The organism is Kosakonia sp. YIM B13571 (assembly GCF_042788095.1).
Classification (GTDB): domain Bacteria; phylum Pseudomonadota; class Gammaproteobacteria; order Enterobacterales; family Enterobacteriaceae; genus Kosakonia; species Kosakonia quasisacchari.
In genome coordinates this window covers 1-57671 of sequence record NZ_JBHZPL010000007.1, presented here as the reverse complement: position 1 = coordinate 57671, position 57671 = coordinate 1, and the positions used below count along the sequence as shown (strand labels likewise).

Below are 57671 nucleotides of genomic sequence, written 5' to 3'. Positions count from 1 at the left end.
GCATACCGCCCGATAATTAAATAATGCGATTTTGCTTAAAGTCGCGCAGGAAACTTCCCCAGCGCCGCTCGTAGAAAGGGGTAATATGCGCCATCATAAAATGGCTAATCCCTTTCTCACCTTCAACGACCTGGCAAATATCCACCGGCTCATCGCCCGGCAGCGTATCGGTTGCCACACTGCCCGCCGCGTGAATAATCTCTTCGATATCGCCTTCGGCCTCAATACCAATCAGCAGATTGGGCTGCTCATCAGCCTTTTCTTTGATTGAACAGAGAAACGCGCGCTTCACGGTTTTGATGCTCTTAAACAGCGTGGTCAGCGAATCCACCATTTGCGCGGGCGGTTCAGCCACTTCGGAAAGTAGCAGCGCCGTGCCGCCCTCCAGCACTTCCTGCTGGCTTAACGGACTGCCCTCTTCGCCCACCAGGTGGCTGATTTCACGCGCAGTGAACTCTTTGCCGGTCGGCAGCTTCGCATTGAGAAACAGCGTTTCTCCGAGCGTCATTTCAAACAGTGTGCGCGCAGGCATCACCACAAATGCCTGCTCTTCTTCTACTGCCTGTTGCAGCGCGTCCAGCGAGGTAAAGAACGGGATCACGGATGTGCCGTCATCTTTTTCCCAGTGCTGTAAATCAAGCGCGCTGTCTTCAACAATGGCTTCGCCTTCTGCCGCCGTTCCTGGCACCCAAACCGTGGATTCCAACAGCGTGCGGAAAAATGCCGGACGATAAGCAGGCTCGGTTGCGGCCTGTTCCAGCAGAGTTTCTAATTCGTTTTTGCTTTCTGACATAGTGGTTCCAGAGAGTTTCCTCTCCCTTGCGGGAGAGGAAAAAGATTACTTCGCGGTTAACAGATTCGCCAGGGTACGTACGCCAAGGCCGGTCGCCCCTGCGGCCCACTGCTCAACCGCCGCTTTACGATAGGTTGCTGAGCAGTCGATGTGCAGCCAGCCCTGCTGGTAGTTTTCAACAAAGTGCGACAGGAAACCGGCCGCCGTGCTCGCCCCCGCCGGGAAGGAACCGCCAGCGGTGTTGTTCAGTTCAGCGAAGTTAGACGGCAGTTGATTGCGATGGAACTCGGCCAGCGGCAAACGCCAGAACGGCTCGTTTTCCGCGCTCGCGCTGCTGAGCAAACGCCCGGCAAGCGCATCGTCAAAGCTGAACAGCGCGTGGTAATCATTGCCCAGCGCGGTTTTCGCCGCACCGGTCAGCGTCGCCGCATCGATAATCAGCTGCGGTTTCTGCGCAGAAGCGTCGATCAGGCCATCTGCCAGCACCAGGCGCCCTTCCGCATCGGTATTCATGATTTCGACGGTTTTACCGTTACGATAACGGATGATATCGCCCAGTTTGAAGGCGTTACCGCTAATCAGGTTATCCGCACAGCATAGGTACAATTTGATGCGTTTATCGAGGCCGCGATTGATAGCAAACGCCAGCGCACCGGTCACCAGCGCCGCACCTCCCATGTCGGATTTCATTGAATCCATTGAAGAAGTCGGCTTAATGCTGTAACCGCCGGAATCGAAGGTAATGCCTTTACCGACCAGCGCGGCATAAACCGGCGCATCCGGGTTACCGGTCGGGTTGAAGTCCAGCGCCAGTAGTACCGGCGGGCGCTCAGAACCACGGCCAACCGTATGCAGACCGAGATAGTTCTGCTCACGCAGATCTTCACCTTTGGTGATGCGGTAAGAGACGTTATCGCCGCCGACTTTGTACAACAGATCGACCGCGCGCTGCGCCAGTTGCTCCGGCCCCAGTTCTTCCGCCGGGGCGTTGATGGTGTCGCGCACCCAGTCGATCACCAGCAGGCGGCTATCCAGCTCTTTTTGCTCGGCGTCATTAAGCGGCGCCCACTCCACTTTGCGGGTGCCTTTCGGCCCTTTGTAACCGGCCCAGAACGCCCAGCTGCGATCCGCGTCCCAGCCTTCACCGCTCAGGGCAACATGCTTGATGCCCATGCCGTCGATTTTACGTGCGGCGCGTTGGATCAGGCCTACGTCATCTTTCCCGGTCAAATGCAGCGCGATGCCGTCGTTATTGATGCTGTAAGTGGCTTTTTCACCCCAGCGCGCGTCGGCGCTTTGCGTTGTCAGCGTAATTTTCATAGCTTCTGTCATTATTTTTATCCTTATGGCTGTTCATGAAAACGGGCCGCCCGAAGGCAGCCCGTTTGATGATTACGATGCTTCGTCTAACCAGACTAGCAGAATCGCTTCGAGAATTTTTTCATTCGATGCATTCGGATCATCGTCAAACTCTTCCAGCTCGCAGACCCACTGATGCATATCGGTGAAACGCACAGTTTTCGGATCCACGTCCGGGCGGCTGTCATACAGCGCCTCGCCGATTTCACGGCTATCGGTCCATTTCAGCCCCATATCAGTGCTCCCGCGCATGGTTGATGGTGTAGCGTGGAATTTCAACCACCAGATCTTCATCAGTCACGCGCGCCTGGCAACCTAAACGGCTCTCCGGCTCCAGACCCCACGCTTTATCCAGCATGTCGTCTTCGTCTTCGCTGCTTTCCGGCAACGAGTCAAAACCTTCACGAACCACGCAGTGGCAGGTGGTGCAGGCGCAGGATTTTTCGCAGGCATGCTCAATCTCAATTCCGCCGCGCAGGGCGACATCAAGAATGGTTTCACCGCTCTTAGCTTCCAGAACTGCGCCATCCGGACAGAGATCCTGATGAGGCAGAAAAACAATTTTAGGCATATTAAACCTCGTCGACGGAATGGCCTTTCAGCGCGGTACGTACGGATTGATCCATCCGGCGTGCGGCAAATTCCTGGGTTTGTTTATCTACATTTTTAATGGCTTGTTCTATCGCGTCGGTGTCATCGCCGTCAGCAACTGCGCGCAACTGCGCGACTGCGTTGTCGATCTCCGTACGCTCTGCGGCGCTTAACAGCGCGGCGTCAGCGGCAAGCGCACTGGCAAGGCTTTCCAGCACGCGCGCGGCTTCCACTTTCTGCTCCGCCAGCATGCGCGCTTTCACGTCTTGCTCGGCGAAACTCATGGAGTCTTTAATCATGTCGGCGATTTCGCCATCGGTCAGGCCGTAAGACGGTTTCACCTGAATGGAGGCTTCCACCCCGGTGGATTTCTCCATCGCGGTCACGCTAAGCAGCCCGTCAGCATCCACCTGGAAAGTGACGCGAATATGCGCCCCACCCGCTGGCATCGCCGGAATACCACGCAGCGCAAAACGCGCCAGTGAACGGCAGTCAGCCACCAGCTCACGCTCGCCCTGCATCACATGGATAGACATCGCGGTCTGGCCATCTTTGAAGGTGGTGAACTCCTGCGCGCGCGCCACCGGAATGGTGGTGTTACGCGGGATCACTTTTTCTACCAGGCCGCCCATGGTTTCCAGCCCAAGGGAGAGCGGAATGACGTCCAGCAGCAGCATTTCGCTGTCCGGCTTGTTACCGACCAGAATATCCGCCTGGATTGCCGCGCCAATCGCCACCACTTTATCCGGGTCAATTGACGTCAGCGGCATGCGGCCAAAGAACTCGCCCACCCGCTCACGCACCAGCGGCACACGCGTTGAGCCACCAACCATGACCACTTCCAGCACCTCTTGCGCTTCCACACCCGCATCTTTCAGCGCGCGGCGGCAAGAGAGTAAAGTGCGTTTGACCAGCGATGAAATCAACGCTTCAAACTCGGTACGTGCAATCGTTCCCTGCCAGCCCGCCACCTCAACGGTGACGCTGTCGGCATCGCTGAGGGCGATTTTTGCGGCAATCGCCGCATCCAGCAATTCGCGCTGTTGGCGCGCGTCGCTGCGATCGGTAATGCCCGCCTGTTCGCAAATGTAATCCGCCAGCAGATGGTCGAAATCGTCGCCACCGAGCGCGGAATCTCCGCCGGTTGCCAGCACTTCGAAAACGCCACGGCTCAGGCGCAAAATAGAGATATCAAAGGTGCCGCCGCCCAGGTCATAAACGGCAATCACGCCTTCTTTGCCGGAATCCAGACCGTAAGCGATAGCCGCAGCGGTCGGTTCGTTCAGCAGACGCAATACATGCAAGCCCGCCAGACGCGCCGCATCTTTAGTGCCCTGGCGTTGCGCGTCATCAAAATAGGCAGGAACGGTGATCACCACGCCGTCCAGATCGCCGGAAAGCGTCTCTTGCGCACGCGCGGCAAGGGCTTTGAGGATATCCGCAGAGACGCGAATCGGGTTAACCAGACCGCCACGTGTGACAATCATCGGCAGACCATTTTCGCTGGGCTGGAACTGCCACGGCAGGTGCGGGTAACGCGCCTGAATATCAGCCAGGCTGCGCCCCATCAGGCGTTTAACCGAACTGATGGTGTTCACTGAATCCAGCGCGGCGTTGGTGCGAGCGTCATAGCCGACAACATGGCTGTCGGCCTGGTAGTTAACTACCGAGGGCAGCAGGTGGCGTCCGGCGCTGTCGGCCAGCGTTTCCGCCTGCCCGCTGCGCACGGTGGCAACCAATGAATTGGTGGTGCCGAGGTCGATCCCCACCGCCAAACGACGCTGGTGCGGCGCGGCGCTCAGACCGGGCTCACTGATTTGTAATAAGGCCATGATGTGCTTCCAAAAAAATTAAAAACCGAGCAGTTTTTCTTCGAGTTGTTCTGTTGCGCTGCGCAGTTTATCGAGAAAACGCAGTTTACGCACGGTATCCGCCGCCGCATCCCACGTCTGGCTATCTAATTGCTCCACCATTTGCCGATGGCGCGTGTCATACATCCCTTTCACACGCTGTTGAAATGCTTCCAGGCGAGCCGCATCTTGCGCTTTTTCAATCTCGTCCAGTTCTTCACGCAGCTCAAGCTGCTCCATCAAGAAGGCGGTATCACGCACCGTGTGCTGCTCGGAGGCTAAATCAAAACCGTGCAGCGACAGCAAATATTCTGCGCGCGTTAGCGGGTTGCGCAGCGTTTGCCATGCCTGATTAATGGTAGCGGATTGCTGGACGGCAGCCAGTTGCTCCGCCTGTGGGCGGTTCGCAAAGCGGTCCGGGTGGAACTGACGTTGCAGATCCTGGAAACGTGTCACCAGCGCCTGAACATCGAGCGAATAGTGGGCCGGCAACCCAAAGAGGGTGAAGTAATCCATAACAATTCCGGGTATGCAATCGAAACAAACCCCACGCGCAGGACGCTGCGGTGGGGTCATCGGATGGTGGCGATTAAACGTTGAAGCTTTCGCCGCAACCGCACTCGTCTTTGACGTTCGGGTTGGTAAATTTAAACCCTTCGTTCAGGCCTTCTTTTACGAAGTCCAGTTGAGTGCCGTCGAGGAATTGCAGGCTTTTGCCGTCAACCACTACCTTCACGCCTTTGTCTTCAAACACCGTGTCTTCTTCGTTCGGTGCATCGACAAATTCAAGGACATAAGCCATACCAGAACAACCGGAGGTTCTTACCCCCAGACGCAGACCAAACCCTTTACCACGGTTGGTCAGGAAGGTATTGACTCGCGCGGCAGCACTGTCGCTCAGGCTAATGGACATGACAACAACCTCCCGCCTTATTTCGCTTCTTGTTTGCTTTTGTAATCCGCAATCGCGGCTTTGATCGCATCTTCCGCCAGGATAGAACAGTGAATTTTCACCGGCGGGAGTTCCAGCTCTTCAGCGATATCGGTGTTTTTAATCGCCTGCGCTTCGTCCAGAGACTTGCCTTTCACCCACTCGGTGACCAGCGAGCTGGAAGCGATTGCAGAGCCGCAACCGTAAGTTTTAAAACGCGCGTCTTCGATAATGCCTTTATCGTTAACTTTGATCTGCAGTTTCATCACGTCGCCGCACGCCGGTGCGCCAACCATGCCGCTACCAACGGTGTTGTCGTTGTCGAACGAGCCAACATTGCGCGGGTTTTCATAGTGATCGATTACTTTTTCGCTATAAGCCATTTTTTCTTCTCCTGCTTGCGCAACAATTAATGATGAGCCCATTCGATGGTGGTCAAATCCACGCCCTGTTTGAACATTTCCCACAGCGGAGAGAGTTCACGCAGACGGCCGATGGATTTGCGTACCAGCGCGATGGTGTAATCAATTTCTTCTTCGGTGGTAAAACGACCTAAAGAGAAACGGATGGAGCTGTGCGCCAGCTCATCATTCATGCCCAGTGCGCGCAGCACGTAGGACGGTTCCAGGCTTGCAGACGTACAGGCAGAGCCGGAGGACACAGCCAGGTCTTTCAGCGCCATGATCAGCGACTCGCCTTCAACGTAGTTAAAGCTGACGTTGAGAATGTTCGGTGCGCCATGTTCGAGATCGCCGTTCAGATAAACTTCTTCGATGTCGTTGATGCCGTTCCACAGACGGCTACGCAGGCCGCGCAGACGTTCCATTTCGCTCGCCATCTCTTCTTTCGCGATGCGGTACGCTTCGCCCATGCCAACGATCTGGTGAACTGGCAGGGTGCCGGAACGCATGCCGCGCTCATGACCGCCGCCGTGCATCTGCGCTTCAATACGCACACGCGGTTTACGCTGAACATACAGTGCGCCAATGCCTTTCGGTCCATAAATTTTATGAGCGGAGAAGGACATCAGATCAACTTTCAACTGGCTCAGGTCGATAGGCAGCTTGCCGACGCTCTGGGTGGCGTCAACATGGTAGATAATGCCGCGCGCACGGCACATTTCGCCGATTGCCGCGATATCCTGCACCACGCCGATTTCGTTGTTCACGTGCATGATGGAAACGAGGATGGTGTCTTCACGCATCGCCGCTTCCAGCTCTTTCAGATCGATAATGCCGTTGCGTTGCGGGGCGAGATAGGTCACTTCGAAACCTTCGCGCTCCAGCTGACGGCAGGTGTCCAGCACGGCTTTGTGTTCGGTTTTGCTGGTGATAATGTGCTTGCCTTTTTTCTGATAAAAGTTGGCTGCACCTTTGATCGCCAGGTTATCGGATTCGGTTGCACCGGAAGTGAAGACGATTTCACGCGGGTCCGCACCAACCAGTTCTGCAATCTGGTTACGGGCGATATCTACCGCTTCTTCAGCCTGCCAGCCAAAACGGTGAGAACGGGAAGCAGGGTTACCAAAGGTCCCGTCCAGGGTCAGAAACTGCATCATTTTCTCGGCAACACGCGGATCCACCGGCGTGGTTGCGGAGTAATCGAGATAGATCGGTAATTTCATTGCTCTTTAAACTCCGTACATCGCTCTAATGCAAGGAATCAGGCAACCGGCTGGATGTACGACCGCGTTAACAGGGCACTGTTTTGTGCCCTGGCCCGATTCTGAATTCTGTTTTTATTATGCGCGCAGTTTGACGTCGATAGCGTCTTGACCGCGGGTGTTGCGATGGGATTCGTTACTGTGCTGACGATCGGACACATCAAGGATTTCCTGGTTGTTCACCAGTTCGCCCAGCGTGATGTTGTTTAAGAAACCGGTCAGACGGTCGCTCAGATCGCGCCACAGCGCATGGGTCAGGCACTTATCGCCACCCTGGCAGCCGCTTTTACCCTGGCAGCGGGTTGCGTCTACTGATTCGTCAACCGCGCTAATTACTTCGCCAACGGCAATGGTATTTGCGTCTTTACCCAGCAGGTAACCGCCGCCCGGACCACGTACGCTGGCGACTAAGCCATTTTTACGCAGACGGGAGAACAACTGCTCCAGGTAGGAGAGGGAAATTCCCTGACGCTCGGAAATATCAGCCAACGGAACCGGGCCCGCTTCGGAGTTGAGTGCAACGTCCAGCATTGCGGTCACGGCATAACGCCCTTTAGATGTCAGTCTCATGTCTTACAAGCCTCAAACTCGCCCCTGCCCGGGGTGTATTATTAATATGTTAATGTTGCATAGCAGACGCAAGTCTGACATTCCCGACTAAATTGGTCAACTATTTAGTTGACTGTTTTAGTCAGGTATTTGTCGTTTAGTGCTTTCATAGAGTTAGGCTGAAAAAAGGGCATTTACCCGGTTCCACGCGTTACTCTTTATACTTCTGTTCGATCGACGCCAGGATGCCGCGCAGGATATTAAGCTCCTGGCTTTCCGGGCGGGCGCGGGTAAACAAACGGCGCAATTTGTTCATCACCTGACCGGGATGGTTTTCACGAATAAAACCGGTCGCCAGCAGGGTTTGTTCCAGATGCCCGTAAAAGCGCTCAAGATCGTCGACCAGCGGGTACGGCGTCTCTTCGTGCTCAACCGCCGGGGCATTGCTCTCTTGTGCGGCCAGCCAGGCCATACGCACTTCATAGGCGATAACCTGAACCGCCATCGCCAGGTTCAGCGAGCTGTATTCCGGGTTAGCAGCAATCGCCACGTGGTAATGGCACTTTTGCAGTTCATCATTGGTCAGGCCAACGCGTTCGCGGCCAAACACCAGCGCGACCGGCGCGTGTTCCGCTTCCGCAACACTTTTCAGCCCGCATTCACGTGGATCAAGCATCGGCCACGGCAGCGTACGGGAACGCGCGCTGGTACCAACAACCAGGCTGCAACCGGCGAGCGCTTCATCCAGCGTGTCGACGATTTGCGCATTGCCAATCACATCACTGGCACCTGCGGCCAGCGCGATAGCCTGTGAATCCGGTTTTACCAGCGGGTTCACCAACCAGAGATTCGTCAAACCCATTGTTTTCATTGCACGAGCCACAGAGCCCATGTTGCCGGTGTGGGAGGTTTCCACCAGTACGATTCGAATATTTTGCAGCATAGATTTTCAACGGCTAAAGAATATTCGCGCATATTATCATAAAGCAAAGACATAATCCGAATTCGCTGCTATGATATGCGCCGTTTTCCGTTCTTTAACATCCAGTGAGAGAGACCGATGCATCCGATGCTGAACATCGCCGTGCGTGCTGCGCGCAAGGCGGGTAATTTAATTGCCAAAAACTACGAAACCCCTGACACCGTAGAAACCAGCCAGAAAGGCAGCAATGATTTCGTGACTAATATTGATAAAGCAGCCGAAGCGCTGATTATCGAAACAATCCGCAAATCTTACCCGCAACACACCATCATCACCGAAGAGAGTGGTGAGCACGAAGGCGCTGACCAGGATGTACAATGGGTTATCGATCCACTGGATGGCACCACCAACTTCATCAAACGCTTGCCGCACTTCGCGGTATCCATCGCCGTACGAATCAAAGGCCGCACAGAAGTCGCTGTGGTTTACGATCCTATGCGTAACGAACTGTTCACCGCTACTCGCGGTCAGGGCGCACAGCTAAACGGCTACCGTCTGCGCGGCAGCACCGCTCGCGATCTGGATGGCACTATTCTGGCGACCGGTTTCCCGTTCAAAGCCAAACAGCACGCCACAACTTATATCAACATCGTGGGCAAACTGTTCACCGAATGTGCGGATTTCCGCCGCACAGGTTCCGCTGCGTTGGATTTGGCCTACGTTGCCGCAGGCCGCGTGGATGGTTTCTTCGAAATCGCGCTGAAACCGTGGGATTTCGCCGCAGGCGAACTGCTGGTGCGTGAAGCCGGCGGCCTGGTGTGTGATTTCACCGGTGGTCATAACTACATGATGTCCGGCAACATCGTGGCGGGTAACCCGCGCGTCGTTAAATCGATGCTGGCGAATATGCGCGATGAGCTAAGCGACGCGCTGAAACGCTAAGTCAGACTGTGCCCGGCGGTGGTTCGCCGCCACCGGGCACTATCAAAACGGTCGTAATCCGCCGCCCGGCGGTAACGCACTGATCCACATCACTACCGACGCGCTAATTAACAACACACCACCGGCCAGAGCCAGCGTGGTCCAGCCGACCTGCCGCCACAATACCGGCGCACGATCCCCGCTTAATTTCACCGCCAGTTGGCGAAAACCATGCACCAGCAACGCCAGCGAACTGATGGTCAGCGACGTTCCGACCGCCATTGCCAGCGCGGATGCCACACCCCAGCTAAATACGCCAATCACTTTACTGAACAGCAGCACCATAATCGCACCGGAACAGGGGCGCATCCCCATCGACAAAACAATCATCAGCCGCGCGCGCCAGTCCTCACCGCTCTGCAACTGCGATGGTGTGGGTAAATGCTGATGACCGCAACCACAGCCTTCGTGATGCACATGGTGCGCCGTAAAGGCGCGAAATTTCGGTGTTTGTACAAGAGCACGCAGCTTTTTCAACGCTCGCCAGCACAAAAGCCCTCCCAGCATTCCCACCAGTAAGTAACTGCCCTTCTCCAGCCAGTAACCGCTTAAATGCAACTGCCGTGCTGGCAGCGCCAAAATACTCAGCACAACCACCACCAACGCAATCGCCACCAGCCCCTGCAATAATGAAGAGGCCAGCGTTAACCCAATCGCAGATTTCAGTTTTGATGGGTGCGTGGCAAGCCAGGTGGTGATCACCACTTTGCCGTGCCCCGGCCCGAGCGCATGCAGCACGCCATAAGCAAAGCTGAACAGCAGCAGCGCCCCACCCGCCTGATGCGGATTTTCTGCCACCGCTTTCAGTAAGCTGCTCATTTTCATATTCACATCGCGCTGCCAGATAGCGCTTTTCACCATCACCTGCGGCCAGATCTGCCACAGCCACAATGCGGCGACCAGCGCGCATCCCATGAAGAGCAGTAGCGGCCACCAGTGCAATAAGCGTCGTTTTCGCGCTACCGCGCTCAACATCACGGACATGTCAGCGTTACCGTCTGGGCAAATTGTTTTCCGAGTTCCATGTCTTCCTCCGGCGCGTCGGCTTTATCCAGCGACTGGGCGTAATTCAGCACCTCTTCCCCAGGTTTGGGGGTTTGCATTGCCAGTTTACAGCCCTGTGGCGCAGCATCAGGCAATGTCGCGTCACTCTCTTTTGCGTAACTCATATCAACAAAATAGGTGGGATCGAAGGTTGAAAAAGTATACAGCTGGCCGCTGAGCGACTGCGGTTCGGCAAGCGGCAAAATAAATGTCAGCACCGCCTGGTGCGCGACCCGTTCCATGCCATATTCCGTGGGCCGATTAAGAAACTTCACTTTCTGCCCGTGATGCCAGACTTCGGTGAAATAGTGCTGGCCGAGTACGTTCGCCATCACTTCCGCCGCCAGCTTTTTCCAGATCACATCGCCGGGTTTTGCATTTCCGGCGTCGTACAGCAGGTCCGCCGACGTTATTTCGTCCATCGTCCAGCGCATTTTCAGCCCGGTGAACTGCCCGTTATCAACCAAAACTTGCGTTTTCATGCGGATAAAACTGTGCGGATGCGCCATCACTGAAAACGATAAAAGCGCGAGAAACAGGCCACTGGTGCATTGTTTAACTGCTTGCATGTATTCCTCACGTGAAAAATTCTGTGATGTTCTCCGGCAATCCTGAAGGAAAGAGCTGCCGCTGCGCTATCGCTGAGCATACCTTTAACTACGCTTATCAAAAACCCTAACTGGAACCTGACAGATGACTATTGTAATGACACCGCCATCTGCTCTCTCCAGTCCGCAGCGCCGCTGCCAGGTGCTTTTGATGCTCGCTTTGCCGGGGCAACATGTCACCATGGAACATATCAGCGCGATGAATGGAGTAGACGACGCCGTGGCTCGCCGGGATATCGCTGAAATGCAAAGTGAAATTCAGCGCTACCACCGGCTTTCTATCGTCCCCCACCCTCACGGCGGCTTTCGGATTGAGGGCACTCCGCTCGATCAACGCCTGTGCCTGTTGCACTGGCTTCGCCGTGCGCTGCGACTGTGTCCGCAATTTATCACGCAACAGTTTACCCCAGCGTTAAAAACCGCACTTAAACAGCAAGGCATTGCCCGAACGTTATACGACGATACCAATCTGCTGGCGTTAATTAACCTCTGTTCGCGCCGCCTGCAACGCGCCTTTGAATGCCGGGATATGCAATTTCTGCGTCTCTATTTGCAATATTGTTTACTGCAACATCACCAGGGACATACGCCGGAATTTAATCCGGTTCAACAAGAGTGGGCGCAAATGCGCGCCGAGTATCAGGTGGCACAGGAGATTGTGCGCCACTGGCAGCGCCGCGTTGTCGACTATCCGCAGGAGAATGAGCACCTGTTTTTGTCGCTGTTGTTTATGCTGGTGCGCACGCCCGATCCGCTGCGTGACCAGCAACACCAGGATCGCCGTCTGCAAAAAGCCATCCGCCGGATGATCGCCCGTTTTCACGCTCTGGCGGGGTTGCGCTTCAGCAACGAGCAGGGTTTAAGCGCCCAGCTCTATATTCACATTGCCCAAGCGCTGGATCGCAGCTTGTTCGGCATTGGCATTGATAACAGCTTGCCCGACGAGATCAACCAGCTTTACCCGCGCCTGATGCGAACCACCCGCGATGCATTGCAGGAGCTGGAAGACGAGTACGATTTGCGCTTAAGCGATGAAGAGGCCGGGCTGGTGGCGGTCATTTTCGGCGCCTGGCTGATGCAAGACAGCGATCTGCATGAGAAACAGGTGGTGTTGATTACTGGCGAAGACAGTACGCGCGAACAGCAGATTGAGCAGCAACTGCGTGAATTAACGCTGCTGCCGCTCAGTATTAAATATTTGCCGCTGGCGGAATTTCGTAAGGCCGGTGCCCCGAAAGACGTGACGTTGATTATCACGCCTTACACTACGCCGCTGCCGTTGTTTTCACCGCCGTTAATTCACACTGACGGGCCGCTGAGCGGGCAACAGCAGCGGCATATTCGCGACATGCTGGAAAGTTAGCCAGCCTGCACGGCGACTTTCGGGCGCAGGAACAGCGCCGGAATGGCCAGCACGGCCATGACAAAAAACAGCCCCTGATGCAGATGTTCAAACAGGAAACCGGCAATCATGGTCATCAGCGCAATACTGCCGCCCATCGCGACCGCTGAATAGACCGCTTGCAAGCGGATAACTTCGCTGCCCTGCCGCGCCGAGATATAGCGCATCGCGGCCAGATGGCAAACGGTGAACGTGCCGCAGTGCAGGATCTGCGCAATAATCAGCCACGGAAGCTCGGTCGTCCAGCCCATCAGGCTCCAGCGTACCAACCCGCAGACGGTGGAAAGCAGCAGCAGATCGCGCGCACTGAAGCGGCGGAACAGCCGGTTGCTGAGCGCGAAAATCACCACTTCTGCCACCACGCCTAACGACCACAAATACCCCACGGTTGAAGCAGAATACCCCTCCGACTGCCAGTAAATGGCGCTGAAGCCGTAATAGGCTGCATGTGCGCCTTGTAGCAGCGACACGCAGGCGAGGAAACGCCAGTTCTGCGCAATCAGTACCCGCCATGCCTGCCAACCTGCGCCGTCCTGCTGGCGATTTTCACCCTGCGGCAAAATGGAAGGACGCAGCAGCATCCCCAGCAACATGGATGCCGCGCCCAGCGTCAGCAGCGCCAGAATCGACTGGTAATCAAACAGGCTCACCAGTTTGCCGGTCAACGCCGAACCAATCACAAAAGCAATCGATCCCCACAGCCGCACGCGGCCGTAATCCATAGGAAACTGTTTCTGCCAGGTACCCGCCAGCGCATCGGTGAGCGGCACCAGCGGCGAAAAGAAGAGGTTGAAACCAATGATAATGACCGCCAGCCAGGCCACATGAGTTCCGGAGTGAAAAGCCAGCGCGAACAGCAGTGTCGCCAGCGCCAGTACGCGCAGAGCCGTAATCAAGCGGGAAGGATCGCTCACGCGTGGGGCGATGAAAAGGCTGCCAAGAAAACGGGCGACAAGACCGGCACCAAGCAGCATACCGATGATTTCCGGGGTCAGCCCCACGCCTTTGAGCCAGACGCTCCAGAAAGGTAAAAAGATGCCGTAGCTAAAAAAGTAGGTGAAATAAGCGAGCGCCAGCCAGCGCGTGGACTGCAAGACCATGATTTCCTCCTGAATGGAGGCGATAGTCTGGCGATAAATAACAGGGCTGGCAAGTAACAATCAGGCAACACATGCGCTTACCCAATGTTTGCTGGCGAATATCAGCATCCAGGCTGCTCGCCGTTGCTTAGCGGATATAAGAATCGAGAACGCTCAGCACTACATCCAGATCCGCTTCACGCTTAATTTCGTCGTTCTCATGCACGATATGATCGGTTAGATGCCCTTTGATAACCTCGCGCATTAACCCGTTTACTGCGCCACGGATCGCCGCGATTTGCTGCAAAACCTGGGCGCATTCATGGGGCTCGTCGAGCATTTTTTTCAGCGCGGCAACCTGCCCTTCTATTTTGCTCGCCCGCGCTTTTAGCTTTTTCTTGTCCCGGATGGTGTGCGACATACAGACCTCAAATCGACCGTGCTTAAACGAACTTTAGCATACCATGCATCAACTGGGGGGGAGTTTATTTCTACTGGGGGGTAGTATTTTTTACTGGGGGGGAGTAGATTTGAGCGCACAAATTGTTACCGAGAATTATTCTCATGAATGACTTCACCATGCTTTTTCAGCAAGGGAATGCCTGGTTTTTTATTCCAAGCGCTATCCTGCTCGGCGCGCTGCACGGCCTCGAACCGGGGCACTCAAAAACAATGATGGCCGCATTTATCATCGCCATCAAAGGCACTGTTAAACAGGCCGTGATGCTGGGTCTCGCCGCCACGCTGTCGCACACGGTGGTGGTGTGGCTGATTGCGCTCGGAGGCATGTATCTCAGCAACCAATTCACCGCGCAAGCCGTTGAACCCTGGCTGCAAATGGTGTCTGCGGTGGTCATCTTTGGTACGGCGGTGTGGATGTTCCTGCGCACCTGGCAAGGTGAACGTTCGTGGCTCGCCGGGCATCATCACCACCACGATCATGACCACAGCCACGCGCATCGCGCGCCCAGCATGGTGCTTCAACCCGTTACACACGCCCGAGTTACCGCACAGCCAACAATTCTGTCGCTGCGTAAAGTGACCAAAGAGGAGGAGTATCAGGATGCGCACGAGCGGGCGCACGCGCGGGATATTGAGCGGCGTTTTACCGGCGGTGAAGTGACAAACGGGCAGATCCTGCTATTTGGTTTAACTGGCGGCCTCATCCCCTGCCCGGCGGCTATCACTATTTTGCTGATCTGTATTCAATTGAAAGCCATCACGTTGGGCGCAACGCTGGTAGTCAGCTTCAGTATTGGTCTCGCACTGACACTGGTTGCGGTTGGCGTTGGCGCGGCAATCAGCGTACAGCAAGCGGCAAAACGCTGGTCTGGATTCAACACCCTGGCGCGTAAGGCGCCCTATTTTTCCAGTGCGCTTATCGCACTTGTCGGCATTTATATGGGTATTCACGGTTATAGCGCACTGCAATAAGGCATAAAAAAACCCGCCGCAGCGGGTTTTTCAGACCTGAATAAATTTATGCGTAAACCGGGAAGCGGGCGCAGATATCCAGAACTTTCTGTTTAGTGCGCTCAATAACAGCTTCGTCATTGATGCTATCCAGCACGTCACACATCCAGCCAGCCAGTTCCTTCACTTCCGCTTCTTTGAAGCCACGACGAGTGACCGCCGGGCTACCGATACGGATACCGGAGGTAACAAACGGGCTCTTCGGATCGTTCGGCACGCTGTTTTTGTTCACGGTGATGTTCGCACGGCCCAGCGCGGCATCCGCTTCTTTACCGGTCAGGTTCTTATCAACCAGGTCCAGCAGGAACAGGTGGTTTTCAGTACCGCCAGACACCACTTTGTAGCCACGGTTCAGGAACACTTCCACCATCGCTTTGGCGTTTTTGGCAACCTGCTGCTGATAAACTTTAAACTCTGGCTCCATCGCTTCTTTCAGTGCCACCGCTTTTGCCGCGATAACGTGCATCAGCGGGCCGCCCTGCGCGCTTGGGAAAACAGCGGAGTTCAGCTTTTTGTACAGCTCTTCGTCACCGCCTTTCGCCAGGATCAGACCACCGCGCGGACCCGCCAGGGTTTTATGGGTGGTGGTGGTCACAACGTGCGCATGCGGAACCGGGTTCGGGTAAACGCCAGCGGCAATCAGACCCGCAACGTGTGCCATGTCAACGAACAGGTAAGCACCGATGCTGTCGGCGATTTCACGCATTTTTGCCCAGTCAACGATACCGGAGTAAGCAGAGAAACCACCGATAATCATCTTCGGTTTATGCTCTTTCGCCTGCTTCGCCATGTCTTCGTAGTCAATTTTACCGGACTCATCAATACCGTAAGGGATGATGTTGTACAGTTTGCCAGAGAAGTTAACCGGGGAGCCGTGAGTCAGGTGACCGCCCTGCGCCAGGTTCATACCCAGAACGGTATCGCCCGGTTGCAGCAGCGCAGTGTAGACCGCGAAGTTCGCCTGTGAACCGGAGTGCGGCTGTACGTTCGCGTAGTCAGCGCCAAACAGCTCTTTCGCGCGATCAATCGCCAGTTGTTCAACGATATCCACATACTCGCAACCGCCGTAGTAGCGTTTGCCCGGGTAGCCTTCGGCGTATTTGTTCGTCAGCTGAGAACCTTGAGCCTGCATTACACGCGGGCTGGTGTAGTTTTCGGAGGCGATCAGTTCAATGTGTTCTTCCTGACGTACTTTTTCCTGCTCCATAGCCTGCCACAGTTCGGCATCATAATCGGCAATGTTCATTTCACGCTTTAACATCCGCATCTCCTGACTCAGCTAACAAAACAACTCTAAACGAGGGCCCAATTTGGGGGACGGCCCACAGTATAACTGATTAATATTCTGATAACAGGTCTTGACAAAGGTTTTTACGCAAACGATTGGCTCCGCGTCAGGCAAGGGTTTGAGCGATAACGACGTTGCCCGCGAAAGCGGATTTCTTTTCAGGTTTGTGATGCAACTTATTCACGATGTAAATCCCTTTACATTGTCCACTCTTTACAAGCCAGGGCGCCGCGCTATAAGATGCATTTAAAATGCAACTTTAAAATAATCTGCAAAAAAGGAAGCAATTATGCTCGACGCTCAAACCATCGCTACGGTCAAAGCCACTCTTCCCTTGCTGGCGGCAACCGGCCCCAAACTCACTGCCCATTTTTATGACCGGATGTTCACTCACAACCCGGAACTGAAAGAGATTTTCAATATGAGCAACCAGCGCAACGGCGATCAGCGTGAAGCGCTGTTCAACGCCATTGCCGCTTACGCCAGCAATATTGATAATCTTGCCGCACTGCTGCCGGCGGTTGAAAAAATCGCCCAGAAGCACACCAGCTTCCAGATCCAGCCGGAACAGTACAACATCGTCGGCACGCACCTGCTGGCGACGCTGGACGAGATGTTCAGCCCCGGACAGGAAGTGTTGGACGCCTGGGGAAAGGCCTACGGCGTACTGGCGGGTGTCTTTATCAACCGTGAAGCGCAAATCTACAGCGAACACGCCGAAAAAGCGGGCGGCTGGCAAGGCACGCGCGCATTTCGCCTGGTAGAGAAAAAACCGCAGAGCGCGCTTATCACCAGTTTTGAATTCGAACCGGTCGACGGCCAGCCGGTCGCCGCTTATCAACCAGGGCAATATCTTGGTGTCTGGCTGAAACCTGAAGGTTTCGCCAATCAGGAGATCCGCCAGTACTCCCTGACCCGCAAGCCTGACGGCAAAAGCTACCGTATCGCGGTAAAACGAGAAGAAGGTGGCCAGGTTTCTAACTGGCTGCATAACAGCGCAAAAGTGGGCGACATTGTGTATCTTGCGGCACCTGCCGGGGATTTCTTTATTGATGTACAGAGCAACACGCCGGTCACGCTGATCTCCGCCGGTGTAGGTCAAACCCCGATGCTGGCGATGCTCGACAGCCTTTCTAAATCGCAGCATGCCGCACAGGTAAACTGGTTCCACGCTGCGATGAATGGCGACGTACATGCTTTTGCCGATGAAGTGAGCAAACTCGGTGCGTCGCTGAACCATTTTTATCAGCATGTTTGGTATCAACAGCCGGCGGCGGCTGAGGTGAATAGAGGTCGCTATCACAGTGAAGGGTTGATGGATTTACGCGTGCTGGAAGGGAAGTTCAGCGATCCGGCGATGCAGTTTTATCTCTGCGGCCCGGTCGGTTTTATGCAATTTGTCGCTCAACAGCTGGTCGCGCTTGGCGTGAACAAAGAGAGCATTCATTACGAATGCTTTGGCCCGCATAAGGTGCTGTAAAGCAGACTCCCTCACCCTGCGGGGTGAGGGAAGAAATTAGATTGCGGCGTCGTCTTCTTCGCCGGTACGGATACGCACCACGCGCGCGACATCAAAGACGAAAATCTTGCCATCGCCGATTTTACCGGTCTGAGCAGTACGGATAATGGTGTCCACGCAGGTATCAACGATGTCGTCAGTCACGACAATTTCAATCTTCACCTTCGGCAGAAAATCCACCATATACTCCGCGCCACGGTAAAGTTCAGTGTGGCCTTTCTGGCGACCAAAACCTTTCACTTCCGTTACCGTCATCCCGGTGATGCCGACTTCAGCCAGCGCTTCACGTACGTCATCCAGTTTGAAAGGTTTAATAATCGCATCAATCTTTTTCATGGTCGTTCCTTACACGCTCTTGCCAGTCTGCTGCATCGTAATCGGTTGCTCACAGTACCATAATCATTTCGCCATTACTCTTTAAAGTCATTGGCGTCCAGCTCATGGCGCGAGAGCAGTTTATAAAATTCGGTGCGGTTACGCCCCGCCATTCGCGCGGCATGCGTGACATTGCCCTTGGTGATTTGCAGCAGCTTACGCAGGTAGTTCAGTTCAAACTGATTACGCGCTTCGACAAAGGTCGGCAGCGCGGTATTTTCCCCTTCCAGCGCCTGCTCCACCAGCGCATCACTGATAACGGGCGATGAGGTAAGCGCCACGCATTGTTCAATGACGTTAACCAACTGTCGCACGTTGCCAGGCCAACTGGCGGTCATCAAACGCTTCATAGCATCGGTAGAAAATGCACGAACAAAAGGTTTATGCCTTTCTGCCGACTGTTTTAGCAAGTGATTGGCCAGCAGCGGAATGTCTTCCGCACGTTCAGCCAGCGCCGGGATCTTCAGGCTAACCACATTCAGCCGATAGTAGAGATCTTCGCGAAACTCGCCGCGCGCCATCGCTTTCGGTAAATCACGGTGCGTGGCTGAAATGATGCGCACATTAATATCAATATCGCGGTTGCTACCGAGCGGACGCACTTTGCGCTCCTGCAACACGCGCAACAATTTGACCTGCAACGGAATCGGCATATCGCCAATCTCATCGAGGAACAGCGTGCCGCCCTCCGCCGCCTGAAACAGCCCCTCGCGGCTGCTGACCGCGCCGGTAAACGCCCCGCGCGCGTGACCGAACAACTCAGATTCCAATAACTGTTCCGGCAACGCGCCGCAGTTAATGGCGATAAACGCACTTTTGCTGCGCGGACTGGCGTTATGAATCGCCTGCGCGAGCACCTCTTTCCCGGTACCGCTCTGGCCGTTAATCAACAAGCTCACGTCAGACTGCGCCACCATCCGCGCCTGCTCCAGCAAACGCAGCATCACCGGGCTACGGGTGACAATGGTCTCGCGCCACTGTGAGTCCATCGTCGATCCGCTGTGCTCCAGCGCATCATCAATCGCTTTATACAGCGCGTCCTTGTCCACCGGTTTGGTCAGAAAGCTGAACACGCCCTGCTGTGTTGCGGCTACCGCGTCGGGAATCGAACCGTGCGCCGTCAGGATAATCACCGGCATGCCCGGCTGTACGCGCTGGATTTCGGCAAACAACTGCATACCGTCCATCTCGTCCATGCGCAGATCGCTTATCACCAGATCGACCTTTTCCCGCACGAGAATGCGTAACCCTTCCTGCCCACTTTCCGCCGTGACGATGCTATAGCCTTCGCTGGTGAGGCGCAGCCCTAGCAGTTTTAACAGCCCCGGATCGTCATCAACCAGCAACAGATGGGCAGGTTTACGGCTGGTCATGGTTTCACATCCTCCTGAGTGCCGTCGCTTTTAGACGGGTGAGCGCTGTCCGGCAGGTCGGTGGCGGCGGGTTTATTACGCGTGGAGAGACGCCGTTCGATATCGGTGAGATTTTCCAGTTTGCGTGTAGTCGTTTCCAGTTGTTCGCGCAGAAATTGTTGCTGCTGGCGCAAACTATCAAGCTCGCTATCCGCTGATTGCTGTAACTTCGCGTAACGGGCACGCTCTTCCGCCAGTTGCAATTGGGCTTTTTCACCATCACGCCAAAGCTCAAATAATGGGCGAACCTGCGTAGGAATAGTGGGGCTTAATGCGCCTAGCCGCTCAGTATATTCACGTCGCTCAAGCGGCGAAATTTTAGCGTTAGACAGCAAAATGCCGCGCCTAAACGTGGCCTGCCAGTTATCGTCAGACCAGGTACGTGCTTCGGCACGCGCTGCGGCGGGCGATAAGCGCTGCGCGCAATCCATACCGCGCAGCCAGTAAAGCGGGTTGGTGTCGACGTTCTGACCGGACAGTGACCAGATATCGTCGCAATCTGTGGACAAGAAATCGGCCAATTGATGTTCAGGGAGCCGTTCTTCCTGGGTGTCATGAATCGCGCTTTGCGTTTTTTGGGCAACGCACCCCGCCAACAGCAGACAGGGAAATACGCGAAGCCAGGCGTTTTGCTGTGTAACCGCGTTAACCACGCGGGAAAAAACATGCGACATACTCACCAGATTTAGATTCATTGAGTGGATGCTTCCGGCGCATTGAGGGGAAGCTCAATACGGAAACAGACATCAGCTTTGCTGCTCGCCACCAGATGCAGTTCGCCTTGCATACGGCGAATGCAGTCTCTGGCAATGCTTAGCCCTAACCCGCTGCCTTTCACCGCCCCTTTTCGCTGGTGGCTACCCTGAAAGAACGGTTCGAAGATCATTTCACGCTCCGTTTCAGGGATTGGCGTACCGGTATTTGCCACGTCGATACAGAGCCGTGCGTTGGCAGTATAACTGTGCAGAGAAATGTTACCGGATTCAGCACCATAGTGCACCGCGTTGGAGTAAAGATTATCCAGCACGCTCATCAGCAACATCGGTTCAGCCTGACAGGTCGCCACATCAAGGGCGACATCGGTATGCATCATTTTAGCTCGCGCAGGCAAACTGTGGGCAGAGATCACCATTTCTATCAGTGGCGCAAGTTCAACGGTTTCCAGCTCCACTGAACCCTCGGCCAGCTTGCGGTTGTAATCCAGCAACTGTTCAATCAGTTTTTGCAAATTGCGACTGCTGTCGTCAAGGATCTCCACCACCTCTTTCTGTTCCACCGTCAGCGGCCCTACCACCTGATCGGCCAGTAGCTCGGTGCCTTCGCGCATACTGGCAAGCGGTGTTTTTAGTTCGTGGGAAAGATGGCGTAAGAATTGGTGGCGCTGTGATTCAAGCCAGGCCAGCCTTTCGCTCAGCCAAAGGATCCGCTCTCCTACATAACGCAACTCACGCGGGCCTTTAAAGACAACGCTGCGGCCCAGGGTTCTCCCCTCGCCTAAGCGGTTAATCATCCGCTCGATGCCCTTCACCGGGCCGATGATCATGCGGGTAAACAGCAGCACCAGCGCCAGGCTCACCAGAAACAGTACCAGCGCCTGCCAGCCGAAAAACTGGCCGCGTTCGGCAATTTCCAGTTGGAGCTGTTGCCCGCGGGAAAAGACCACCGCGCGCGTCGATTGCACCATTTCGGTATTGGCGGCGGCAAACGCTTCAAGCTGCGCAGAGGACTCGGCTGTCGGGCCGCTATTTTTGCATTGTAACTGGGCGAGCGCGTTTAAATCCTGGCGCAGCGCCTGGTAAAGTTTATCGTCAGGGAGCACGCCGGCGTGGGCATCGAGCATCTCGCTATAGCGCTTACGCTGATTCTGGTACACGCGCGCCAGGGTGGCGTCATCCAGCACGCAGTACTGCCGGTAGCTCCGCTCCATTTCCAGAGCGGCATTGGTCATTGCTTCACTACGACGTGCGTCAATCAACGTTGTGCGGTTGGTCTGCAACGCCTGCGCGCTCAGTGCATTCAGGCTTTGCCACGCCTGCCAGGCTAATACCAGCAGCGGCAACAGAATTAACAAAAACGCCATCATAACCAGTTGGCGAAGCGAGCGGGGGAAAACGGGCCAGCGTTTCAAGGCAGTACTCTCGCAATAAAAGGTACAGAGATGCTAACCGATTTGCCAAAAGCCAGAAACAACAAAGCCGGGGATTAACCCGGCTTTGTTATGAAATTAGGCGGTGCCTAACTCGACGTTTCGCCCGATGTCTGATAAAGCAGTGCAATAATCAGTAGGTGGACGGCAGGCACCTTTAAGTGCGTCATTCGAAGTTTATGTAGCGCGTCCCGAAGGGGCTGACATAAGAAGGTGAATGAGCCACTGCTTAATATTATGCAGGTATTGTGCCAACTTACCAACATTTAATTTAATCTATTGATTATAATGCATTTAATATTTCAAATATGAAAATGTGATGTGCTTAACATTTCAACAACCTGTCGCTATTTAGCAACACGCTCATAGCATCAAAAATAAATCATTTATAATCAATAAATTAAATGTCTCCTTTTAGAGACACTGTCCAATACCCAATGTCGGGAAATACAGACACTTTTGCACAGGCGAAAAAAAGCCCTCTTAAGAAGAGGGCTTACAGATTATTGCGAAATTAACCCAGTTGCTTACGCGCGTTGCGGAAGATACGCATCCACGGACTGTCTTCGCCCCAGTTTTCCGGGTGCCAGGAGTTGGAAACGGTACGGAACACGCGCTCCGGGTGCGGCATCATGATGGTTACGCGCCCGCTTTCGCTGGTCACTGCCGTAATGCCGTTCGGTGAGCCGTTCGGGTTCGCCGGGTAGGTTTCCGTCACGGCCCCGGTGTTATCCACGTAGCGCAGCGCCACCAGCCCTTTGCTTTCCAGCTGTGCCAGATGCGCGCCATCACGCACTTCCACTCGGCCTTCACCGTGAGAAACGGCGATCGGCATCTGCGAGCCAACCATACCGTTCAGCAACAGCGACGGGCTTTGCGTCACTTCCACCAGGCTGAAGCGCGCTTCAAAGCGGTCAGAGTGGTTACGCACAAAACGCGGCCACAGCTCGCTGCCAGGAATAAGTTCACGCAGGTTAGACATCATCTGGCAACCATTACACACGCCCAGCGCCAGTGTTTGCGGACGGTGGAAGAAGGTTTCGAACTCATCACGCACGCGCTCGTTGAACAGAATCGATTTCGCCCAGCCCTCACCCGCGCCGAGCACATCGCCATATGAGAAGCCGCCGCAGGCAACCAGCGACTGGAAATGCTCAAGGCCAGTGCGCCCTGCCAGCAGATCGCTCATATGCACGTCAATGGCATCAAAACCGGCGCGATGGAACGCCGCCGCCATTTCAACGTGGGAGTTAACGCCTTGTTCACGCAGCACAGCCACTTTCGGGCGCGCGCCGGTAGCAATAAACGGCGCGGCGATATCTTCATTGATATCAAAAGAGAGCTTCACGTTGAGGCCCGGATCGTTGTCATTGGCTTTCGCCTGATGCTCCTGATCCGCACACTCCGGGTTATCACGCAGGCGCTGCATCTGCCAGGTGGTTTCCGCCCACCACATGCGCAGCTGAGTGCGGCTTTCGCTGAACACCGCCTGACCATCGGCTTCAATGACAAAGCGATCGCCAGCGACGGCATGACCGAGATAGTGAACGCTATCGCCCAGGCCGTAAGCCGCCAGCACGCTTTCTACCGCTTCACGATCGGCTGCACGCACCTGAATCACCGCGCCCAGCTCTTCATTAAACAGCGCTGCGAGGCGATCCTGGCCGAGAGACGCGATGTCAACGTTGATACCACAGTGGCCGGTAAAGGCCATCTCTGCCAGCGTAACCAGCAGGCCGCCATCGGAGCGATCGTGGTAGGCCAGCAGTTTGCGGTCCGCTACCAGCGCCTGGATGGCGTCAAAGAAGCCTTTCAGTTGCTCGACGTTACGCACATCGGCCGGTTTGTCGCCAAGCTGGCGGTAAACCTGCGCCAGCGCGGTGGCGCCCAGTGCGTTACTGCCATTACCCAGGTCAATCAGCAGCAGCGCATTATCTTCCGTGGAAAGCTGTGGAGTAACCGTGCCGCGAACATCTTCAACGCGGGCAAACGCGGTGATCACCAGCGACAGCGGAGAGGTCATTTCGCGCTCCTCGCTGCCTTCCTGCCAGCGGGTTTTCATCGACATAGAGTCTTTGCCCACAGGAATAGTTAAACCCAGCGCCGGACAAAGCTCTTCGCCCACCGCTTTCACTGCGGCATACAGGCCAGCGTCTTCGCCAGGGTGCCCGGCTGCGGCCATCCAGTTTGCCGACAGCTTAATGCGTTTGATATCGCCAATCTGCGTCGCGGCGATGTTAGTGAGCGCTTCCCCCACTGCCAGGCGGGCAGAAGCGGCGAAATCGAGCAGCGCAACCGGCGCACGTTCGCCCAGCGCCATCGCTTCACCGTAGTAGCTATCGAGACTGGCGGTGGTTACCGCGCAGTTCGCCACCGGGATCTGCCACGGGCCAACCATCTGATCGCGCGCAACCATACCGGTCACCGTGCGGTCGCCGATGGTCACAAGGAAGGTTTTTTCTGCCACGGTTGGCAGGTGCAGCACGCGGTTAACCGCATCGGCAATAGAAATGCCCTGCACATTCAGCGCCTCGCCAGTTGCCTGACGAGACGCGACATCGCGGGTCATCTTCGGCGTTTTACCCAGCAGCACATCCAGCGGCATGTCGATCGGCTGATCGTTAAAGTGATTATCGTTGAGCGTCAGGTGCCGCGCTTGCGTCGCTTCACCAATCACCGCGTAAGGCGCGCGCTCGCGGCGGCACAATTCGTCAAACAGCGCCAGTTGATCGGCGGCAACCGCCAGCACGTAGCGCTCCTGTGATTCGTTACACCAGATTTCCAGCGGGCTCATTCCCGGCTCATCGCTCAGAATATCGCGCAGCTCAAAACGACCACCGCGCCCGCCGTCGCTCACCAGCTCCGGCATGGCGTTAGAAAGACCACCCGCGCCAACGTCGTGAATAAAGAGGATTGGGTTGGCATCGCCCAGTTGCCAGCAGCGGTCGATAACCTCCTGGCAACGACGCTCCATCTCCGGGTTGTCGCGCTGTACCGAGGCAAAATCGAGATCGGCGTCGGACTGACCAGATGCCATCGACGACGCCGCGCCGCCGCCCAGACCGATATTCATCGCCGGGCCGCCCAGCACGATCAGTTTCGCGCCAACGGTGATTTCACCTTTCTGTACGTGATCGGCGCGGATGTTGCCGATGCCGCCCGCCAGCATGATCGGTTTGTGGTAGCCGCGCAGCTCTTCGCCGTTGTGGCTGTTCACTTTCTCTTCATAAGTACGGAAGTAGCCGTTCAGTGCAGGACGGCCAAATTCATTGTTGAATGCCGCGCCGCCCAGTGGGCCATCAGTCATGATATCCAGCGCGGTGACGATACGATCCGGTTTGCCGAAATCCTCTTCCCACGGCTGTTCAAAGCCAGGAATGCGCAAGTTAGAAACGGAAAAGCCCACCAGCCCCGCTTTGGGTTTTGCACCACGGCCGGTTGCACCTTCGTCGCGGATTTCGCCGCCGGAACCTGTCGCCGCACCCGGCCACGGCGAAATCGCCGTCGGGTGGTTGTGGGTTTCCACTTTCATCAGAATATGCGCCGGTTCCTGATGATAGTCGTAACGCCCTTCCCCGCGATCGGCGAAGAAGCGGCCCACCTCGGAACCTTCCATCACCGCGGCGTTATCTTTATAGGCCGACAGCACGAAATCCGGCGTTTGCTCGAAGGTGTTTTTGATCATTTTGAACAACGACTTCGGCTGCTGCTGGCCATCAATCACCCAGTCGGCGTTGAAAATTTTGTGGCGGCAGTGCTCAGAGTTCGCCTGCGCGAACATATAAAGCTCAATGTCGTTCGGATTGCGCCCCAGGCGGGTGAATGCCTCTTGCAGGTAGTCGATTTCGTCTTCCGCCAGCGCAAGCCCCAGACGCAGGTTGGCCTCAATCAGCGCCTGGCGGCCTTCACCGAGCAGGTCCACGCTCTGTACCGGCGCAGGCTGATGGTGCTCAAACAGGTGTTCGGCGTCTGCTTGTGAGGTGAATACGCTCTCCATCATGCGGTCATGCAGCTCTGCGGCAACGTCGCTCCACTGGGCGTCAGTCAGCCCGGTTGCGTCAACGTAATAGGCGACGCCGCGTTCAAGGCGATTAATTTTATTGAGGCCGCAGTTGTGAGCGATATCGGTGGCTTTAGAAGACCAGGGAGAGATGGTGCCGGGACGAGGAGTGACGAGCAGTAATTTTCCGGTCGGGGTATGGCTGCTAAGGCTTGGGCCGTATTTCAGCAAGCGCTGGAGCCGTGCGTATTCATCTTCTGTCAGCCCATCATTGAGATCGGCGAAGTGAGCGTATTCGGCGTAAATGTTGCTTACCGGGAGGTTGGCAGCCTGAAAACGTGCCAGCAGTTTGTTGATACGGAAAGCGGACAATGCAGGCGAACCACGCAGAATTTCCATCATAAGTCTCTCGTCTTCGATTACGAAGCGTCGGGGACGCTTTAAGTGTGCACCAGGGGAAAACGGGCGTCATTATAGAGAATCCTGCGCGCCGACGAAACCGTTTGCGTCGAAATAAAATCGCCGCCAATTTTTAACAATAGCTGTCGCCGAATGCTCTAATTAGTTGCCAACTGGCGTTTTGTTGCGCAAAATGCCGCTCAATCACCGACAAACCTTACTGTTATCATCACGAGAACCTTCTGAGGCAAAGCACGGCGCAGAGAATTAACTCCTTGAAAAAATTTAAGATTAATTATCTGCTCATCGGCATTGTCACCCTGCTGCTGGCAGCGGCCCTGTGGCCTTCTATCCCCTGGTTCGGCAAAGCCGATAATCGCATCGCGGCGATCAAAGCTCGTGGGGAGCTGCGCGTCAGTACGGTAGCCACACCGCTGACTTACAACACCGTTGATGGCAAAACGTATGGGCTGGATTACGATCTCGCGCAGCATTTTGCCGATTACCTTGGCGTCAAACTGAAAGTCACAGTACGGCAGAATATCAGCCAATTGTTTGACGACCTGGATAATGACGACGCCGATATGCTCGCCGCTGGGTTGGTCTACAACAGCGAACGGGTGAAAAACTACCAAACCGGGCCGGTTTACTACTCCGTTTCTCAGCAGCTGGTGTATCGCGTGGGCAGCTACCGCCCACGGACGCTGGAGTCCGTTAATGCCAGCCAGTTAACCGTTGCCTCCGGCCATGTTGTGCTGGACGATCTGCGCGAAATAAAAGAGAAGAAGTACCCGGAGTTAAGCTGGACGGTGGATGAAAAAATCGGCACGACCGCACTACTGCAACAAGTCGTCGACGGGAAACTGAGCTACACCATCGCCGATTCGGTCGCGATTAGCCTGTACCAGCGCGTCCATCCCGAACTGGCAGTGGCGCTGGATATCACCGATGAGCAGCCCGTCACCTGGTTTAGCAAGCGCGATGACGATAATACGCTGTCGGCCGCGATGCTCGATTTTTTCAATAATATGAATGAAGACGGCACACTTGCGCGATTAGAGGAGAAATACCTCGGCCACGGCGAAGGTTTTGACTATGTCGACACGCGCACCTTTTTACGTGCCGTTGATAGCGTCCTGCCGGATCTGCAACCGCTGTTTGAAAAGTACGCCCAGGCGATCGACTGGCGACTGCTCGCAGCCATCTCTTATCAGGAGTCGCACTGGGATTCCCAGGCCACATCCCCCACCGGCGTTCGTGGTTTGATGATGCTGACTCGCAATACGGCGCAGAGTCTGGGTTTAAGCGATCGTACTGACGCGGAGCAAAGCATTAGCGGCGGCGCACGTTATCTGGTGGATATGATGAGCAAAGTGCCGGACTCCGTTCCGCAGGATGAAAAAATCTGGTTCGCGCTGGCGGCTTATAATATGGGCTACGCACATATGCTGGATGCCCGCGCATTGACGGCGAAGACGAAAGGCAATCCGGACAGTTGGGCAGACGTGAAACAGCGCCTGCCGCTATTAAGCCAGAAACAATACTACAGCAAGCTGACGTACGGTTACGCTCGCGGGCATGAAGCGTATGCCTATGTAGAAAATATTCGTAAGTATGAAATTAGCCTGGTTGGCTATTTGCTGGAAAAAGAGAAGGAAGCAGTAAAAGCGCTGAAGCTGGCGCAGAGTTACCCGGCGGTATCAACGGATGAATTGAATCGCCCGGCTTACGGCGTGCTGCCCTTTAGTGCGTTAACCGCTAATGACGCCTTCCCGCGAAACCCGCTGCTGGTGCCGGACGCACTGGTGCAAAACCCACGCAAAGTTAACCGCTAGCGGTTGTTCTGGAGAGCTGAGGGATCGCCAGCCGGTTTTTTCAGGGCTTTCTTCTCCAGCCGACGCTGGCGGAAAAAGTCGCTCAGCATCGCAGCGCATTCGTCGCGTAATACACCTTCGGTTATCTCCACCCGATGGTTCATGCCCGGATGGTGCAACACATCCATCAGCGATCCCGCCGCGCCGGTTTTCGCATCCCGCGCACCAAAGACCAATTGACCAATACGGCTGTGCACCATGGCGCCCGCGCACATAACGCATGGCTCCAGCGTGACATATAAAGTGGTATCAATAAGACGGTAGTTTTGCAGCACCAGCCCACCCTGGCGCAACGCCATAATTTCCGCATGCGCGGTAGGATCGTGGCGGCCAATCGGCCGGTTCCAGCCTTCGCCGATCACCTGACCGTTATGCACCAGCACCGCGCCAACCGGCACTTCGCCCTCTTCCCAGGCGCGTTTCGCCAGGGTGAGCGCATGACGCATCCAAACGTCGTGATTCAGTTCAGGAATGGACAAAGCGAGTTACTCCAGTAATTCAGGCGGAGCGCATTATACACAGCCGTTATCGGTTCGACACTACTCCAGCTGTTGCAAGTCGCCACGCGGCGTCACGCGCCAGCGGTGCTGGCAAAAATAGAGCAGCGGGTTATCTTGCTTGCTGTCGCTGTAACCGCTGTACAAGCGCAACGGAGTACCGATTTTACGTTCAAGCTGAGCGACTTTTTCATGACCGAGGCAGCGCATAGTCAACACCCAGCCACCGTAGCGGCGGCTGATTTGGCTGGCTATCAGGTTAACGCGCGGTAGCCACGGGGTATCACAATAGACCTGCTCCACCAGCGGCTGCGGCGAACCGGTAATCAGCCAGATATCTGCATCGGACGCCGCCAGATAGTTGGTTAACCGCGTTTGCACGACCGGAAAGGCGATAACATGCTCACGAAACCAGCTGACAAATTTCTGCTGTAACGCATTCAGGTGACGCTCACTATGGCCAAACGTGCAGCCCCACAGCAGCAAACTCATCGGCCAGCGCGCAGCACGCCCCTTGAGTAGTAATCCGCCCGCAATCACTGGCAACAAAGGCAGCACCAGCAACGCATTTAACGGCTGATGGCGCAAAATGTAACGTAGAAACGTGCCAAACATATCCTGCTGATGCAGGGTTCCATCAAGATCAAAAAAGACAACGCGGCGCTCGCTGTTAGACAAATGGGAGTCCTCTGTTGGTTAACCTTCGATCGCCGGGGCTCTCCGTGTGGCGATCGCTCTTCCAATAGCCTAACAGATAGCCCCTCACTTTTCCGGTAACAATCGGTCACCGATACCTGCAATAATAAGCGGCTATGCTGGTCAGAAAGGGATGCCCTACACTGGCCCGAACCTTTAATTAACCGCGATCCTAATGACGACACAACATACGCGCGCCTTTCATTTTGCCCCGTTTCGCCATCTGTTTTTTGCCCGTCTGCTGACGGTGCTCGGTAACGGCATCGCCCCCATTGCGTTGGCTTTTGCGGTGCTGGACATTGGCGGCACCGCCACCGAGCTCGGCATTGTGGTGGCTGCACGTTCACTGTTTAACGTGGCATTTTTGCTGGTCGGCGGTGTACTGGCCGATCGCTATTCACGCAGCCGGGTGCTGGTACTATCATCGCTGATCGCCGCCTGTTCTCAAGGTGCTGTCGCCTGGCTGGTACTGGACGGTTCAGCGACGGTAATGCTACTGGCGATACTCGGAACCATTAACGGCGCAGCAGCGGGGATCGCGCTACCCGCTTCGTCCGCGCTGGTGCCGCAAACGGTGCCAGCGCATAACCTGCGCGAAGCCAACGCGTTTATCCAGCTCGGTATTTATAGCGGAACGGTCGTCGGCGCGTCGCTCGGTGGCATTCTCACCAGCGCCGTCGGGCCTGGCTGGGGCCTGGCGATTGATGCGCTGGGCTTTGCCGCCTCGGCTCCGCTTTATCTGGCCATTCGCATGGGTGCCATTCAGGAGACAGCGGCGCAAAGCAATATCCTGCAAGATCTGTGCGATGGCTGGAAAGAGTTCATCAGCCGCACCTGGGTGTGGGCCATTGTCGTGCAATTCACCATTATTAATGCCGCGTTCAGCGGTATGGTGATGGTGCTCGGTCCGATCATTGCCGATGCCTCGTTTGGCCGTACGCGTTGGGGAATGATTGTCGCCGCGCAGAGCGTTGGCTTGATTGTCGGTTCCTTCCTCGCGCTGCGCTGGCGTCCGCGACGCGACCTGTTTATTGGCGTAATGCTGGTTGCCGTATGTGCAGTGCCGATCTATCTCCTCAGCCAGCATGTTTCTACTGTGTGGTTGCTGGGCGCGTTTTTTCTTGCGGGCGTCAGTTTCGGCCTGTTCGGCGTAGCGTGGGCGCAGTCATTACAAACACACATTCCGCCAGAGCGGCTGGCTCGCGTTTATGCCTATGATGCAATGGGGTCATTTATCGCCATTCCGGTCGGCGAGCTGGCCGCCGGACCGCTGGCTATGCACTTTGGCAGCAGCAACGTGCTGATCGCCTCGGCAATCGCGGTGGTCATTGCTTGCGCAGGTGCCAGTGTTATTCCGGCGATTCGCCTGCTGGATAATTCGTCCAAGGTTAAACAACGCGGTCTTAGCGGATCCTCTTGATCGCTGTCAAAACCCATTCAGGGATATTTTGTACTAAAAGAATTTTTAATTCATAATCTCAATCTATTACTGGAATATTAAATTCATTCATCGGCAAAATATCGCGGATGGGTTTGCTCCCGGAGATCCTATGAATTGTCTAATTCGCATTCGCCAGCGCTACCCAAGCCTTGCTCAGAGCGATAAAAAACTGGCGGAATTTCTGCTGGAAAACCCCGATCGTGCGCGCCATTTGAGTTCGCAACAACTGGCCGCTGAAGCAGGTGTTAGCCAGTCCAGCGTCGTGAAATTTGCCCAGAAGATGGACTTCAAAGGCTTTCCTGCAATGAAACTGGCGATCAGCGAAGCGCTGGCCAGCAATAGCAACCCGTGGTCTGTGCCGGTGCATAACCAGATCCGTGGCGATGATCCGCTGCGGGTGGTGGGCGAAAAGCTGATTAAAGAGTACCAGAGCGCCATGCATGCCTCGCTGGATGTTAACAGCGAAGAGAAACTGCTGGAGAGCGTGCGACTGTTACGCGAAGCACGGCGTATTATCCTGACGGGTATCGGCGCTTCCGGGCTGGTCGCGCGAAATTTTGGCTGGAAGCTGATGAAAATCGGCGTTAACGCCGTGGTTGAGCAGGATATGCACGCGCTGCTGGCAACCGTGCAGGCGATGGAGCCGGGCGATTTGTTGCTGCCGGTCTCTTACAGTGGCGAACGCCGTGAAATCAACATGGCGGCCGATGAGACACTGCGCGTTGGTGGCAAGATCCTCGCTATAACCGGCTTCACGCCGAACGCACTACAGCAGCGCGCCACACACTGCCTGTACACCATCGCGGAAGAGCAGGCGACACGCAGCGCGGCGATTTCGTCCACCAGCGCGCAAATGATGCTCACGGATTTGCTGTTTATGGCGCTGGTGCAACAGGATCTTGAGCATGCGCCGGAGCGCATTCGCCATAGCGAAGAACTGGTGAAAAAACTGGTGTAGCCTCCCCGTCCTGGCGGACGAGGAGTCTTACCGCGTTACTTACCGCCGTTGGTCAGATGTTGCCCTATCTCCTCTCGTATCATTTCCGCGAGCAGAGCATGAGTTTTGGTGGTCGGGTGCATATTGTCCCAGAAAACAAACGCCCCATTCGCCGCTTTACATGCCTGCTTCACCGCAACACCTGTGGCATAAGAGGTGCCCGAAGCGGAGATATCCAGGCAAGTTTCGGTGGTATTAACAAAGCCATGTTTACCGCTTTCATGGAGCAAATCATTAAATGCAACATCCAGTTGGACGGTGAAAAAATTCGCCTTCGGATACGCGGAGCGTAATTCGCCGAGCAAGCGGTTTAACTGCTGGTTAAAATTCTCTGACTTGTTTTTTAGCGCCTCTTTTTCCGCCGATGTCCACGCAGCGACATTCGGAATGACAGAAAAATCAGGGAGCCTGAAAATCGCAATATGCTGCGCTCCCAGTGCCGCCAGACGCGCCAGCTGTACGCGATACGTAGCGATGATATCGTCCGGCGTTTTTCCGCCAGTAATAAAATCATTACCCCCGAACAGCACGGTAAACAGGGTCTGCGCGATGTCATAGTTCTCTGTTTTACCCAGATAAGCGCTGAAAGAATCCAGTTGCTTGTCAAAACCGTTAAATAAAGGTTTCTCGCCGCTTTCCGCGTTGGCTGTCGCCCAAACGTAGCCCGGTAAATTAAGCGAACCGGCCAAATATTCGTGCCAGACCTTGCCATTAGAAAAATGACCAAGAAACCACGATGCGTGATTTGGAACCGTGCCATATGAGCCGTTATAAACATTAATCGTATCGCTAAGGCTGTCACCAAATATGACCATACGATCAATTTTATTATTACCGAACGTTATCGCCGGTTGTGCCTGCCCCTGATGCCAAATCATATAATACCAGGAAAGTGTGTAATCGGATGCATAAGGGATAATGGTCTCGGCATTAATATTGCTGGCTTTCAACGTACTCCGACACATATTTACCAGGCTTACGTAAGATGATTTGGTATAAAACATATTTGCCAGCGGCGTGGCGCTATACCAATACCCACGCAGCTTAAGATAATTGCTCCCGTCGCGCGCCCAGGCCCACGATGAGGCAGGGTTGCTTTGTTCCTGATTATCGATCTTATAGACACATTTGATATAGGTTGAAGTTTCTTCGTTTGTCCGTAAAGCGCGCTGGTTTGGGGAGGATTCATACGCAGGCGGTACAGGCGAGGTATAGATATACTCATTCGCAGCACTCGCCAGTCCGCTCGTTATACTGGCAATAAATGCAATATATAATGACACTCTTTTCATCATAGTCCCTTATTAATTATCCTTGGTCAGTCGCGCTAAGATATATACAATATTTATATATCAGAGACGGGTAATCATTCTTAATGAATAAAAACACACCGTATTCTATTTTGTCCGGGTGGTATTTATATTTTCAGCGGAGAAATATTATTCGGTCAATGGCGTTTTTCTTATGTTTGATTAAGAAGATTCGCCAAAATGTCACAGGACGGAGTAGAAACGTTGTCCCGCACCAATTTTGTGCGTAAAAGCATCATCGTGATTGGGGCTATCTGGTTTCTGTGGTAAAGTGCGCCGGTTAACATCCAGTAGTTTCCAGATAGCATCCAGATTTGACGGTAATTCTTTGAAATGGCTTTACTAATTACAAAACGCTGCATCAATTGCGACATGTGCGAACCGGAATGTCCGAACGAAGCCATTTCGATGGGCGACAGCATTTATGAGATCAACAGCGATCGGTGTACCGAATGCATCGGCCACTACGAAACCCCTACATGCCAGAAAGTATGTCCGATACCCAATACGATCCTCAAAGATCCGGCGCATGTGGAAACAGAAGAACAACTGTGGGACAAGTTTGTCCTGATGCACCACGCAGATAAAATTTAGCTCTCGATAATCACTGTCGCGCAGGCGTAATGGCGTTCATCCGCCAGCGTCACGTGCATTGCACGCACGCCCATCTGTTCCGCCATCCGCAATGCTTCGTCCCAAAGACGCAGGCTCGGCTTGCCTAGCGCGTCGTTAAACACTTCAAACTGATTAAACGCCAGCCCATTACGGATACCCGTGCCTAAGGCTTTTGCCGCTGCCTCTTTGACCGCAAAGCGTTTCGCCAGGAAGCGAACCGGCTGCTGATGCGCCTGATACAGCGCCCACTCGTTGTCGCTCAGCACCCGTTTAGCCAGGCGATCGCCACTACGGGCGACCACCGCTTCGATGCGGGCTATCTCGACGATATCCGTACCTAATCCCAGAATCGCCATTACGCGCGCGCTTCCAGCATCAGGCGTTTCATCTCTGCTACCGCCTCTTTCAGGCCGCTCATCACCGCACGACCAATAATGGCGTGGCCGATGTTCAGCTCGTGCATTTCAGGCAGCGCGGCAATGGCTTTGACGTTGTGATAAGTCAGTCCGTGCCCGGCGTTGACTTTCAGGCCGAGGCTTGCCGCGTAGGTCGCCGCTTTTGCAATGCGCTCCAGCTCTTTTGCCTGATCGGCATCGTTTTTCGCATCCGCGTAGCAACCGGTATGAATTTCAATGTACGGTGCGCCAACATCCGCCGCCGCTTTAATCTGCTCGGCATCGGCATCGATAAACAGCGACACCAGGATGCCCGCCTGCGCCAGACGCTGGCAGGCATCGCGCATTTTTTCGCGCTGACCAGCCACATCCAGCCCACCTTCGGTGGTGACTTCCTGGCGTTTTTCCGGCACCAGGCAGCAAAAATGCGGTTTGGTTTCGCAGGCAATCGCCAGCATCTCTTCGGTCACCGCCATTTCAAGATTCATTCGCGTGTGCAAAGTCTGGCGCAAAATGCGTACATCGCGATCAGTGATATGACGACGATCTTCACGCAAATGGACAGTGATGCCATCAGCACCTGCTTGCTCGGCGATAAAAGCGGCCTGCACCGGATCCGGATAGGCCGTTCCGCGCGCGTTACGCAGTGTGGCGATGTGATCGATGTTGACGCCCAACAGTAATTCAGCCATGACAATCCTCAATGTTCTCAAAGGTACTGGCGCGCTCTTCGCCGCGTCAGCCCGGTTGTTATTTTGCTATCTTTTTGGCACGAACTGCCGGAACAGCTCCCGGCTTTTCAGCGGCTTGCCTCCAAGATACGGCTTTAACGCGATACGGGTAAAGCGCTTTGCGGCGCGCAGCGAGTCGGCATCCGGAAACTCCCGCTCCGCCAGCGCCCGTAAATGCCGCCCGGTAAAGGTGCTGTTATCGATCACGACGCTGGCAATAAAGCCCTTCTCTTCCCGATAACGATAAGTCATAACATCATCGACCGGCTCGCCGCTGCCCGCGCAATGGAGAAAATCAACGCCATACCCCAGATGTCCGAGCAGCGCCAGCTCAAAACGGCGCAGCACCGGTTCCGGCGTGCTGGTGACGCCCGCAAGGGCCTGGATACAGTGCAGATAATCAAAAAACAGTTCAGAAAAACGCGTCTCATGTTCAAGCACGCGGGAGATAAGTTCGTTAACGTAGAGGCCGCTGTAGAGCGTGATGCCGCTGAGCGGCAGTGCCAGTGATACCGCTTCCGCGCTGCGCAGCGTTTTGACTTCGCCACGCCCGCCAAAGCGCACCAGCAGAGGAGTGAAAGGTTGTAATGCGCCCTTCAGATTAGAACGTTTGGAACGTGCGCCTTTGGCAACAAGGCGCACACGACCAGACTCTTCCGTGAAGACGTCCAGCATCAGGCTGGTTTCACTCCACGGGCGACTATGCAGAACAAAAGCGCGCTGCCAGCCTTCCATATTATTCTCGTCGTCTTTCAAGCCGCAGGTGCGTTGGCTTCATCCGCTCGTCCAGGGCGCTCATAAGCGCCTTAACATTCACGGCTTTGCCGTCTGCCTGCAGCCCAAGAGCCATAGAGAGCGGCTCTTAGAGGTCGTCTACGTAACCGAGACTACGCAGGGCGCGTTCGTCATCGGCCCAGCCGGATTTCACTTTCACCCACAATTCCAGGTGAACTTTGGCTTCGAACATCTCTTCCATATCTTTGCGAGCTTCAATACCGATGGTTTTGATTTTGGAACCTTTGTTGCCAATCACCATCTTCTTCTGCCCTTCGCGCTCAACAAGGATCAACCCGTGGATGTCGTAACCACCGCGTTCGTTGGTAACAAACTGTTCGATCTCCACGGTGACCGAGTACGGCAGTTCCGCCCCGAGGAAACGCATCAGTTTCTCACGGATAATTTCCGAAGCCATAAAACGCTGTGAGCGGTCAGTCACATAGTCTTCCGGGAAGTGATGAACCGCTTCCGGCAGATGCTTGCGCACAATGCTGGCAATGGTGTCAACGTTGGTACCGGTTTCTGCAGAAAGCGGCACGATATCAAGGAAATTCATCTGGCTTGCCAGGAACTGCAGGTGCGGCAGCAGATCGGCTTTCTCCTGCACATTGTCCACTTTATTGACTGCGAGGATCACCGGTGCTTTCCCGTCGCGCAGCTTATTTAGCACCATCTCGTCGTCCGGCGTCCAGCGAGTGCCTTCCACGACGAAAATGATCAACTCAACGTCACCAATGGAGCTGCTGGCAGCTTTATTCATCAGACGGTTAATCGCCCGCTTCTCTTCCATATGCAGACCGGGGGTGTCGACGTAAACCGCCTGGTATGCCCCTTCGGTATGGATACCAACAATGCGGTGTCGCGTGGTTTGCGCTTTACGGGAAGTGATCGAAATCTTCTGCCCGAGCAGTTTATTCAGCAGAGTGGATTTGCCAACGTTGGGACGCCCAACGATAGCGATAAATCCGCAGTAGCTCTTTTCAGTTTCAGTGCTCATTCCAGCTCCAGTTTTTTCAACGCCTGTTCGGCGGCAGCCTGCTCCGCCTTACGACGACTGGAACCCGTGCCCACCACCGGTTCACTCAGGCCACTGACCTGGCAGTGGATAGTAAATTCTTGATCGTGCGCTTCACCGCGTACCTGCACCACCAGGTAAGACGGCAGCGGCAGATGACGGCCTTGCAAAAATTCCTGCAGGCGCGTTTTCGGATCTTTTTGTTTATCGCCAGGACTGATTTCATCAAGGCGTGTTTGATACCAGTTCAGAATTAATTGTTCGACGGTCTGAATATCGCTGTCAAGGAACACACCGCCAATTAACGCCTCAACGGTATCTGCCAGAATGGATTCACGGCGAAAACCGCCGCTTTTCAATTCGCCTGGCCCTAAGCGCAGACATTCACCCAGCTCGAATTCGCGGGCAATCTCCGCCAGCGTATTTCCACGCACCAATGTCGCGCGCATGCGGCTCATATCACCTTCGTCCACACGCGGGAAACGATGATAGAGCGCGTTAGCAATCACATAACTTAAGATAGAGTCGCCGAGAAATTCGAGACGCTCGTTATGTTTGCTACTGGCGCTGCGGTGGGTTAATGCCTGCTGCAACAGATCCTGATGTTGAAAAGTGTAGCCCAGCTTCCGTTGAAGCCGATTAATTACGATGGGGTTCATGCGATACCAATAAATAAATGCGTCAACAATGCAGCACACGAAACCGACCTGAGAAAACCAACGCGGTTTCGTGTGCTGTGGCGCCCGGGGGAACCAGCCTTAAACTTCGGGGGAACATTCTATACGCAACGACCGGGGTTGTCGTTAGTCTGGTGGGAATAATATTGGAAATAATTCAGGGCACAATCGAGATGATTGCGCCCTGGTTACTTAATGAATTCCGCCGATACGATTCAGGCGCACGCCTGTTGGCCATTCACCTTCTTGTTTTTCGAAACTCATCCAGATTGCCGTAGCGCGGCCAACCAGATTCGCTTCCGGCACAAAGCCCCAGTAGCGGCTGTCTGCGCTGTTATCGCGGTTGTCGCCCATCATAAAGTAATGACCCGGCGGCACAATCCAGGTAGCCAGCGGCTGGCTCTGCTGGCGATAGTAAATCCCCAGTTGATCCTGCGCGATAGGCACGGTCAGAATGCGGTGCGTCACCTCACCCAACGTCTCTTTACGTTCGGTTAACCGTACGCCATCCGGCAGGGACTGGCCTTTCGGTAACTGAAAGAAACCGCTGCTTGCTTCACCACCGGAGCGACGCCCGAAGGTCTGCACAAAATCGCTCTCTTCAACGTTGCTGTAAGTGATAGGCAAAGCGCTACCACAAGTCTGGCCGGAGCTGCAGTTCGGCTGCACGGTCACTTGTTTGGTCACCGGATCGTAGGTCACTTTATCGCCCGGTACGCCAACCACACGCTTGATGTAATCCAGACGCGGATCGTCCGGGTATTTAAATACCGCAATGTCACCACGTTTCGGATGCCCGGTTTCAATCAACGTTTTCTGGTAGATCGGATCTTTAATTCCGTAGGCGAATTTCTCCACCAGAATGAAATCACCGATAAGCAGCGTTGGCATCATGGAACCAGATGGGATCTGGAATGGTTCGTAAATAAACGAACGCACCACCAGCACAATGGCCAACACCGGGAATACGGAAGCACCGGTCTCCAGCCAGCCGGGCTTCGGACCGATCTTCTTCAGCGTTTTTACATCGAGCGCATCGCCTGTCGAAACCTGCGCAGCGGCCTGACGTTCCCGGCGTTTTGGTGCAAAAATAAACTTATCCAGGCACCATAAAAAACCCGTCACCAGGGTAGCGATCACCAGGATCAGGGCAAACATGTTCGCCATGCCAACTCCTTACGATTATTTGCTATCTTTGCCCACATGCAGAATGGCAAGGAACGCTTCCTGCGGCAGTTCGACGTTGCCGACCTGCTTCATGCGTTTCTTACCTTCTTTCTGTTTCTGCAGCAGCTTTTTCTTACGGCTCACGTCACCGCCGTAGCATTTTGCCAGCACGTTTTTACGCAACTGTTTCACTGTCGAACGGGCAATAATATGGTTTCCGATTGCCGCCTGAATCGCGATATCAAACTGCTGGCGCGGGATCAGTTCTTTCATTTTCTCGACCAGCTCGCGACCACGGTACGGTGCGTTATCGTTGTGCGTGATCAGCGCCAGCGCATCCACACGCTCACCGTTGATCAGCACGTCCACACGCACCATATTGGAGGCCTGGAAACGTTTGAAGTTGTAATCAAGCGACGCATAACCGCGTGATGTTGACTTCAGACGATCGAAGAAATCCAGCACGACTTCCGCCATTGGGATCTCGTATGTCAGCGCAACCTGGTTACCGTGGTAAACCATGTTGGTCTGCACACCACGTTTCTCCACGCACAGCGTGATAACGTTGCCAAGGTACTCCTGCGGCAGCAGCATGTGACACTCAGCGATAGGTTCGCGCAGCTCATCAATGTTGTTCAGCGGCGGCAACTTAGACGGGCTATCGACGTAAATCACTTCTTTATTGGTGGTCTGCACTTCGTACACTACGGTCGGTGCGGTAGTGATCAGATCCAGATCGTATTCGCGCTCAAGACGCTCCTGGATGATCTCCATGTGCAGCAGGCCAAGGAAACCACAGCGGAAACCAAAGCCAAGCGCGGTGGAGCTTTCCGGTTCGTAGAACAACGAGGCGTCGTTAAGGCTCAACTTGCCGAGCGCATCGCGGAAGTTTTCGTAGTCGTCAGAGCTGACCGGGAACAGACCGGCGTAAACCTGCGGTTTCACCTTCTTAAAGCCTGGCAGTGCCTTATCCGCCGGGTTGCGTGCGGAGGTCAGGGTATCGCCCACTGGCGCGCCGAGAATGTCTTTAATTGCACAAACCAGCCAGCCTACTTCACCGCACTTGAGTTCGGTACGATCAACCTGTTTTGGCGTGAAAATCCCGAGACGGTCAGCGTTATAAACCTGCCCGGTACTGATCACCTTAATTTTGTCGCCTTTGCGCATGGTGCCATTTTTGATACGCACCAGAGAAACCACGCCAAGGTAGTTATCGAACCAGGAGTCGATAATCAGTGCCTGCAACGGCGCATCTGGATCGCCTTCCGGCGGCGGAATATCGCGCACCAGACGTTCCAGCACATCGGGCACGCCAACGCCGGTTTTCGCCGAGCAGCGCACAGCATCGGTGGCGTCGATGCCAACAATGTCTTCAATTTCTTCTGCAACGCGCTCGGGATCGGCGGCTGGCAGGTCTATTTTGTTCAGTACCGGTACGACTTCCAGATCCATCTCAATGGCGGTATAGCAGTTTGCAAGCGTCTGCGCTTCCACGCCCTGGCCCGCATCTACCACCAGCAGTGCGCCTTCGCAGGCCGCGAGAGAACGGGAAACCTCGTAGGAGAAGTCAACGTGACCGGGGGTATCGATAAAGTTCAGCTGGTAGGTTTCGCCATTGTTGGCTTTGTAATCCAGCGTGACACTTTGCGCTTTAATGGTAATGCCGCGCTCACGTTCAAGATCCATGGAATCGAGAACCTGGGCTTCCATTTCGCGATCGGAAAGACCACCGCAAATCTGGATGATACGGTCAGACAGCGTCGACTTACCGTGGTCGATGTGAGCGATGATCGAAAAGTTACGAATATTCTTCATATAGTGAGTTTTTATGCCTTACGAGTAACTAAGAGGCCTGTACGCGCCTGACGTCAATGTACTGAAACGCCGCATTCTACACTACAACAACAATGCGGGGAAATGCTGATACCAGGCAGAAAAGTATCGCTATTATCGTAAGACTTAAAGAGGATATTACGGCTGGCTTTCAGCGGATGCGCTGTCGACGCGGATAAGATCCGGAGGCAAACCGACGCTAAGAATAACCGGCTGCCATTCGCTGCGCGTGGCAAGCTTTGGCGACAATCCTCGGGCGAGTAAAAAACCGCCGACGCCACCAAGCACTGCGCCACAAAACGCCGCAAGATCCTGCCCAAAGAGCGCCTGGAAAATAGCCCCCATGACAAACAGGCCTACCAGCGGCGACATATAGACCAATACCGCTGAGCCCAGCAGGCTGCTCTCGGCGATGCCTAATTCAACCTTCTGCCCGGCAACTAACGGCTCTGCGCTGGGCACGGCAATGGTATGCGTGGTTTGGGGGCCGAGTTTGTTCAGCACACGGCTGCCGCACCCGGCACGTGAGGCGCAGCTGCTACAGGAAGCTTTGACGTCACATTCGACCAGCGCGCTACCATTTTGCCAGGAAACGACGGTCGCCCACTCTTTTATCATTGTGCGGCCTTAAATTTGAGACTGTCCGCAATACGTTTTGCGGTTTGCGGAGGCAATTCACCGACGACAGTAATTTCGGCGTTATCGCGAACCGTAGTGCTAACGGTACGGCGACCGGTGCGCAGCATCTGATCGGCACTGTTCTGGTTAGCACGGTTAACGTTAACGGAGAAGCTGAACAAACCGTCAGAATAGAGACGAGATTCAACGGGCATATCCATGGTCGGCAGTTGGCGACGGCTACTGGAAACTTCGCTAAACCCCTGCGGCAACCAGGCGGGTTCCCAGTTAAACACGACTTTATCGCCAGCCGGTAATGAAAGTAGCGGCGGCAGACTGGCTTTGGCCAGTGTTTGCATACTATTGGTCACCTGGCCGTTGACGGTAACAGCAATGACGCGGAATTGTTCAAGGGTTTCGCCATCGCGATCAAGCAAATCCACGCGCATCGGCAGCCGGGTTTCTTCATCCATCCACACGATATAGCTATAACGGGTACCATCGCGTGCCACGACACGGATTACTTCGCACAGCCGGTCGGCAATGCGCGTACGTCCCACGGAGATAAAATCGTAATAGGAGGAAAGGCGTTTGAAGTCGGTATACACCAGAGACGGCAGTGAATCGACGATGAAGTTGCCGTTAAGCGTGAAAGGTTCAAGACCCGGTTCGAAATAGCTGATCTCGTTGCCACGCTGCACTACTTCGCGACGGGGGCCGTCCATTTGCAACAACTGCGCAAGCGGCTGATCGTTGAGACGCACATGGCGGTAACGTAACGATTCAACACCCTGCTTATTGATGCTGACAAAAGAGAGTTCATAGTTGAGCGACTGGCTCGCCACGTTCATTTGCTGCAGCAACGCCCCGGACGAAACATCAGCCGAGGCGTTGACAGAGAAGAACAAGCCAGTAGCCACAAAAGACATGGCACACCAAAGTTGCTTCATTACTGCGATTGCGTTCCTAAAGTTTGATTTCCTGGCACCTGTACAGCGGCTTGCTGTGTTTGCGCCTGCTCAAACTGAAGCTGTTCGGAGTGCAGACGGCGTTGCAGTTCGTAATCCTGCAGCATCGCATTAATGCGACGACGTTGTTCCTGCACCTGCTGTTGCTGACCGGCATTTGCCGTCGCATCAGACGGAACACCCAAACTCACCGGACTGGCTTTGCCCATCATCGGCAGCGTATTAAACACTGGCGCTTCGGGCTGTTGGGTTGATTCAGCCGAGCCATTATAGTGCTGGACGCCAACAATTACAGCAAGCGATACGCATGCCGCAACGCCCATCTGGGTAAGCTGACTGGCCCATGGACGAACTTTGTGCCAGAACGGCATTTTCTGCCATTGATGCGGAACGGGCTGAGCTTCAGGAATCAACGGCGCTGGCGCCTGAACAGTGTCATTCTCAATCGCGGCCATTACTCGGGCTGAGATATCGAAATGAAGGAGATCGGCGGTATCACCACGCATGGAATCACGGATGAGATGGTAGCTCTCCCAGGTTTTCTGCATTTCCGGATCCTGAGACAACTCAACGAGCAGCTCACTATCCAGCGTTTCACCATCCATTAAAGCGGAAAGTTGTTCTTTCTGCATGCCTAATACCTTTTTCAGTATCCCGCTATCGTCAACGCCTGATAAGCGGTTGAACTTTATTATCAATAGCTTCCCGCGCACGGAAGATACGCGAACGAACGGTACCCACCGGACAATCCATTATGACCGCAATCTCTTCATAACTTAGGCCATCCAGCTCCCGCAACGTAATTGCCATACGTAAATCTTCCGGGAGCGACTCAATGGTACGGAAAACTATTTGTCGCAGTTCTTCTGACAACATTAAGTTCTCAGGGTTCGAAATTTCTTTCAGTGCACCGCCACTTTCGAAGTTTTCTGCTTCAATAGCGTCCACATCACTGGATGGCGGCCTGCGCCCTTGGGCAACCAGGTAATTTTTCGCTGTATTAACCGCAATTCGGTATAGCCAGGTATAAAAAGCACTATCTCCCCTGAATGAATCAAGCGCGCGATAGGCCTTTATAAATGACTCTTGTACGACATCAGGCACATCGCCCGAAGGGACATACCGGGAAACCAGACTCGCCACTTTATGCTGGTAGCGCACCACCAGTAAGTTGAACGATTTCTGATCTCCTTTCTGGACCCTTTCGACCAGGACCTGATCCGTTAACTGCTCGCTCATCCGAGGTAAAGTCTCCCCAAAACCAATTTCCACGCGTATCCAGAAACGCCACTCCAATACTGCACAATATGAGCAAGCAGCCAATTAGAGGACCGGTCTGTAATAAAGTTCCGTTACGCCTTTGTTTTTGTGCATCGTTCTACAGACTTTTCATTCTCACTCATTATAAGTCTGCAAACTTTGAACAATGTGTTTTCTCAAAGAAAAGACCTTAAGATCGCCAGAGAGTAACGCAATACCGCTTTTTTTTCACCTCTAATACACCTTAGCTAACAAACTGCTTCTTAATAGCTTTTTCCGGGTTGTATATTCTTGGCCGATTATCATGTTTAGTCGTTAGTACAAGAAAAGCAAAAAACAGTGATCATCTTCCGCTTACGGTGCTATGCTGCGCCAACACTGTTTAGTAAATTAAACAAACCATGAAAATGACTCCTGAACTCTCCTGTGATGTACTGGTCATCGGCAGCGGCGCGGCCGGTCTTTCGGTGGCTTTGCGGCTGGCAGACAAACATAACGTCATTGTTTTAAGTAAAGGTCCCATTAGCGAAGGTTCAACATTTTATGCTCAGGGCGGTATCGCTGCAGTATTTGATGAAACCGACAGCATCGAATCGCATGTGGAAGACACGCTCATTGCAGGCGCCGGCATTGTCGAGCGCCACGCAGCGGAGTTCGTCGCCAGCAACGCGCGCCAGTGCGTACAGTGGCTCATCGATCAGGGCGTATTGTTTGATACCGAGGTTACCGCCAACGGCGAGGCCAGTTATCACCTCACGCGTGAAGGCGGGCATAGCCACCGCCGCATTCTCCACAGTGCCGACGCGACCGGCAAAGAAGTCGAAAACACGCTGGTCACCCAGGCGGTAAACCATCCGAACATTTGTGTGCTTGAGCGCTGCAATGCGGTGGATCTGATTATTTCCGATAAAATCGGTCTGGCCGGAACGCGGCGTGTAGTGGGCGCGTGGGTGTGGAACCGTAATAAAGAACAGGTGGAGACCTGCCAGGCAAAAGCCGTGGTACTGGCAACAGGTGGAGCCTCGAAGGTCTATCAGTACACCACCAATCCTGATATCGCCTCTGGTGACGGCATTGCTATGGCCTGGCGTGCGGGCTGCCGGGTAGCGAACCTGGAGTTTAATCAATTTCACCCTACCGCACTATTCCACCCGCAGGCGCGCAATTTCCTGCTCACAGAAGCGTTACGCGGTGAAGGTGCGCATCTGAAACGCCCGGACGGCACCCGTTTTATGCCAGATTTTGACGCGCGAGGTGAGTTAGCGCCACGCGATGTGGTCGCCCGCGCGATAGATCATGAAATGAAACGCCTCGGCGTCGATTGCATGTATCTCGATATTAGCCATAAACCAGCTGAGTTTATTCGTCACCATTTCCCGATGATTTACGAAAAGTTGCTCGGGCTTGGCATCGATTTAACCAAAGAGCCCGTGCCGATTGTACCTGCAGCACATTACACCTGCGGCGGCGTAATGATTGACGAACGCGGGCGTACCGATGTCGACGGGCTGTATGCAATTGGAGAAGTGAGTTATAGCGGTTTGCACGGTGCAAATCGCATGGCGTCGAATTCGCTGCTGGAGTGCCTGGTCTATGGCTGGTCGGCGGCGGAAGATATCGCTCATCGTATACCGCATGCACAAGCGGCCACGACGCTGCCGGCATGGGATGAAAGCCGCGTGGACGATGCCGATGAACGGGTGATTCTGCAACACAACTGGCACGAATTACGGTTGTTTATGTGGGATTACGTCGGCATTGTGCGCACCACTAAACGCCTTGAGCGCGCCCTGCGCCGAATCACATTACTACAGCAGGAAATTGACGAGTATTACGCGAACTTCCGCGTCTCGAATAACCTGCTGGAGTTGCGCAACCTGGTGCAAGTCGCGGAGTTAATTGTGCGCTGTGCGATGGCTCGTAAAGAGAGCCGTGGGTTGCATTACACGCTGGATTATCCCGATTTACTGCCGGAATCTGGCCCGACGGTGCTGTCGCCACAAAACTACATAAACAGATAAAACGCCTGGGTCAGCGCGGTGTAGCTCTCTGAGTAGCGCTGATCGGGCCCACGGATCACCAGACGATCTGCAAACAGTTCGCCGTCTCGCGGAGAGAATGCCAACAGGACGCGATGAGGCAAACGGCTTTCTGTTTCAGTTACATCCGTACGCAAACGCAGATGCCAGCCCAGCGTCTGCGCTTTGCTGACAAAAGTTTCGCTGATTTCAATCGGCAGAACGACGCAGAAAAAGCCCTCTTCCGTAATCAGCGTTGCGCCAATTTCCAGCAAGGATTGATGATCAAGCGTTGTGGTATAGCGCGCTTTTTCGCGCTCCGGCGTGGCGCATTGTACCCCTTCGTCAAAATAGGGCGGGTTGCTGACAATCAGATCATAGCGCGCGGTATTTTCCGTGCTCCACTGGCAGATATCCGCCTGATGCACGGTAATGCGCTCAGCCCACGGTGAGGCCAGAACATTTTCCTGTGCCTGCCCGGCTGCGTGATCATCCAGTTCGACGGCATCAATTGTTACTTCTGGTGATGTGCGTTGCGCCAGCATCAGCGCCAGCAGCCCGCTACCGGTGCCAATGTCCAGCACATGCCTTGCTTTGGAAACCGGCGCCCACGCGCCTAACATCACCCCATCAGTGCCTACTTTCATGGCACAGCGATCGTGAGCAACAAAGAATTCTTTAAACGTGAAGCCATCACGGCGCAACAGAGCCTTGGGCTGAGACATCTTTACAACCTCAATTCGGAAACCGGTGTAGCATAGGGGAAAGCAAAGCGCTGGAAAAGCAATAAGCAGACAACAGATGAAGATTGCAGCCGTAACGTCTATAATCGGCGCCCCACACAGAGGTAGATCATGACTGTAACGACTTTTTCCGAACTCGAACTTGACGACAGCCTGCTGGACGCGCTCCAGAATAAAGGCTTTACACGCCCGACCGCCATCCAGGCCGCCGCCATTCCGCCTGCGCTTGAAGGGCGTGATGTCCTCGGTTCCGCCCCTACCGGCACCGGTAAAACAGCGGCATATCTGCTGCCTGCGTTGCAGCACCTTCTGGACTTCCCGCGTAAGAAATCCGGCCCACCGCGCATCCTGATCCTGACCCCGACCCGCGAACTGGCGATGCAGGTGGCCGATCACGCACGTGAGCTTGCCGCTAACACGCATCTGGATATCGCCACCATTACCGGCGGTGTAGCGTATATGAACCACGCGGAAGTGTTCAGCGAAAACCAGGATGTCGTGGTCGCGACCACTGGCCGCCTGTTGCAATACATTAAAGAAGAGAACTTCGACTGCCGCGCGGTAGAGACGCTGATCCTTGACGAAGCAGATCGCATGCTGGACATGGGCTTCGCGCAAGATATCGAGCACATTGCCGGTGAAACCCGCTGGCGCAAGCAGACCATGCTCTTCTCTGCGACGCTGGAAGGCGAAGCGATTAAAAACTTTGCTGAGCGCCTGCTGGAAGATCCTGTTGAAGTTTCTGCCACGCCATCAACGCGCGAGCGCAAGAAAATTCACCAGTGGTACTACCGTGCCGACGACGTGGCACATAAAACCGCGCTGCTGGTGCATCTGCTTAAGCAACCTGAAGTTAGCCGCTCTATCGTATTCGTTCGCAAACGCGAGCGTGTGCATGAGCTGGCAAACTGGCTGCGTGAAGCGGGAATTAACAACTGCTATCTCGAAGGTGAGATGGTACAGGCGAAGCGTAACGAAGCGATTAAACGCCTGACGGAAGGCCGTGTGAACGTGCTGGTCGCCACCGATGTCGCCGCTCGCGGCATTGATATCGACGATGTCAGCCACGTATTTAACTTCGATCTGCCGCGCAGCGGCGATACCTACTTGCACCGCATCGGTCGTACGGGCCGCGCGGGCCGTAAAGGCACCGCGATTTCTCTGGTCGAAGCGCACGATCATTTGTTGCTGGGTAAAATTGGCCGGTATGTTGAAGAACCGCTGAAGCCGCGTGTGATAGACGAATTGCGTGCAAAAACGCGCGCGCCCAGTGAGAAGCTGACAGGCAAACCATCGAAGAAAGTGTTGGCGAAACGCGAAGAGAAGAAAAAAGAGAAAGAAAAAGAGAAACCGCGTGTGAAGCAACGCCATCGTGACACCAAAAATATTGGTAAACGACGTAAGCCGAGCGCTGCAAGTACTGCGCCGCAAAATACAGAAGAGTAAAAAAAACGCCGGGATATCCCGGCGTTTTTATGTGTGCCTGAAATTACAGGCTTTCAGTAAAGGTACGAGCAATAACGTCGCGCTGCTGTTCTGGAGTCAGAGAGTTAAAACGCACAGCATAACCGGATACACGAATCGTCAGCTGTGGGTATTTTTCCGGGTGTTCAACGGCATCAAGCAGTGTTTCACGACGCAGCACGTTAACGTTCAGGTGCTGACCGCCTTCAACGCGCACTTCTGGTTTCACTTCCATCGGAATTTCACGGTATTCGATAGCGCCGAGTTTGCTAACCGCAACCACTTCATCTTCGGCATAACCCGCTTTGGCACACACGCAACGTGCTTCGCCTTTTTCGTTATCGAGCAGCCAGAATGAGTTCAGCAAGTTGTCATTGGCAGCTTTAGTAATCTGGATACCAGTAATCATGAATAGCCTCCCTTAGGCACATTATTTGATTAGCCGGATTCTTTCCGGCCAATTGGTAAAACCATTGTTGTCTGATTGTTTATATACCAGTCTGACATGCGGCATTCTTTGATTTAAATCAATAAAAACCACACAGTAAAAATGGCCATAGAGGAATATACTTGTTTTATATCAAGTTACGCCAATCGCGCCGACTTAAAATTTTTGTAAATTTTAAAAATATTTTTAGGATTATCTATCACGAAGGACAGTCAATTTTGTTTCAGGGAAATAAGCAGTTAAGCTACGGGGAATGAACTTCGCAGGAGAGCGGGATGACCACTTCATTAACATGGCATGATGTGCTGGCAGAAGAAAAACAGCAGCCGTACTTTATTAACACCCTTAGCACAGTGGCGACTGAGCGCCAGTCCGGCATAACCATCTATCCGCCACAGAAAGATGTGTTCAACGCCTTTCGCTTCACTGAGCTCGGCGACGTCAAAGTTGTCATCCTCGGCCAGGATCCTTACCACGGCCCGGGACAAGCACACGGTTTAGCATTTTCCGTCTTGCCTGGCATTGCGCCACCGCCTTCCCTGCTGAATATGTATAAAGAGCTGGAAGCCAGCATTCCGGGTTTTGTGCGCCCGCAACATGGTTATCTCGAAAGCTGGGCGCGTCAGGGCGTGTTGCTACTGAATACCGTGCTCACCGTGCGCGCTGGTCAGGCACACTCACATGCAAGCCTCGGCTGGGAAACCTTTACCGATAAAGTCATTAGCCTGATTAATGAGCATCGCGAAGGCGTGGTATTTCTGCTTTGGGGTTCGCACGCGCAGAAGAAAGGGGCGATTATCGACACAAATCGCCATCATGTTCTGAAAGCGCCGCATCCATCGCCGCTCTCCGCGCACCGCGGATTTTTCGGCTGTAACCATTTTGTCCTGGCGAATCAATGGCTAGAAAAACAGGGTGAAGCGCCAGTCGACTGGATGCCGACACTGCCGGCAGAAAGTGAGTAAAAAAAAGCCAGCTTTACGCTGGCTTTTTTATTGCACCTGACGTTGCGCTATCAGGCTTTATTTTGACGCCACCACTCCGCCAGCAACACACCGGTTGCGACAGAAACGTTGAGGCTTTCAACGTTGCCGGTGCCATCAATTGAGACACTCAAATCGGAACGAGACAGCGTCACATCAGACAGACCATCGCGCTCCTGACCGAGCACCAGTACCATCTTTTTCGGCAGCTCGGCTTTAAACAGCGAGGTTCCGTTGTGACTGGAGGTGGTCACCAGCGCATAACCCGCCTGACGGAACTCTTCCAGCGCATCGACAAAACTATCGCCGGTGATCGCCTGAACGTGTTCCGCGCCGCCTTCTGCGGTACGGACTGCCGCACCAGATTCAATCACTGCCGCATCCTGCAATACCACGCCTTTCACACCGAAATGCGCGCAGCTACGCATAATTGCGCCGAGGTTATGCGGGTTACCCACATCTTCCAGCGCCAGCACGCAATCTTCGTCTGCGGCGTTCGCCACCCATTTCTGGACACTCAGGCCATTACGCTTTTTGATCAAGAAGCACACGCCACCGTGGTGTTCCGTGCCGGAGGCTTTTGTCAGTTCGTCTTCATCAACCACGTGATACGCTTTACGGTTCGCGGCCATCCAGCGCAGGGCTTCTTTAAAACGCGGGGTTACACTCTGTACAAACCAAGCGCGAACAATCGACTCAGGACGGCTGCTGAACAGTGCCTGGCAGGCATTTTCGCCATAGACACGCGTCTCTTCCGCACGCTGGCGGCGCAGCACTTCCGGATCGATAAAACTTTTACCGCTAATACCACCATGATCCGGTTTTTCCGGCGTTTCGTCGCCCGGGGCACGGGAAACGGTACGCCACGGCGAATCACTCTGGTTGCTGAAATTGTCTCGCTGCGGGCGGCTTCTGTCATCACGAGCAGGGCGGCCCCGGTCATCACGGGCAGAACGACTTCTATCGTCACGGCCTGCACGACCTTTATCATCGCGGGAGGTGCGACGGTCATCGCCACCGCGCGAAGACGTTCCGCTACGTGCTGGCCCTTTCCCGGTGCGCGGGTTAAGACCACGTTTATCGGAATCATCATCACTGCGGACATACATCACTTTGACCTTGCCGCTTTTATTCTTTAATTCATCGTTCATGCTTTTCTCCACCAGCGCTGCGCGAAGCGCGCAGATTACCTGATGTGCTGGCGCTTAGCCATTAATTCGTTCAAAAGTTATCGGCTATTGTACTCATTGAATAAAACGCGTTGTTGTTTAAAACCTTCTTATTAATAATATGTAACATTGAAGAAACATACCGGCGAAACGCCGCTTTGTACCATCGTTTCCCTGAGGTTAGTTATGAATACCGTATGTGCAAGCTGTCAGGCGCTGAACCGCATTCCTGAAGAAAGAATGAGCGACGGCGCGAAATGTGGGCGCTGTGGACATGAGCTGTTCGACGGAGATGTGATCAATGCGACCGGCGAAACCCTGGATAAACTGCTGAAAGATGACCTGCCTGTGGTCGTCGATTTCTGGGCACCATGGTGTGGCCCGTGCCGCAACTTTGCGCCGATTTTCGAAGATGTCGCGGAAGAACGCAGCGGCCAAGTGCGCTTTGTGAAAGTCAACACTGAAGCCGAGCGCGAGCTGAGCGCGCGTTTCCGTATTCGCAGCATTCCTACCATTATGCTGTTCAAAAATGGCGAAGTGGTGGACATGCTAAGCGGGGCGATGCCGAAAGCGCCGTTCGACAGCTGGCTTAACGAATCACTGTAATCCCTTCGGGGCGCTTCTTGTGCCCCGTTTTCAGCTCTGCGACAATGGCGTTTTTCTTGTGCGACCTTCATGACCAATAACGCTGTTCTCCAACTCCGTGCTGAGCGTCTTGCCCGCTCGACGCGCCCGTTTCTGGCGCGTGGCAACCGTATTCGCCGCTGCCAGAGCTGCTTGCTGCCGCTAAAAAACTGTCTGTGTGATACCTTAAAACCGGCCTGCGCCAACAGCCGTTTTTGCCTGGTCATGTTTGACACCGAGCCGATGAAACCCAGTAACACCGGGCGTTTGATTGCCGATATCCTGCCCGACACGCAGGCTTTTCAATGGTCGCGCACCGAGCCGCCGCAGGCGCTTATCGATTTATGCACCAGTGAAGCGTACCAGCCAATGGTCGTCTTCCCGGCCTCTTATGCAGGAAGTGAACGTCAGGTGTTGAGCGCTCCGGCAGCCGGAAAACCCCCGCTGTTTATTATGCTGGATGGTACCTGGACCGAAGCACGTAAAATGTTCCGCAAAAGCCCTTATCTGGATGCATTACCGGTTATCTCCGTCGATTTATCACGTGTGTCTGCCTATCGCTTACGGGAAGCGCACGCAGAAGATCAATACTGCACGGCGGAAGTGGCCATTGCTCTGTTGGATCTGGCTGGCGATAACAGTGCAGCGCAAGCCCTCGGCGATCACTTTACCCTGTTTCGCGAACGTTACCTGGCGGGGAAACCGCATCATTCGTCCGCCATCACAGCAAACGCTGCAGAAAACGTTTAATATCATCGGGTCACTCTTTTGCGGAGGCCGGTATGAGCCAACGAGGGCTGGAAGCGTTATTACGTCCCCGATCGATTGCGGTGGTGGGTGCATCCATGAAGCCGGATCGTGCGGGTTATTTAATGATGCGCAATTTGCTGGCAGGCGGTTTCGCCGGGCCAGTCTTACCGGTAACGCCCGCCTATAAAGCGGTACAGGGCGTGCTGGCGTGGCCGGATGTCGCCAGCCTGCCTTTCACGCCCGATCTTGCCGTATTGTGTACCCACGCAAAACGTAATTTGGCGCTGCTTGAAGCGCTCGGCCAAAAGGGGTGTAAAACCTGCATTATCCTTTCCGCTCCGCCCGAACAACATGCCGATTTACTGGCCTGCGCCGGTCGCTACCAGATGCGATTGCTTGGCCCGAACAGCCTGGGCTTGCTCGCTCCCTGGCAAGGGCTTAATGCCAGTTTCTCGCCGGTGCCGATTACACGCGGCAAGCTGGCTTTTATTTCCCAGTCAGCCGCCGTCTCCAATACTATCCTCGACTGGGCGCAACAGCGGGAAATGGGGTTCTCTTATTTCATCGCACTCGGCGATAGTCTCGATATTGATGTCGATGAACTGCTCGATTTCCTGGCGCGCGACAGTAAGACCAGCGCCATCCTGCTCTATCTGGAACAGTTAAGTGATGCCCGTCGATTTGTTTCCGCCGCACGTAGCGCCTCACGTAATAAACCGATTCTGGTCATAAAAAGCGGTCGCAGCCCGGAAGCACAGCGTCTGCTGCATTCTCATGCGGGGCTCGATCCGGCCTGGGATGCGGCTATTCAGCGCGCCGGTTTATTGCGGGTCCAGGATACGCATGAGCTTTTTTCCGCCGTCGAAACACTTAGCCATATGCACCCACTGCGCGGCGAACGGTTGATGATCATCAGTAATGGCGCAGCACCCGCCGCACTGGCGCTTGACGAACTGTGGTCACGCAACGGCAAGCTGGCCACACTGAGTGAAGAGACGATAGCGCAGTTGCGAGCCGTACTGCCGGAGTATGTGGAACCCGCTAACCCGCTGGATTTGCGCGATGATGCAAGCAGTGAGCGTTACATCGCGGCGTTGAATATTTTGCTCGATAGCCAGGATTACGATGCGTTGATGGTGATCCACGCGCCCAGCGCCGCAGCGCCGGGCAGCGAAAGCGCGGTGGCGTTAATTGATGCGTTGAAAAAACATCCCCGCGGGAAATATGTCACCGTGCTGACCAACTGGTGCGGTGAGTTTTCTTCTCAGGAAGCGCGGCGTCTGTTTAGTGAGGCCGGATTGCCAACCTATCGAACCCCGGAAGGCACTATTACGGCGTTTATGCATATGGTGGAATATCGGCGAAACCAGAAACAGTTGCGTGAAACGCCAGCGATCTCCGTAAGCCTGACAGCAGATACCGCCGCCGCACACAACCTTCTGCAGCAGGCGCTGACCGAGGGCGCATCAACGCTGGACACCCACGAAGTTCAGCCGATCCTGCGGGCCTGGGGGTTGCAAACGCTGCCGACATGGATTGCCAGCGACAGTGCGGAAGCGGTGCATATTGCCGAACAGATTGGCTACCCGGTTGCGCTGAAATTACGCTCTCCGGATATCCCGCATAAGTCAGAAGTTCAGGGGGTAATGCTTTATCTGCGTACCGCGAAAGAAGTGCAACAGGCTGCTGACGCGATTATTGATCGTGTCAAAATGAACTGGCCGCAAGCGCGCATCCACGGTTTGCAAGTGCAGAGCATGGCGAACCGTGCTGGTGCGCAGGAACTGCGCGTTGTGGTAGAACACGATCCGGTTTTCGGCCCGCTGATTATGTTGGGTGAAGGCGGCGTTGAGTGGCGAGCAGAGGATCAAGCCGCAGTGGCGCTTCCGCCACTCAATATGAATCTGGCGCGCTACCTGGTCATTCAGGCGATCAAAAGTAAAAAGATCCGTGGGCGCAGCGCACTCCGCACGCTGGATATTGCAGGTCTGAGCCAGTTTTTAGTTCAGGTTTCAAATTTGATCGTCGATTGCCCGGAAATCGAACGGCTCGACATTCACCCTTTGCTGGCTTCCGGGAGCGAATTCACGGCGCTGGATGTCACGATGTCTATCGCGCCCACCGCGGGGAACGGCGAGACGCGTCTTGCTATTCGCCCCTATCCGCAGCATCTGGAAGAGCGCGTTGAGATGAGAAATGGCGAGCAGTGCTTGTTCCGCCCTATTCTTCCCGAGGATGAACCTCAGTTGCAGGCATTTATCGCCAGGGTGACAAAAGAAGATCTCTATTATCGCTACTTTAGCGAGATTAACGAATTTACCCACGATGATTTAGCGAATATGACGCAGATCGACTACGATCGGGAAATGGCTTTCGTGGCTGTGCGCAGCACAGATCAGGGCGAAGAAATTTTGGGCGTCACCCGCGCTATTTCCGATCCGGATAATATCGATGCTGAATTTGCCGTGCTGGTTCGTTCCGACCTAAAAGGGCTTGGGCTCGGACGACGTTTGCTTGAAAAGCTTATCAGTTATACCCGGGATCACGGACTTAAGCGCTTGAATGGTATTACTATGCCCAACAATCGCGGCATGGTGACGCTGGCGCGTAAATTGGGATTTGATGTCGATATCCAACTGGAAGATGGAATCGTAGGTTTGTCGCTCCATCTGACACCGACCGAGTAATCCCGAGTAAGGTACTGGAAATGTTGACCGCTTTAGCAGGCTCGGTGTTATTATTGCCCGCTTATGTCGTCTGCATGCTACAGAAGACCCTTCAATAAACAGAGAAGAAACGCACTGTGATGTTGTCAAAATTTAAGCGTAATAAACATCAACAACACCTTGCCCAATTACCCAAGATTTCTCAGTCAGCTGATGATATAGAGTTCTTCTATGCGCCTGCTGATTTCAGGGAGACGCTGCTTGCGAAGATAGCCACCGCAACGCGCCGGATCTATATCATTGCCCTGTATCTTGAACAGGATGATGGTGGGAAAGGAATTCTGAACGCGCTGTATGAAGCAAAACGCCAGCGCCCGGAGCTGGATGTTCGCGTCCTCGTTGACTGGCATCGCGCTCAGCGCGGTCGTATTGGCGCAGCAGCGTCAAATACCAATGCGGACTGGTACTGCCGCATGGCACAGGAAAACCCTGGCGTTGTCGTTCCCGTTTACGGGGTGCCGGTTAATACCCGCGAAGCGCTTGGTGTGCTGCATTTCAAAGGTTTTATTATTGATGACTGTGTGCTGTATAGCGGCGCGAGTCTTAATGATGTTTACCTGCACCAGCACGATAAATACCGTTATGACCGTTATCAGCTGATCCGTAACCCACAGATGGCGGACGTGATGCAAGGCTGGGTTGAGCAGAATCTGATCCAGGGCCGTGGTGTGAATCGCCTTGATGATACGCAGCGCCCCAAAAGCCAGGAAATCAAAAATGATATCCGCCTGTTCCGTCAGGAATTGCGCGATGCGTCGTACCATTTCCAGGGCGATGCGGATAACGAACAACTGGCCGTGACTCCGCTGGTTGGTCTGGGAAAATCCAGCCTGCTGAATAAGACGATTTTCCATCTTATGCCGTGCGCGGAACACAAACTGACGATTTGTACGCCCTATTTCAACCTGCCTGCGGTACTGGTACGCAATATTATCCAGTTGCTGCGTGAGGGGAAAAAAGTCGAAATCATCGTTGGCGATAAGACAGCGAATGACTTTTTCATTCCTGAAGATGAGCCATTTAAGATCATTGGCGCGTTGCCTTATTTGTATGAGATCAACCTGCGTCGCTTCTTAAGCCGTCTGCAATATTATGTGAATACCGATCAACTGGTTGTTCGCTTGTGGAAAGATGACGATAACAGCTACCACCTGAAAGGAATGTGGGTCGACGATGAGTGGATCCTGGTCACCGGGAATAACCTGAACCCACGAGCCTGGCGTCTGGACCTGGAGAACGCAGTACTGATCCACGATCCGAAACATGAGCTGGCCGCACAGCGTGATAAAGAGCTGGAACTTATCCGCACGCACACCACAGTGGTAAATCATTACCGTGACTTGCAAAGTATTGCTGATTACCCGGTGAAAGTCCGTAAGCTGATACGCCGCCTGCGCCGTATCCGCATTGATAAGCTGATTAGCCGCATTCTTTAACATTAAGCCCCATCCCTGTGATGGGGCTTTTTTTTCAGGTATTCCAATGAAATACACCTTGCTGGCAACAACGCTGCTGCTGACAGGCTGTAGCCATATGGCAAACGATAGCTGGAGCGGGCAGGATAAAGCACAACATTTCCTTGGTTCGGCGATGCTTTCCGCAGCCGGTAACGAATACGCACAACATCAGGGTATTAGCCGTGACCGTAGCGCAGTATATGGTCTGATGTTTTCTGTTAGCCTTGGCGCATCGAAAGAGTTATGGGATAGCCGCCCGGCAGGGAGCGGCTGGAGCTGGAAAGATTTCGCTTGGGATGTTGCCGGTGCCACAACAGGTTTTGCCGTGTGGCAACTGGCAAGATAGATACTAAAGCCGGATGCCTTTCCCTTTGCGATGCAGCATTAAGGAAACCACAAACGCTAATGCGCCCATCACGGTAACGTACCAGAAAAAGGTGCTTTCAAAACCGACCGATTTCAGCGACAGCGCAACATACTCAGCCGAACCACCAAACAGCGCATTCGCCACGGCATAGGATAATCCGACACCTAACGCACGAACCTGTGCCGGGAACATTTCGGCTTTCAGGATTCCACTGATCGAGGTGTAGAAACTGACAATCACTAATGCCAGCATAACCAGCGCGAACGCGGCATAGGGCGACGTTACGCTATGCAGCGCACTGAGAATCGGGACGGTACAAAGTGTGGCAAGACCGCCGAACAGCAACATTGAGGTGCGGCGGCCAATTTTGTCCGACAGCGCGCCAATAACGGGTTGAATCAACATAAAGACAAATAACGCAACTGTCATAATGACGCTGGCAACGTTGGCATGCATTCCGGCGGTATTCACCAGATATTTTTGCATATAGGTGGTAAAGGTGTAGAACGTCAGTGAACCGCCAGCCGTAAAACCAAGCACCATAATAAAAGCCTTGCGGTTACGCCACAGCCCTTTTAGCGATCCCGCCTCTTTCAGAGCCCGTACTTCTTGCCGCGAGGTTTCATCAAGTTGTCGGCGTAGCCACAGCGCAACAATGGCCAGTGCGGCACCGAGCGCAAACGGAATACGCCAACCCCAGGCACGTAAATCTTCATCGCTCAGAACCTGTTGCAATACAACAACAACCAGCAGAGCCAATAATTGCCCGCCAATCAGCGTGACATACTGGAATGACGCGTAAAATCCTTTACGCCCTTCCACTGCAACTTCGCTCATATAAGTCGCGCTTGTGCCATATTCACCACCCACTGATAGCCCCTGGAACAGACGCGCCAGCAGTAATAATGCTGGTGCCCAGGTCCCAATGGACTCATAACCGGGCAAGCAGGCGATGACCAGTGATCCCAGGCACATCATACACACCGAGATGAGCATCGATGCCTTGCGTCCGCGCCTGTCAGCGATACGGCCAAATAACCAGCCCCCGATCGGTCGCATAAGAAAACCTGCGGCAAAAACACCCGCTGTTTGTAATAGCTGAGTCGTTGTGTTGCCGGCGGGGAAAAAGATGTGCGCGAAGTAGAGGGAGCAAAAGGAATAGACATAGAAATCAAACCACTCAACCAAGTTACCTGATGAAGCGCCAATGATCGCCCATACCCTGCGTCGGGTATCGCTACTAGTGAGCGATTCAGATTCAGGTGTTGTCACACTGCTTTCTGCCATTCTATTAATACTCCTGCTAAAGATTTTGAAGATATGAACTTCGTGAAAATCCTTATCCACTCAGCGCAAAGACCAAAATGTTACATATTTGTTATATCTCAAGAGTGATTTACATCACATTTCAAATTAGCAATGTAAGCAATTAAGAATAGGGGCATGTACGGTCTTAAGCAAAAAAGCCCCATGCTTTCGCATGAGGCTTTCTGTCCGGCAAATCAAAGTTAAAAACCGGTACGGCGGACGGAATTTGTCGCAGCGCAAAAACGCAAAAAGGCCATCCGTCAGGATGGCCTCTTCACTTAATTGATGCCTGGCAGTTCCCTACTCTCGCATGGGGAGACCCCACACTACCATCGGCGCTACGGCGTTTCACTTCTGAG

General features: G+C 54.2%; 55 protein-coding genes. 16 read left to right on the top strand and 39 right to left on the bottom strand.

Annotated elements, in window-relative coordinates:
* Window positions 1-16: 16 nt before the first annotated feature.
* The 11 genes from sseB to trmJ form a co-directional block, all read right to left on the bottom strand.
* Window positions 17-793: an enhanced serine sensitivity protein SseB gene (gene sseB / locus ACFX4O_RS16640; protein WP_380209902.1), complete on the bottom strand. Its 777-nt coding sequence runs from the start codon at window positions 791-793 to the stop codon at window positions 17-19.
* A 45-nt stretch (window positions 794-838) separates the two neighbouring features.
* Window positions 839-2125, bottom strand: coding sequence for an aminopeptidase PepB (gene pepB / locus ACFX4O_RS16635; RefSeq protein WP_380209900.1), 1287 nt, complete (start codon window positions 2123-2125; stop codon window positions 839-841).
* A gap of 60 nt (window positions 2126-2185) precedes the next feature.
* Window positions 2186-2386 (bottom strand): Fe-S cluster assembly protein IscX, encoded by a 201-nt coding sequence (gene iscX / locus ACFX4O_RS16630; RefSeq protein WP_131406466.1) that lies wholly within the window; start codon window positions 2384-2386, stop codon window positions 2186-2188.
* Window position 2387: 1 nt separating this feature from the next.
* Entirely contained in the window at window positions 2388-2723 is a 336-nt protein-coding gene (gene fdx / locus ACFX4O_RS16625; protein WP_039079657.1) for an ISC system 2Fe-2S type ferredoxin, read from the bottom strand.
* A 1-nt stretch (window position 2724) separates the two neighbouring features.
* Complete coding sequence (hscA, locus tag ACFX4O_RS16620) at window positions 2725-4575, bottom strand: Fe-S protein assembly chaperone HscA (RefSeq protein ID WP_380209898.1); 1851 nt, start codon at window positions 4573-4575, stop codon at window positions 2725-2727.
* An 18-nt stretch (window positions 4576-4593) separates the two neighbouring features.
* Window positions 4594-5109 (bottom strand): co-chaperone HscB, encoded by a 516-nt coding sequence (gene hscB / locus ACFX4O_RS16615; RefSeq protein WP_380209896.1) that lies wholly within the window; start codon window positions 5107-5109, stop codon window positions 4594-4596.
* Window positions 5110-5182: 73 nt separating this feature from the next.
* Complete coding sequence (iscA, locus tag ACFX4O_RS16610) at window positions 5183-5506, bottom strand: iron-sulfur cluster assembly protein IscA (protein WP_131406460.1); 324 nt, start codon at window positions 5504-5506, stop codon at window positions 5183-5185.
* Between the two features lie 17 nt (window positions 5507-5523).
* On the bottom strand, window positions 5524-5907 hold the full coding sequence (gene iscU, locus ACFX4O_RS16605; RefSeq protein WP_131406458.1) for a Fe-S cluster assembly scaffold IscU: 384 nt from the start codon (window positions 5905-5907) through the stop codon (window positions 5524-5526).
* Window positions 5908-5933: 26 nt separating this feature from the next.
* Complete coding sequence (gene iscS / locus ACFX4O_RS16600) at window positions 5934-7148, bottom strand: cysteine desulfurase (RefSeq protein ID WP_131406456.1); 1215 nt, start codon at window positions 7146-7148, stop codon at window positions 5934-5936.
* A gap of 117 nt (window positions 7149-7265) precedes the next feature.
* Complete coding sequence (gene iscR, locus ACFX4O_RS16595; protein ID WP_131406454.1) at window positions 7266-7757, bottom strand: Fe-S cluster assembly transcriptional regulator IscR; 492 nt, start codon at window positions 7755-7757, stop codon at window positions 7266-7268.
* Between the two features lie 190 nt (window positions 7758-7947).
* Entirely contained in the window at window positions 7948-8679 is a 732-nt protein-coding gene (gene trmJ, locus ACFX4O_RS16590) for a tRNA (cytosine(32)/uridine(32)-2'-O)-methyltransferase TrmJ (RefSeq protein ID WP_131406452.1), read from the bottom strand.
* A gap of 117 nt (window positions 8680-8796) precedes the next feature.
* On the opposite strand from trmJ, the gene suhB reads away from it, so the two are divergent.
* Window positions 8797-9600: an inositol-1-monophosphatase gene (suhB, locus tag ACFX4O_RS16585; protein WP_131406450.1), complete on the top strand. Its 804-nt coding sequence runs from the start codon at window positions 8797-8799 to the stop codon at window positions 9598-9600.
* A 42-nt stretch (window positions 9601-9642) separates the two neighbouring features.
* Here the strand turns inward: suhB and ACFX4O_RS16580 are convergent, their stop codons facing one another.
* The gene (locus ACFX4O_RS16580; protein ID WP_131406449.1) at window positions 9643-10623 is read right to left on the bottom strand and encodes a nickel/cobalt transporter; all 981 of its coding nucleotides are present in this window, start codon (window positions 10621-10623) and stop codon (window positions 9643-9645) included.
* Window positions 10614-11252, bottom strand: coding sequence for a DUF1007 family protein (locus ACFX4O_RS16575; RefSeq protein ID WP_131406448.1), 639 nt, complete (start codon window positions 11250-11252; stop codon window positions 10614-10616). The genes ACFX4O_RS16580 and ACFX4O_RS16575 overlap by 10 nt, the downstream gene beginning before the upstream one ends.
* A 124-nt stretch (window positions 11253-11376) precedes the next feature.
* Here ACFX4O_RS16575 and csiE point away from each other — a divergent pair, with 124 nt between their 5' ends.
* Entirely contained in the window at window positions 11377-12654 is a 1278-nt protein-coding gene (csiE, locus tag ACFX4O_RS16570) for a stationary phase inducible protein CsiE (protein WP_380209893.1), read from the top strand.
* Here the strand turns inward: csiE and ACFX4O_RS16565 are convergent.
* Together ACFX4O_RS16565 and rcnR are read right to left on the bottom strand one after the other, a co-directional pair.
* Window positions 12651-13793 (bottom strand): 3-phenylpropionate MFS transporter, encoded by a 1143-nt coding sequence (locus ACFX4O_RS16565; RefSeq protein ID WP_380209891.1) that lies wholly within the window; start codon window positions 13791-13793, stop codon window positions 12651-12653. The two genes, csiE and ACFX4O_RS16565, sit on opposite strands and share 4 nt — an antisense overlap.
* 127 nt (window positions 13794-13920) lie before the next feature.
* Window positions 13921-14193 carry a Ni(II)/Co(II)-binding transcriptional repressor RcnR gene (gene rcnR / locus ACFX4O_RS16560; RefSeq protein ID WP_017459019.1) on the bottom strand — a complete coding sequence of 91 codons (273 nt, stop codon included), beginning with the start codon at window positions 14191-14193 and terminating at the stop codon, window positions 13921-13923.
* Between the two features lie 143 nt (window positions 14194-14336).
* On the opposite strand from rcnR, the gene ACFX4O_RS16555 reads away from it, so the two are divergent.
* Window positions 14337-15206, top strand: a complete 870-nt coding sequence (locus tag ACFX4O_RS16555; protein ID WP_131406445.1) for a nickel/cobalt efflux protein RcnA — start codon at window positions 14337-14339, stop codon at window positions 15204-15206.
* Window positions 15207-15252: 46 nt separating this feature from the next.
* Here the strand turns inward: ACFX4O_RS16555 and glyA are convergent, their stop codons facing one another.
* Complete coding sequence (glyA, locus tag ACFX4O_RS16550; protein WP_131406444.1) at window positions 15253-16506, bottom strand: serine hydroxymethyltransferase; 1254 nt, start codon at window positions 16504-16506, stop codon at window positions 15253-15255.
* A gap of 316 nt (window positions 16507-16822) precedes the next feature.
* On the opposite strand from glyA, the gene hmpA reads away from it, so the two are divergent.
* Window positions 16823-18013 (top strand): NO-inducible flavohemoprotein, encoded by a 1191-nt coding sequence (hmpA, locus tag ACFX4O_RS16545; RefSeq protein WP_380209888.1) that lies wholly within the window; start codon window positions 16823-16825, stop codon window positions 18011-18013.
* Window positions 18014-18049: 36 nt separating this feature from the next.
* On the opposite strand, the gene glnB is transcribed toward hmpA, so the two are convergent.
* The 5 genes from glnB to purL form a co-directional block, all read right to left on the bottom strand.
* Window positions 18050-18388 carry a nitrogen regulatory protein P-II gene (gene glnB, locus ACFX4O_RS16540; protein ID WP_002438074.1) on the bottom strand — a complete coding sequence of 113 codons (339 nt, stop codon included), beginning with the start codon at window positions 18386-18388 and terminating at the stop codon, window positions 18050-18052.
* 74 nt (window positions 18389-18462) lie between these two features.
* Window positions 18463-19800 (bottom strand): two-component system response regulator GlrR, encoded by a 1338-nt coding sequence (glrR, locus tag ACFX4O_RS16535; RefSeq protein WP_380209884.1) that lies wholly within the window; start codon window positions 19798-19800, stop codon window positions 18463-18465.
* Window positions 19797-20534, bottom strand: coding sequence for a two-component system QseEF-associated lipoprotein QseG (gene qseG / locus ACFX4O_RS16530; RefSeq protein WP_131406440.1), 738 nt, complete (start codon window positions 20532-20534; stop codon window positions 19797-19799). Before qseG ends, glrR begins: the two co-directional genes overlap by 4 nt.
* On the bottom strand, window positions 20531-21967 hold the full coding sequence (gene qseE / locus ACFX4O_RS16525; protein WP_380209882.1) for a two component system sensor histidine kinase QseE/GlrK: 1437 nt from the start codon (window positions 21965-21967) through the stop codon (window positions 20531-20533). The genes qseG and qseE overlap by 4 nt, the downstream gene beginning before the upstream one ends.
* A 532-nt stretch (window positions 21968-22499) precedes the next feature.
* Window positions 22500-26387: a phosphoribosylformylglycinamidine synthase gene (gene purL, locus ACFX4O_RS16520; RefSeq protein ID WP_380209880.1), complete on the bottom strand. Its 3888-nt coding sequence runs from the start codon at window positions 26385-26387 to the stop codon at window positions 22500-22502.
* Between the two features lie 272 nt (window positions 26388-26659).
* On the opposite strand from purL, the gene mltF reads away from it, so the two are divergent.
* Window positions 26660-28219: a membrane-bound lytic murein transglycosylase MltF gene (gene mltF / locus ACFX4O_RS16515; protein WP_380209878.1), complete on the top strand. Its 1560-nt coding sequence runs from the start codon at window positions 26660-26662 to the stop codon at window positions 28217-28219.
* On the opposite strand, the gene tadA is transcribed toward mltF, so the two are convergent.
* Window positions 28216-28737, bottom strand: coding sequence for a tRNA adenosine(34) deaminase TadA (gene tadA / locus ACFX4O_RS16510; RefSeq protein WP_131406438.1), 522 nt, complete (start codon window positions 28735-28737; stop codon window positions 28216-28218). The two genes, mltF and tadA, sit on opposite strands and share 4 nt — an antisense overlap.
* A gap of 60 nt (window positions 28738-28797) precedes the next feature.
* The gene (gene yfhb / locus ACFX4O_RS16505) at window positions 28798-29433 is read right to left on the bottom strand and encodes a phosphatidylglycerophosphatase C (protein WP_380209876.1); all 636 of its coding nucleotides are present in this window, start codon (window positions 29431-29433) and stop codon (window positions 28798-28800) included.
* A gap of 193 nt (window positions 29434-29626) precedes the next feature.
* On the opposite strand from yfhb, the gene ACFX4O_RS16500 reads away from it, so the two are divergent.
* Both ACFX4O_RS16500 and ACFX4O_RS16495 read left to right on the top strand, forming a co-directional pair.
* On the top strand, window positions 29627-30871 hold the full coding sequence (locus tag ACFX4O_RS16500; RefSeq protein WP_380209874.1) for an MFS transporter: 1245 nt from the start codon (window positions 29627-29629) through the stop codon (window positions 30869-30871).
* 130 nt (window positions 30872-31001) lie between these two features.
* On the top strand, window positions 31002-31850 hold the full coding sequence (locus tag ACFX4O_RS16495) for a MurR/RpiR family transcriptional regulator (protein WP_131406435.1): 849 nt from the start codon (window positions 31002-31004) through the stop codon (window positions 31848-31850).
* Window positions 31851-31885: 35 nt separating this feature from the next.
* On the opposite strand, the gene ACFX4O_RS16490 is transcribed toward ACFX4O_RS16495, so the two are convergent.
* Entirely contained in the window at window positions 31886-33184 is a 1299-nt protein-coding gene (locus ACFX4O_RS16490) for an SGNH/GDSL hydrolase family protein (protein ID WP_380209872.1), read from the bottom strand.
* A gap of 348 nt (window positions 33185-33532) precedes the next feature.
* Here ACFX4O_RS16490 and ACFX4O_RS16485 point away from each other — a divergent pair, with 348 nt between their 5' ends.
* Window positions 33533-33793, top strand: a complete 261-nt coding sequence (locus ACFX4O_RS16485; protein WP_380209870.1) for a YfhL family 4Fe-4S dicluster ferredoxin — start codon at window positions 33533-33535, stop codon at window positions 33791-33793.
* Here the strand turns inward: ACFX4O_RS16485 and acpS are convergent.
* From acpS to rpoE, 11 genes are all read right to left on the bottom strand, one after another.
* Window positions 33790-34170, bottom strand: coding sequence for a holo-ACP synthase (acpS, locus tag ACFX4O_RS16480; protein WP_017459034.1), 381 nt, complete (start codon window positions 34168-34170; stop codon window positions 33790-33792). The two genes, ACFX4O_RS16485 and acpS, sit on opposite strands and share 4 nt — an antisense overlap.
* Window positions 34170-34901 carry a pyridoxine 5'-phosphate synthase gene (gene pdxJ, locus ACFX4O_RS16475; protein ID WP_131406432.1) on the bottom strand — a complete coding sequence of 244 codons (732 nt, stop codon included), beginning with the start codon at window positions 34899-34901 and terminating at the stop codon, window positions 34170-34172. Before pdxJ ends, acpS begins: the two co-directional genes overlap by 1 nt.
* Before the next feature lie 66 nt (window positions 34902-34967).
* Window positions 34968-35675 (bottom strand): DNA repair protein RecO, encoded by a 708-nt coding sequence (gene recO / locus ACFX4O_RS16470; protein WP_131406431.1) that lies wholly within the window; start codon window positions 35673-35675, stop codon window positions 34968-34970.
* A gap of 127 nt (window positions 35676-35802) precedes the next feature.
* Window positions 35803-36714: a GTPase Era gene (gene era, locus ACFX4O_RS16465; protein WP_131406430.1), complete on the bottom strand. Its 912-nt coding sequence runs from the start codon at window positions 36712-36714 to the stop codon at window positions 35803-35805.
* The gene (rnc, locus tag ACFX4O_RS16460) at window positions 36711-37391 is read right to left on the bottom strand and encodes a ribonuclease III (RefSeq protein WP_131406429.1); all 681 of its coding nucleotides are present in this window, start codon (window positions 37389-37391) and stop codon (window positions 36711-36713) included. Before rnc ends, era begins: the two co-directional genes overlap by 4 nt.
* A gap of 210 nt (window positions 37392-37601) precedes the next feature.
* Window positions 37602-38576 (bottom strand): signal peptidase I, encoded by a 975-nt coding sequence (gene lepB / locus ACFX4O_RS16455; RefSeq protein WP_380209866.1) that lies wholly within the window; start codon window positions 38574-38576, stop codon window positions 37602-37604.
* 15 nt (window positions 38577-38591) lie between these two features.
* Complete coding sequence (gene lepA, locus ACFX4O_RS16450; RefSeq protein ID WP_131406427.1) at window positions 38592-40391, bottom strand: translation elongation factor 4; 1800 nt, start codon at window positions 40389-40391, stop codon at window positions 38592-38594.
* Between the two features lie 156 nt (window positions 40392-40547).
* The gene (gene rseC / locus ACFX4O_RS16445) at window positions 40548-41027 is read right to left on the bottom strand and encodes a SoxR-reducing system protein RseC (RefSeq protein WP_380209864.1); all 480 of its coding nucleotides are present in this window, start codon (window positions 41025-41027) and stop codon (window positions 40548-40550) included.
* A complete protein-coding gene (gene rseB, locus ACFX4O_RS16440) occupies window positions 41024-41977 on the bottom strand; it encodes a sigma-E factor regulatory protein RseB (protein WP_380209862.1) in 954 nt (317 codons plus the stop codon). Before rseB ends, rseC begins: the two co-directional genes overlap by 4 nt.
* Window positions 41977-42627: an anti-sigma-E factor RseA gene (rseA, locus tag ACFX4O_RS16435; protein ID WP_131406424.1), complete on the bottom strand. Its 651-nt coding sequence runs from the start codon at window positions 42625-42627 to the stop codon at window positions 41977-41979. Before rseA ends, rseB begins: the two co-directional genes overlap by 1 nt.
* A 31-nt stretch (window positions 42628-42658) precedes the next feature.
* Window positions 42659-43234, bottom strand: a complete 576-nt coding sequence (rpoE, locus tag ACFX4O_RS16430; protein WP_380210069.1) for an RNA polymerase sigma factor RpoE — start codon at window positions 43232-43234, stop codon at window positions 42659-42661.
* 422 nt (window positions 43235-43656) lie between these two features.
* Here rpoE and nadB point away from each other — a divergent pair, with 422 nt between their 5' ends.
* Window positions 43657-45276, top strand: coding sequence for an L-aspartate oxidase (nadB, locus tag ACFX4O_RS16425; protein WP_380209860.1), 1620 nt, complete (start codon window positions 43657-43659; stop codon window positions 45274-45276).
* Here nadB and ACFX4O_RS16420 read toward each other — a convergent pair.
* A complete protein-coding gene (locus ACFX4O_RS16420; protein ID WP_380209858.1) occupies window positions 45261-45998 on the bottom strand; it encodes a tRNA1(Val) (adenine(37)-N6)-methyltransferase in 738 nt (245 codons plus the stop codon). The genes nadB and ACFX4O_RS16420 overlap by 16 nt on opposite strands.
* 129 nt (window positions 45999-46127) lie before the next feature.
* Here ACFX4O_RS16420 and srmB point away from each other — a divergent pair, with 129 nt between their 5' ends.
* Window positions 46128-47462 (top strand): ATP-dependent RNA helicase SrmB, encoded by a 1335-nt coding sequence (gene srmB / locus ACFX4O_RS16415; RefSeq protein ID WP_131406421.1) that lies wholly within the window; start codon window positions 46128-46130, stop codon window positions 47460-47462.
* A 43-nt stretch (window positions 47463-47505) separates the two neighbouring features.
* Here the strand turns inward: srmB and grcA are convergent, their stop codons facing one another.
* Entirely contained in the window at window positions 47506-47889 is a 384-nt protein-coding gene (gene grcA, locus ACFX4O_RS16410; protein ID WP_380209856.1) for an autonomous glycyl radical cofactor GrcA, read from the bottom strand.
* A gap of 314 nt (window positions 47890-48203) precedes the next feature.
* Here grcA and ung point away from each other — a divergent pair, with 314 nt between their 5' ends.
* On the top strand, window positions 48204-48893 hold the full coding sequence (ung, locus tag ACFX4O_RS16405) for a uracil-DNA glycosylase (protein ID WP_380209855.1): 690 nt from the start codon (window positions 48204-48206) through the stop codon (window positions 48891-48893).
* 50 nt (window positions 48894-48943) lie between these two features.
* On the opposite strand, the gene ACFX4O_RS16400 is transcribed toward ung, so the two are convergent.
* Entirely contained in the window at window positions 48944-50062 is a 1119-nt protein-coding gene (locus ACFX4O_RS16400; RefSeq protein ID WP_131406419.1) for a tRNA/rRNA methyltransferase, read from the bottom strand.
* A gap of 204 nt (window positions 50063-50266) precedes the next feature.
* Between ACFX4O_RS16400 and trxC the strand changes: the two genes are divergently transcribed.
* From trxC to ACFX4O_RS16375, 5 genes are all read left to right on the top strand, one after another.
* Window positions 50267-50686, top strand: coding sequence for a thioredoxin TrxC (gene trxC / locus ACFX4O_RS16395; protein ID WP_131406418.1), 420 nt, complete (start codon window positions 50267-50269; stop codon window positions 50684-50686).
* A 69-nt stretch (window positions 50687-50755) separates the two neighbouring features.
* Window positions 50756-51454, top strand: coding sequence for a tRNA-uridine aminocarboxypropyltransferase (locus tag ACFX4O_RS16390; RefSeq protein ID WP_380209853.1), 699 nt, complete (start codon window positions 50756-50758; stop codon window positions 51452-51454).
* Between the two features lie 32 nt (window positions 51455-51486).
* Window positions 51487-54141 (top strand): protein lysine acetyltransferase, encoded by a 2655-nt coding sequence (gene pat / locus ACFX4O_RS16385; protein ID WP_380209851.1) that lies wholly within the window; start codon window positions 51487-51489, stop codon window positions 54139-54141.
* Window positions 54142-54260: 119 nt separating this feature from the next.
* Window positions 54261-55616, top strand: coding sequence for a CDP-diacylglycerol--serine O-phosphatidyltransferase (pssA, locus tag ACFX4O_RS16380; protein WP_380209849.1), 1356 nt, complete (start codon window positions 54261-54263; stop codon window positions 55614-55616).
* Window positions 55617-55662: 46 nt separating this feature from the next.
* A complete protein-coding gene (locus ACFX4O_RS16375; protein ID WP_097407588.1) occupies window positions 55663-55983 on the top strand; it encodes a YfiM family lipoprotein in 321 nt (106 codons plus the stop codon).
* Window positions 55984-55986: 3 nt separating this feature from the next.
* Here ACFX4O_RS16375 and ACFX4O_RS16370 read toward each other — a convergent pair whose 3' ends face one another.
* Complete coding sequence (locus ACFX4O_RS16370; RefSeq protein ID WP_380209846.1) at window positions 55987-57291, bottom strand: MFS family transporter; 1305 nt, start codon at window positions 57289-57291, stop codon at window positions 55987-55989.
* Between the last annotated feature and the right edge of the window lie 380 nt (window positions 57292-57671).

Coding starts and splice junctions, on each gene's coding strand:
- sseB (WP_380209902.1), bottom strand. CDS start 793: ATGTCAGAAAGCAAAAACGAATTAGAAACTCTGCTGGAACAGGCCGCA.
- pepB (WP_380209900.1), bottom strand. CDS start 2,125: ATGACAGAAGCTATGAAAATTACGCTGACAACGCAAAGCGCCGACGCG.
- iscX (WP_131406466.1), bottom strand. CDS start 2,386: ATGGGGCTGAAATGGACCGATAGCCGTGAAATCGGCGAGGCGCTGTAT.
- fdx (WP_039079657.1), bottom strand. CDS start 2,723: ATGCCTAAAATTGTTTTTCTGCCTCATCAGGATCTCTGTCCGGATGGC.
- hscA (WP_380209898.1), bottom strand. CDS start 4,575: ATGGCCTTATTACAAATCAGTGAGCCCGGTCTGAGCGCCGCGCCGCAC.
- hscB (WP_380209896.1), bottom strand. CDS start 5,109: ATGGATTACTTCACCCTCTTTGGGTTGCCGGCCCACTATTCGCTCGAT.
- iscA (WP_131406460.1), bottom strand. CDS start 5,506: ATGTCCATTAGCCTGAGCGACAGTGCTGCCGCGCGAGTCAATACCTTC.
- iscU (WP_131406458.1), bottom strand. CDS start 5,907: ATGGCTTATAGCGAAAAAGTAATCGATCACTATGAAAACCCGCGCAAT.
- iscS (WP_131406456.1), bottom strand. CDS start 7,148: ATGAAATTACCGATCTATCTCGATTACTCCGCAACCACGCCGGTGGAT.
- iscR (WP_131406454.1), bottom strand. CDS start 7,757: ATGAGACTGACATCTAAAGGGCGTTATGCCGTGACCGCAATGCTGGAC.
- trmJ (WP_131406452.1), bottom strand. CDS start 8,679: ATGCTGCAAAATATTCGAATCGTACTGGTGGAAACCTCCCACACCGGC.
- suhB (WP_131406450.1), top strand. CDS start 8,797: ATGCATCCGATGCTGAACATCGCCGTGCGTGCTGCGCGCAAGGCGGGT.
- ACFX4O_RS16580 (WP_131406449.1), bottom strand. CDS start 10,623: ATGTCCGTGATGTTGAGCGCGGTAGCGCGAAAACGACGCTTATTGCAC.
- ACFX4O_RS16575 (WP_131406448.1), bottom strand. CDS start 11,252: ATGCAAGCAGTTAAACAATGCACCAGTGGCCTGTTTCTCGCGCTTTTA.
- csiE (WP_380209893.1), top strand. CDS start 11,377: ATGACTATTGTAATGACACCGCCATCTGCTCTCTCCAGTCCGCAGCGC.
- ACFX4O_RS16565 (WP_380209891.1), bottom strand. CDS start 13,793: ATGGTCTTGCAGTCCACGCGCTGGCTGGCGCTCGCTTATTTCACCTAC.
- rcnR (WP_017459019.1), bottom strand. CDS start 14,193: ATGTCGCACACCATCCGGGACAAGAAAAAGCTAAAAGCGCGGGCGAGC.
- ACFX4O_RS16555 (WP_131406445.1), top strand. CDS start 14,337: ATGAATGACTTCACCATGCTTTTTCAGCAAGGGAATGCCTGGTTTTTT.
- glyA (WP_131406444.1), bottom strand. CDS start 16,506: ATGTTAAAGCGTGAAATGAACATTGCCGATTATGATGCCGAACTGTGG.
- hmpA (WP_380209888.1), top strand. CDS start 16,823: ATGCTCGACGCTCAAACCATCGCTACGGTCAAAGCCACTCTTCCCTTG.
- glnB (WP_002438074.1), bottom strand. CDS start 18,388: ATGAAAAAGATTGATGCGATTATTAAACCTTTCAAACTGGATGACGTA.
- glrR (WP_380209884.1), bottom strand. CDS start 19,800: ATGACCAGCCGTAAACCTGCCCATCTGTTGCTGGTTGATGACGATCCG.
- qseG (WP_131406440.1), bottom strand. CDS start 20,534: ATGAATCTAAATCTGGTGAGTATGTCGCATGTTTTTTCCCGCGTGGTT.
- purL (WP_380209880.1), bottom strand. CDS start 26,387: ATGATGGAAATTCTGCGTGGTTCGCCTGCATTGTCCGCTTTCCGTATC.
- ACFX4O_RS16500 (WP_380209874.1), top strand. CDS start 29,627: ATGACGACACAACATACGCGCGCCTTTCATTTTGCCCCGTTTCGCCAT.
- ACFX4O_RS16495 (WP_131406435.1), top strand. CDS start 31,002: ATGAATTGTCTAATTCGCATTCGCCAGCGCTACCCAAGCCTTGCTCAG.
- ACFX4O_RS16490 (WP_380209872.1), bottom strand. CDS start 33,184: ATGATGAAAAGAGTGTCATTATATATTGCATTTATTGCCAGTATAACG.
- ACFX4O_RS16485 (WP_380209870.1), top strand. CDS start 33,533: ATGGCTTTACTAATTACAAAACGCTGCATCAATTGCGACATGTGCGAA.
- acpS (WP_017459034.1), bottom strand. CDS start 34,170: ATGGCGATTCTGGGATTAGGTACGGATATCGTCGAGATAGCCCGCATC.
- pdxJ (WP_131406432.1), bottom strand. CDS start 34,901: ATGGCTGAATTACTGTTGGGCGTCAACATCGATCACATCGCCACACTG.
- recO (WP_131406431.1), bottom strand. CDS start 35,675: ATGGAAGGCTGGCAGCGCGCTTTTGTTCTGCATAGTCGCCCGTGGAGT.
- era (WP_131406430.1), bottom strand. CDS start 36,714: ATGAGCACTGAAACTGAAAAGAGCTACTGCGGATTTATCGCTATCGTT.
- rnc (WP_131406429.1), bottom strand. CDS start 37,391: ATGAACCCCATCGTAATTAATCGGCTTCAACGGAAGCTGGGCTACACT.
- lepB (WP_380209866.1), bottom strand. CDS start 38,576: ATGGCGAACATGTTTGCCCTGATCCTGGTGATCGCTACCCTGGTGACG.
- lepA (WP_131406427.1), bottom strand. CDS start 40,391: ATGAAGAATATTCGTAACTTTTCGATCATCGCTCACATCGACCACGGT.
- rseC (WP_380209864.1), bottom strand. CDS start 41,027: ATGATAAAAGAGTGGGCGACCGTCGTTTCCTGGCAAAATGGTAGCGCG.
- rseB (WP_380209862.1), bottom strand. CDS start 41,977: ATGAAGCAACTTTGGTGTGCCATGTCTTTTGTGGCTACTGGCTTGTTC.
- rseA (WP_131406424.1), bottom strand. CDS start 42,627: ATGCAGAAAGAACAACTTTCCGCTTTAATGGATGGTGAAACGCTGGAT.
- rpoE (WP_380210069.1), bottom strand. CDS start 43,234: ATGAGCGAGCAGTTAACGGATCAGGTCCTGGTCGAAAGGGTCCAGAAA.
- nadB (WP_380209860.1), top strand. CDS start 43,657: ATGAAAATGACTCCTGAACTCTCCTGTGATGTACTGGTCATCGGCAGC.
- ACFX4O_RS16420 (WP_380209858.1), bottom strand. CDS start 45,998: ATGTCTCAGCCCAAGGCTCTGTTGCGCCGTGATGGCTTCACGTTTAAA.
- srmB (WP_131406421.1), top strand. CDS start 46,128: ATGACTGTAACGACTTTTTCCGAACTCGAACTTGACGACAGCCTGCTG.
- grcA (WP_380209856.1), bottom strand. CDS start 47,889: ATGATTACTGGTATCCAGATTACTAAAGCTGCCAATGACAACTTGCTG.
- ung (WP_380209855.1), top strand. CDS start 48,204: ATGACCACTTCATTAACATGGCATGATGTGCTGGCAGAAGAAAAACAG.
- ACFX4O_RS16400 (WP_131406419.1), bottom strand. CDS start 50,062: ATGAACGATGAATTAAAGAATAAAAGCGGCAAGGTCAAAGTGATGTAT.
- trxC (WP_131406418.1), top strand. CDS start 50,267: ATGAATACCGTATGTGCAAGCTGTCAGGCGCTGAACCGCATTCCTGAA.
- ACFX4O_RS16390 (WP_380209853.1), top strand. CDS start 50,756: ATGACCAATAACGCTGTTCTCCAACTCCGTGCTGAGCGTCTTGCCCGC.
- pat (WP_380209851.1), top strand. CDS start 51,487: ATGAGCCAACGAGGGCTGGAAGCGTTATTACGTCCCCGATCGATTGCG.
- pssA (WP_380209849.1), top strand. CDS start 54,261: ATGTTGTCAAAATTTAAGCGTAATAAACATCAACAACACCTTGCCCAA.
- ACFX4O_RS16375 (WP_097407588.1), top strand. CDS start 55,663: ATGAAATACACCTTGCTGGCAACAACGCTGCTGCTGACAGGCTGTAGC.
- ACFX4O_RS16370 (WP_380209846.1), bottom strand. CDS start 57,291: ATGGCAGAAAGCAGTGTGACAACACCTGAATCTGAATCGCTCACTAGT.